General features: G+C 44.3%; 44 protein-coding genes, 1 pseudogene and 1 riboswitch (2 of these 46 cut by a window edge). Of the genes and pseudogenes, 22 read left to right on the top strand and 23 right to left on the bottom strand.

The genetic code is table 11. The annotated features are described in order from the left end of the window. From cydA to aspS, 6 genes are all read right to left on the bottom strand, one after another. Positions 1–752, bottom strand: the start of a protein-coding gene (cydA, locus tag OCV52_RS10035; RefSeq protein WP_137408831.1) for a cytochrome ubiquinol oxidase subunit I. The gene continues 835 nt to the left of window position 1, outside the view; the window shows 752 of its 1587 coding nt (coding positions 1–752); it begins with the start codon at positions 750–752; its stop codon lies beyond the left edge, outside the window. A gap of 552 nt (positions 753–1304) precedes the next feature. Then, complete coding sequence (gene ruvB, locus OCV52_RS10040) at positions 1305–2321, bottom strand: Holliday junction branch migration DNA helicase RuvB (RefSeq protein ID WP_008219931.1); 1017 nt, start codon at positions 2319–2321, stop codon at positions 1305–1307. A gap of 164 nt (positions 2322–2485) precedes the next feature. Next, positions 2486–3097 carry a Holliday junction branch migration protein RuvA gene (gene ruvA / locus OCV52_RS10045; RefSeq protein ID WP_137408830.1) on the bottom strand — a complete coding sequence of 204 codons (612 nt, stop codon included), beginning with the start codon at positions 3095–3097 and terminating at the stop codon, positions 2486–2488. Positions 3098–3189: 92 nt separating this feature from the next. Further along, positions 3190–4650 (bottom strand): methyl-accepting chemotaxis protein, encoded by a 1461-nt coding sequence (locus OCV52_RS10050; protein ID WP_137408829.1) that lies wholly within the window; start codon positions 4648–4650, stop codon positions 3190–3192. Between the two features lie 211 nt (positions 4651–4861). Continuing rightward, positions 4862–5383, bottom strand: coding sequence for a crossover junction endodeoxyribonuclease RuvC (gene ruvC, locus OCV52_RS10055; protein ID WP_102394100.1), 522 nt, complete (start codon positions 5381–5383; stop codon positions 4862–4864). Between the two features lie 134 nt (positions 5384–5517). After that, positions 5518–7299, bottom strand: coding sequence for an aspartate--tRNA ligase (gene aspS, locus OCV52_RS10060; RefSeq protein WP_137408828.1), 1782 nt, complete (start codon positions 7297–7299; stop codon positions 5518–5520). Between the two features lie 297 nt (positions 7300–7596). Here aspS and OCV52_RS10065 point away from each other — a divergent pair, with 297 nt between their 5' ends. The 6 genes from OCV52_RS10065 to OCV52_RS10090 all read left to right on the top strand — a co-directional run bounded on the left by OCV52_RS10065 (position 7597) and on the right by OCV52_RS10090 (position 13919). Further along, entirely contained in the window at positions 7597–8502 is a 906-nt protein-coding gene (locus OCV52_RS10065) for a DUF72 domain-containing protein (RefSeq protein ID WP_390903395.1), read from the top strand. A 139-nt stretch (positions 8503–8641) separates the two neighbouring features. Continuing rightward, positions 8642–9370, top strand: a complete 729-nt coding sequence (gene cmoA / locus OCV52_RS10070; RefSeq protein ID WP_137408826.1) for a carboxy-S-adenosyl-L-methionine synthase CmoA — start codon at positions 8642–8644, stop codon at positions 9368–9370. Between the two features lie 90 nt (positions 9371–9460). Beyond that, the gene (gene cmoB, locus OCV52_RS10075) at positions 9461–10432 is read left to right on the top strand and encodes a tRNA 5-methoxyuridine(34)/uridine 5-oxyacetic acid(34) synthase CmoB (protein WP_137408825.1); all 972 of its coding nucleotides are present in this window, start codon (positions 9461–9463) and stop codon (positions 10430–10432) included. A gap of 239 nt (positions 10433–10671) precedes the next feature. Then, complete coding sequence (locus OCV52_RS10080; protein ID WP_137408824.1) at positions 10672–11412, top strand: ATP-dependent zinc protease family protein; 741 nt, start codon at positions 10672–10674, stop codon at positions 11410–11412. Between the two features lie 17 nt (positions 11413–11429). Then, positions 11430–12935 carry an inactive transglutaminase family protein gene (locus tag OCV52_RS10085; RefSeq protein ID WP_137408823.1) on the top strand — a complete coding sequence of 502 codons (1506 nt, stop codon included), beginning with the start codon at positions 11430–11432 and terminating at the stop codon, positions 12933–12935. Positions 12936–12938: 3 nt separating this feature from the next. Next, complete coding sequence (locus OCV52_RS10090) at positions 12939–13919, top strand: alpha-L-glutamate ligase-like protein (RefSeq protein WP_137408822.1); 981 nt, start codon at positions 12939–12941, stop codon at positions 13917–13919. A gap of 129 nt (positions 13920–14048) precedes the next feature. On the opposite strand, the pseudogene fdhF reads toward OCV52_RS10090, so the two are convergent. Then, positions 14049–18129, bottom strand: a pseudogene (gene fdhF, locus OCV52_RS10095) (formate dehydrogenase subunit alpha). A 299-nt stretch (positions 18130–18428) separates the two neighbouring features. Here fdhF and OCV52_RS10100 point away from each other — a divergent pair. After that, positions 18429–19766, top strand: coding sequence for an IS4 family transposase (locus OCV52_RS10100; protein WP_137409200.1), 1338 nt, complete (start codon positions 18429–18431; stop codon positions 19764–19766). Positions 19767–19821: 55 nt separating this feature from the next. Here OCV52_RS10100 and mukB read toward each other — a convergent pair whose 3' ends face one another. The 4 genes from mukB to cmoM form a co-directional block, all read right to left on the bottom strand. Beyond that, positions 19822–24282, bottom strand: coding sequence for a chromosome partition protein MukB (gene mukB / locus OCV52_RS10105; protein WP_137407715.1), 4461 nt, complete (start codon positions 24280–24282; stop codon positions 19822–19824). After that, on the bottom strand, positions 24279–25073 hold the full coding sequence (mukE, locus tag OCV52_RS10110) for a chromosome partition protein MukE (RefSeq protein ID WP_137407714.1): 795 nt from the start codon (positions 25071–25073) through the stop codon (positions 24279–24281). Before mukE ends, mukB begins: the two co-directional genes overlap by 4 nt. After that, positions 25054–26391: a chromosome partition protein MukF gene (mukF, locus tag OCV52_RS10115; RefSeq protein WP_008220060.1), complete on the bottom strand. Its 1338-nt coding sequence runs from the start codon at positions 26389–26391 to the stop codon at positions 25054–25056. Before mukF ends, mukE begins: the two co-directional genes overlap by 20 nt. A 125-nt stretch (positions 26392–26516) precedes the next feature. Then, entirely contained in the window at positions 26517–27302 is a 786-nt protein-coding gene (gene cmoM / locus OCV52_RS10120) for a tRNA uridine 5-oxyacetic acid(34) methyltransferase CmoM (RefSeq protein ID WP_137407713.1), read from the bottom strand. Between the two features lie 115 nt (positions 27303–27417). On the opposite strand from cmoM, the gene elyC reads away from it, so the two are divergent. After that, entirely contained in the window at positions 27418–28272 is an 855-nt protein-coding gene (gene elyC / locus OCV52_RS10125; protein WP_137407712.1) for an envelope biogenesis factor ElyC, read from the top strand. A 105-nt stretch (positions 28273–28377) separates the two neighbouring features. Here the strand turns inward: elyC and torR are convergent, their stop codons facing one another. Beyond that, complete coding sequence (gene torR / locus OCV52_RS10130) at positions 28378–29091, bottom strand: two-component system response regulator TorR (protein ID WP_137407711.1); 714 nt, start codon at positions 29089–29091, stop codon at positions 28378–28380. Between the two features lie 255 nt (positions 29092–29346). Here torR and torD point away from each other — a divergent pair, with 255 nt between their 5' ends. From torD to OCV52_RS10155, 5 genes are all read left to right on the top strand, one after another. Further along, on the top strand, positions 29347–29994 hold the full coding sequence (gene torD / locus OCV52_RS10135; RefSeq protein WP_137407710.1) for a molecular chaperone TorD: 648 nt from the start codon (positions 29347–29349) through the stop codon (positions 29992–29994). A gap of 316 nt (positions 29995–30310) precedes the next feature. Beyond that, positions 30311–31315 (top strand): HTH-type transcriptional repressor PurR, encoded by a 1005-nt coding sequence (gene purR / locus OCV52_RS10140; protein ID WP_137407709.1) that lies wholly within the window; start codon positions 30311–30313, stop codon positions 31313–31315. A gap of 170 nt (positions 31316–31485) precedes the next feature. Continuing rightward, a riboswitch (cyclic di-GMP riboswitch) is annotated at positions 31486–31571 on the top strand. 127 nt (positions 31572–31698) lie between these two features. After that, positions 31699–32289, top strand: a complete 591-nt coding sequence (locus OCV52_RS10145; protein WP_137407708.1) for a TfoX/Sxy family DNA transformation protein — start codon at positions 31699–31701, stop codon at positions 32287–32289. A 131-nt stretch (positions 32290–32420) separates the two neighbouring features. After that, the gene (locus OCV52_RS10150; protein ID WP_137407707.1) at positions 32421–33101 is read left to right on the top strand and encodes a TVP38/TMEM64 family protein; all 681 of its coding nucleotides are present in this window, start codon (positions 32421–32423) and stop codon (positions 33099–33101) included. Between the two features lie 29 nt (positions 33102–33130). After that, a complete protein-coding gene (locus tag OCV52_RS10155; RefSeq protein ID WP_061034220.1) occupies positions 33131–33448 on the top strand; it encodes a putative signal transducing protein in 318 nt (105 codons plus the stop codon). A 122-nt stretch (positions 33449–33570) separates the two neighbouring features. On the opposite strand, the gene OCV52_RS10160 is transcribed toward OCV52_RS10155, so the two are convergent. The 4 genes from OCV52_RS10160 to topA form a co-directional block, all read right to left on the bottom strand. Further along, a complete protein-coding gene (locus tag OCV52_RS10160; protein ID WP_008220088.1) occupies positions 33571–34368 on the bottom strand; it encodes an alpha/beta fold hydrolase in 798 nt (265 codons plus the stop codon). 270 nt (positions 34369–34638) lie between these two features. Next, positions 34639–36093 carry a glycogen synthase GlgA gene (glgA, locus tag OCV52_RS10165; protein ID WP_137407706.1) on the bottom strand — a complete coding sequence of 485 codons (1455 nt, stop codon included), beginning with the start codon at positions 36091–36093 and terminating at the stop codon, positions 34639–34641. Then, the gene (glgC, locus tag OCV52_RS10170) at positions 36083–37300 is read right to left on the bottom strand and encodes a glucose-1-phosphate adenylyltransferase (RefSeq protein ID WP_008220093.1); all 1218 of its coding nucleotides are present in this window, start codon (positions 37298–37300) and stop codon (positions 36083–36085) included. Before glgC ends, glgA begins: the two co-directional genes overlap by 11 nt. Positions 37301–37836: 536 nt before the next feature. Then, positions 37837–40467: a type I DNA topoisomerase gene (gene topA, locus OCV52_RS10175; protein WP_004737437.1), complete on the bottom strand. Its 2631-nt coding sequence runs from the start codon at positions 40465–40467 to the stop codon at positions 37837–37839. Between the two features lie 439 nt (positions 40468–40906). Here topA and OCV52_RS10180 point away from each other — a divergent pair, with 439 nt between their 5' ends. Next, positions 40907–41152 (top strand): YciN family protein, encoded by a 246-nt coding sequence (locus OCV52_RS10180; RefSeq protein ID WP_004737436.1) that lies wholly within the window; start codon positions 40907–40909, stop codon positions 41150–41152. 61 nt (positions 41153–41213) lie between these two features. Here OCV52_RS10180 and aroA read toward each other — a convergent pair whose 3' ends face one another. Together aroA and OCV52_RS10190 are read right to left on the bottom strand one after the other, a co-directional pair. Beyond that, on the bottom strand, positions 41214–42494 hold the full coding sequence (gene aroA, locus OCV52_RS10185; RefSeq protein ID WP_137407705.1) for a 3-phosphoshikimate 1-carboxyvinyltransferase: 1281 nt from the start codon (positions 42492–42494) through the stop codon (positions 41214–41216). A gap of 162 nt (positions 42495–42656) precedes the next feature. After that, positions 42657–43112: an outer membrane lipoprotein gene (locus OCV52_RS10190; protein WP_137407704.1), complete on the bottom strand. Its 456-nt coding sequence runs from the start codon at positions 43110–43112 to the stop codon at positions 42657–42659. 53 nt (positions 43113–43165) lie between these two features. Between OCV52_RS10190 and aat the strand changes: the two genes are divergently transcribed. The 3 genes from aat to infA all read left to right on the top strand — a co-directional run bounded on the left by aat (position 43166) and on the right by infA (position 44874). Continuing rightward, entirely contained in the window at positions 43166–43876 is a 711-nt protein-coding gene (gene aat, locus OCV52_RS10195; protein ID WP_032554002.1) for a leucyl/phenylalanyl-tRNA--protein transferase, read from the top strand. Next, entirely contained in the window at positions 43876–44574 is a 699-nt protein-coding gene (locus tag OCV52_RS10200; protein ID WP_137407703.1) for an arginyltransferase, read from the top strand. The genes aat and OCV52_RS10200 overlap by 1 nt, the downstream gene beginning before the upstream one ends. Positions 44575–44655: 81 nt before the next feature. Further along, positions 44656–44874 (top strand): translation initiation factor IF-1, encoded by a 219-nt coding sequence (infA, locus tag OCV52_RS10205; protein WP_001040192.1) that lies wholly within the window; start codon positions 44656–44658, stop codon positions 44872–44874. A 198-nt stretch (positions 44875–45072) separates the two neighbouring features. Here the strand turns inward: infA and clpA are convergent, their stop codons facing one another. Both clpA and clpS read right to left on the bottom strand, forming a co-directional pair. Next, positions 45073–47346: an ATP-dependent Clp protease ATP-binding subunit ClpA gene (gene clpA, locus OCV52_RS10210; protein WP_137407702.1), complete on the bottom strand. Its 2274-nt coding sequence runs from the start codon at positions 47344–47346 to the stop codon at positions 45073–45075. Positions 47347–47385: 39 nt separating this feature from the next. Next, entirely contained in the window at positions 47386–47706 is a 321-nt protein-coding gene (clpS, locus tag OCV52_RS10215) for an ATP-dependent Clp protease adapter ClpS (RefSeq protein ID WP_004737430.1), read from the bottom strand. A gap of 569 nt (positions 47707–48275) precedes the next feature. Between clpS and cspD the strand changes: the two genes are divergently transcribed. Next, positions 48276–48497, top strand: coding sequence for a cold shock domain-containing protein CspD (cspD, locus tag OCV52_RS10220; protein ID WP_004737429.1), 222 nt, complete (start codon positions 48276–48278; stop codon positions 48495–48497). A gap of 267 nt (positions 48498–48764) precedes the next feature. Here cspD and OCV52_RS10225 read toward each other — a convergent pair whose 3' ends face one another. Then, positions 48765–50990 (bottom strand): NADP-dependent isocitrate dehydrogenase, encoded by a 2226-nt coding sequence (locus OCV52_RS10225; RefSeq protein ID WP_137407701.1) that lies wholly within the window; start codon positions 50988–50990, stop codon positions 48765–48767. 318 nt (positions 50991–51308) lie between these two features. On the opposite strand from OCV52_RS10225, the gene OCV52_RS10230 reads away from it, so the two are divergent. After that, positions 51309–52037, top strand: coding sequence for a pseudouridine synthase (locus OCV52_RS10230; protein WP_137407700.1), 729 nt, complete (start codon positions 51309–51311; stop codon positions 52035–52037). Positions 52038–52110: 73 nt separating this feature from the next. Here OCV52_RS10230 and OCV52_RS10235 read toward each other — a convergent pair whose 3' ends face one another. Both OCV52_RS10235 and OCV52_RS10240 read right to left on the bottom strand, forming a co-directional pair. Then, on the bottom strand, positions 52111–52758 hold the full coding sequence (locus OCV52_RS10235; RefSeq protein ID WP_137407699.1) for a DUF2057 family protein: 648 nt from the start codon (positions 52756–52758) through the stop codon (positions 52111–52113). Positions 52759–52832: 74 nt separating this feature from the next. Further along, positions 52833–53930 carry a porin gene (locus OCV52_RS10240; protein WP_137407698.1) on the bottom strand — a complete coding sequence of 366 codons (1098 nt, stop codon included), beginning with the start codon at positions 53928–53930 and terminating at the stop codon, positions 52833–52835. A gap of 512 nt (positions 53931–54442) precedes the next feature. Here OCV52_RS10240 and dinG point away from each other — a divergent pair. The 3 genes from dinG to OCV52_RS10255 all read left to right on the top strand — a co-directional run. Further along, on the top strand, positions 54443–56518 hold the full coding sequence (dinG, locus tag OCV52_RS10245; protein ID WP_137407697.1) for an ATP-dependent DNA helicase DinG: 2076 nt from the start codon (positions 54443–54445) through the stop codon (positions 56516–56518). A gap of 125 nt (positions 56519–56643) precedes the next feature. Next, the gene (locus OCV52_RS10250; RefSeq protein WP_105025280.1) at positions 56644–57423 is read left to right on the top strand and encodes a sulfite exporter TauE/SafE family protein; all 780 of its coding nucleotides are present in this window, start codon (positions 56644–56646) and stop codon (positions 57421–57423) included. Positions 57424–57445: 22 nt separating this feature from the next. Further along, positions 57446–57671 carry the 5' portion of a primosomal replication protein gene (locus tag OCV52_RS10255; RefSeq protein ID WP_137407696.1) on the top strand. Its footprint extends 323 nt past the window's final position, so only the first 226 of its 549 coding nucleotides appear in the window; its start codon is at positions 57446–57448; its stop codon lies off the right edge, out of view.

Consider the following 57671-nt stretch of genomic DNA (forward strand, 5'->3'; position numbering starts at 1 on the left):
ACTTTTTGAACTTCACCTAACTCGTAACCAGATTCATCACCTAAAATAATCGTTGATAAAATAGCAGCCATACCGAAAGATGCTGCAATAGCGAATGAACGACGGGCAAACGCTACATCTCGGCCTTTTAGTAGGTAATATGAACTAATCCCCAGTATAAACATGGCACCACACGTGTAGCCAGAAGCTACTGTGTGTACAAACTTAACTTGTGCAACTGGGTTAAACACGACTTCTGCAAAACTTACCATTTCCATACGCATGGTTTCGAAGTTGAATTCTGCGCCTACTGGGTTTTGCATCCAGCCATTCGCTATAAGAATCCAAAGTGCAGAGAAGTTAGAGCCAAGTGCCACTAGCCAGGTTACCGCTAAGTGCTGACGCTTTGACAGTCTGTCCCAACCGAAGAAGAAAAGACCAACAAAAGTAGACTCTAGGAAGAATGCAACAAGCGCTTCGATAGCCAGCGGAGCACCAAAAATGTCGCCAACATAATGAGAATAGTAAGACCAGTTAGTACCAAACTGGAACTCCATAGTTAAGCCTGTCGCTACACCAAGAGCAAAGTTAATACCAAACAATTTACCCCAGAACTTGGTCATGTCCTTATAAATTTGCTTGCCAGTCATTACATAAACAGACTCCATAATGGCAAGTAAAAATGCCATACCTAAAGTCAGTGGAACAAATAGGAAGTGATACATCGCTGTAAATGCAAATTGCAAACGCGACAGATCAACAACATCAATCATGGTAACTCCTTTGTGTCGGCTGAATGACACTTGTGTGATTATTCACCTCAAAAGTCCATGTTAAAACAATCTGCAATATTGTTATTACAACATGAAATTTGTAGCAAAAACGTACCGTTATAGTTAGATTATTGTTAAGATATAGCTAATATAGCTGGCGCTAATATTACTGCTAAAATCAGTATGTTTCAAAAGGTTTATGGAAGAACCCTGCGTTGATTTGTATCAAATTTACTCATGCAAATTAGAGGTTTTTTTGAACAATTATGATTAAAGTCACACCAATTTAGCTTGTCTTAATAACACTGCATGATAGCTGTGACAAAACCTCAGCACACAGTCAACATTGGAGTCACAACACCCATAAAGTAGTAACAAAAGATATGACAACTTATTTCAATCTTTGTTAGTCAAATCAAAGGTGAAATCAAAGTTTTCATTTTTGACGCGCCCTGTTCGAACTTTATAGCGACTCACACAATAGAGTTGTTATTCAGTAAAACGCAAAAAATCCCAGCGCTTATGCAACTGGGATCTTTAAAAATGAATAATTTAGCGATTAGACGGTAGGTCTATCCCAAAGTGTAAATAGGCTCTATCAGTCGCGATTCGGCCCCTTGGTGTTCTTTGTAGATAACCTTGCTGTATTAGATAAGGCTCCAATACATCTTCAATGGTGTCTTTCTCTTCACCAATTGCTGCAGCCATATTGTCGATACCAACTGGGCCGCCACCAAACTTCTCCATAATTGCCAATAGAAGCTTTCTGTCCATATAGTCAAAACCTTTAGCATCAACATCTAACATGTTCAGTGCGCTATCTGCGACCTCAGGGCAAATATGTCCGTCCCCTTTTACTTCCGCATAATCGCGGACGCGGCGCAGTAAACGGTTTGCAATACGTGGTGTACCACGAGCTCGGCGAGCCACTTCCAACGCCCCTTCTGCTTCCATCGAAAGGCCAAGGCAGTCAGCGCTGCGCTGTACGATGTTTTGCAAGTCTTCTACTTTGTAATACTCGAGACGTTGAGTAATACCAAAACGGTCACGCAGTGGAGAGGTCAGTGAACCAGCACGCGTCGTTGCACCAATCAGAGTGAACGGTGGCAAGTCAATCTTGATAGAGCGCGCCGCAGGGCCTTCACCAATCATGATGTCCAACTGGTAATCTTCCATAGCTGGATACAGCACCTCTTCAACCACAGGGCTTAAGCGGTGGATCTCATCAATGAATAGGACATCATTTTCTTCAAGGTTGGTCAGCAGCGCCGCTAAGTCGCCGGCTTTCTCTAACACCGGCCCAGAAGTGGTGCGAATGTTTACATCCATCTCATTGGCAACAATGTTCGCCAATGTGGTTTTACCCAAGCCTGGAGGACCAAATATCAACAGATGATCAAGTGCTTCATTACGCAATTGCGCCGCTTTGATGAAAATCTCCATCTGGTCACGAACGTGGTCCTGACCTTGATAGTCGGCTAACGCCTTTGGTCGTATTGCACGGTCGATAACATCTTCATCTTTAAAGACCGGATTGTCAGGAGCAATGAGGCGATCTGCTTCAATCATAGAGAGTTCCAATTTGAGAGTGTTAACTCTGTTATCTTTAATTCTTGCTTAGCCGTTATCTAATATTCGAGCTAATGAATACTGAGGATATTCTAACGAGATGGTAGTCGCTAGAGATAAACACGATGCAGTAACTGAGCTTACATCGTCAGCGTCGGTTTTTATTAAACCATCGACTTCAAGGCATCACGAATCAACTGTTCGCTCGTCATACCTTCTTTAGCCACTTGAGAAACCACCTTAGAAGCTTGAGTCGGCTTATAGCCCAATGCAAGCAGTGCACTTACCGCTTCTTCTTCAGCATCTTGAACGGTTGGCATAGAGTCAATTGGCGCCGCGTCAGTCGCAGGCGTAAACAGGTCACCAGCACCCCAACCTTTTAATCGGTCTTTCATCTCAACAACTAGACGTTCAGCGGTTTTCTTACCAACACCCGGTAGCTTCACTAGCGTAGAAATGTCTTCACGCTCAACACTCTGAACAAACTGGCTCGCCGTCATACCGGAAAGAATACCAAGGCCAAGTTTAGGGCCCACACCGTTTGCTTTGATGACTTCACGGAATAACGCCCGCTCTTTAACCGTGTTGAAGCCATAAAGTAGCTGAGCATCTTCACGTACTACAAAATGCGTGTAGATAATTGCCTCTTCGCCTACGTTTGGTAGTTCATAAAAACAGCTCATTGGCATTTGTACTTCGTAACCAACGCCACTGACTTCAATCAATAATTCTGGTGGCTGTTTTTCTATTAATGTACCGCGTAGACGTCCGATCACAGTTCGCTCTCTTGATGGAATTTAGTTTGAGGGACAGAATATAAAAGAACTGGATGCTTATCCAGTTCTTTATGTTTTTTGGAGGGATTTATTTACGCTTGTTTAGCTTGGGAGACCACGTTATTTAGGCTTTCAACCAATTCCTTGACTGAAGTGACATGTCCAGTCAGTTCAGAGCCATAGTTGGCAACCAAACTCGACACAGATTTGGTTTCGGCAACGCTCTGTGCCACTTCTGAGCTCGCAAGATCCAGCTCTTTCAGTGAGTCCATCTGCATTGCCATAATATCGGTCAATTGGTTCACATCAGTAGAGATAGTCTGAACCTCTGAAATAATGCCGTTCATTTCATTGGCTGTCGTTTCGATGATCGCTCTACCATGTTCCACTTCCACTTTACTGCGATCCAACAAGCTTCGAATCTCAATGGCTGAGTGACTACTTTTCGCTGATAGCTCCCTTACCTGATCAGCAACCACAGCAAAGCCTCTGCCCTGCTCACCTGCGCGAGCCGCTTCTATCGCAGCATTCAGTGCGAGTAAGTTGGTTTGCTCAGCGACCGACGTAATCAAGTCTGCAACCTTCATGATTTCTTGGTTGCTTTGAATAATTTGGCTGATTGCACTGGTCGAAGCCTCAAGTGACTCAGAGCTTTTCTGTGCTTTAGTGCCTACGGCTTCGCTGCGATCTTTGAGTTCTCCGACAAATGAATTTGACTCTGCGATACCTTGCGTCATCTGATGCAATTGCTGGCTCATCTCCTCGGCAGCACTCGCCTGAGATTCACAATTGATGTTCAACACTTCAACTTGCGCATGCAAGTCTTGTGACTGTTGTTCTAAATGGACAGAAACGTCCTGTAGGCTTTCAGAGTTTGAATTCGCTTGGTCAAGTACAACTGACAAGCGCCCTTCACTTTGCGTCGCTTGGTTTGCGACCTGCTGACTTTCCGAAATCGCGTCTTCTGCCATCTCGATAGCGACTTCTTTCTGTTTCGCGGTAAAAGCTTGGGCAATGCAGATCACCACCAGTGGCATAATCACGCCAGACCAGGTTTCAACCACCACCGCTTCCGGAGTAAGTACTAACTGCGGAAATTCAAAGCCATCAAGATGAGCCGACGTCATTACCAATGACACGCCAATCACTAATCCACTCCATACCAAAGCGACAAGGCGTGTTCCTGATAAAAAGAAGGCAACCACTAACAAAGGCACCCAATACGCCTGAGTCGAATCCACCACACCACCACTTTGATAGATGATATTGAGCGCATGCACCGCCATGCCGACAAAGCCAAAGTTAAGTGCCAAGCTAGGTTTGCTGGTAACACGCAGTAGGATAGCTGAGATCAGTTCAAATACGATCAAAAATACAGAGGTAGCTACCAGAAGCTGTTCCCCGTGCTTTGTCCATTTAACCAAGCTATAGACACCGACAAAAAAGGCGATAAAAGTAAAGAGTAATAAGATATCGGCTTGTCTGACTTGGTTATTGCTCCATCCACTGCTTTTAGGTAGAAATAGCGCGCGCCAAAGCTTGATAGGGTTCATCAGTGATCATCCTTGATTAACTTGTTAGACCTCCGACCAATGTTAATAACATGTTAAACGGTGCGCAATGTTATTATTTAGGTTCTGTTCGAAAGATCTCATTTCATCAGGGATTTAGCGGCGTATTGCTGTGATCTGAGCCAAACCAAACGTGAGGCTCATCAATGGAAAAAGAGAAGTTTACCTGTTGGAAGCTAACTGGAGATGGAAATTAACGATAACGCCCTTTTCTCGCTCCAGTCGCTTTACCCGCCAGTGCAATCAAAGTTTTGTTGGTGTTGGCGTGAGTGATCGCTACACCTAGCGCATCGGCGGCATCAGCCTGTGGCTTAGCTGGCAACTTAAGCATGCTCATTACCATATTTTGAACCATAGACTTATCTGCGCCACCATTGCCTGTTACCGCTTGCTTAATTAAACGAGCCGCGTATTCATGAACCGGCAAATCTGCATTTACAGCGGCCACTATTGCACTACCACGCGCCTGACCTAGCTTGAGTGCCGAGTCCGCATTCTTTGCCATGAAGACCTGCTCAATGGCAAACACATCTGGCTGAAACTGAGTAATGATTTCACTCACGCCCGCATAGATCTGCTTAAGTCGGCCTGGTAGCTCTTTTTCTGAGGTTCGGATACACCCACTGCCTAAGTAATACAGATGACGGCCATTGTGACGAATCACGCCATAACCGGTAATGCGAGAGCCAGGGTCGATCCCTAAGATAATAGACATAACTTCTAGTACTGATTATTTATACATGCTTTATCAGCTTAGTATATCGAACGATAAAAAAAATGCCCGTTAAATTAACGGGCATTTCTATTTACTTAAAGAGAAAGTCACTCATAGAAAGAGTCACTATTAGCTTATTCAGCAGACTCTTCTTTTTGTGCAACTTTAACAGCGATTGCTAGCTCTTCCAGTGATGCAGGGTTTGCTAGGCTTGGCGCGTCTGTTAGTAGACATGCAGCTGCTGTTGTTTTCGGGAATGCGATAACGTCACGGATGTTCTCTGTACCACAAAGTAGCATTGCTAGACGGTCAAGACCGAATGCTAGACCAGCGTGTGGTGGAGTACCGTATTGAAGAGCATCTAGTAGGAAGCCGAACTTCTCTTGTTGCTCTTTCGCTTCGATACCTAGGATACCGAATACAGCCGTTTGCATTTCTGCGTTGTGAATACGTACAGAACCGCCGCCTACTTCGTAGCCGTTGATTACCATGTCGTATGCATCAGAGTTTGCTGCTGCAGGGTTCGCTTTTAGTTCTTCCGCAGTCACACCTAGTGGTGATGTGAATGGGTGGTGCATTGCGTGTAGGTTGCCTTCGCCGTCTTCTTCAAACATTGGGAAGTCAACAACCCACAGTGGAGCCCATGCAGATGTATCTGTTAGCTCTAGGTCTGTACCTAATTTAAGACGAAGTGCGCCCATTGCTTCAGCAACGATACCCGCTTTGTCTGCGCCGAACAGAATGATATCGCCAGATTCAGCTTCAGTGCGATCTAGAATACCGTTGATTACGTCTTCGCTTAGGAATTTAGCAACTGGAGATTGGATACCTTCCATGCCTGCTGCACGGTCGTTAACCTTCATCCAAGCTAGACCTTTCGCGCCGTAGATGTTTACGTACTCTGCGTAACCGTCGATTTGCTTACGAGTTAGCTTAGCACCACCTGGAACACGGATAACCGCTACACGGCCTTTTTCGTCGTTAGCTGGGCCTGAGAATACTTTGAACTCAACGTCTTTAACTAGGTCAGCAACGTCAACAAGCTCTAGTGGGTTACGTAGATCTGGCTTATCAGAACCGAAACGACGAATCGCTTCAGAGAAAGGCATTACTGGGAATTGACCTAGTTCTACATCTAGAAGCTCTTTCCACATATCGTGAACTAGCTTTTCAGTGATGTTACGTACTTCTTGAGAAGACATGAACGATGTTTCGATATCGATCTGAGTAAATTCAGGCTGACGGTCAGCACGTAAATCTTCATCACGGAAACATTTAACGATTTGGTAGTAACGGTCAAAACCAGACATCATCAGCAGTTGCTTAAACAACTGAGGAGATTGAGGAAGCGCGTAGAAGCTACCTTTATGAACACGGCTTGGTACTAGGTAGTCACGAGCGCCTTCTGGGGTCGCTTTAGTTAGTACTGGTGTTTCGATGTCTAGGAACAGGTTCTCGTCTAGGAAACGACGAACGAAGCTAGATGCACGTGCACGAAGCTTGATGCGATCGCTCATTTCTGGACGGCGAAGATCGATGTAACGGTACTTAAGACGCTGTTCTTCAGAGTTCGTTTGGTTGAAGTCTAGTGGAAGCGCTTCTGAACGGTTAATGATCTCTAGACCAGTCGCGTAAAGTTCTACTTCACCAGTAGCCATGTCTTTATTTACTTGGCTGTCAGGACGAACACGTACTTCACCAGTAAATTTGATACAGAATTCATTACGCAGTTGGTTAGCGATCGGGAAGATATCTTTCATATCTGGATCGACAACAACCTGAACGATGCCTTCACGATCACGCATATCAATAAAGATAAGACCGCCTAAATCACGGCGACGGTTTACCCAGCCGCACAATTCTACAGTTTGTCCCGCCAGGGACTTGTTCAGGTTACCACAGTAATGGGTACGCATAATGAATTTCCCAATCTCTTAATAATTTACTAATTTCCAAGCTGTAGGTGTCAAAATAGCCCTACAGAGCTTTTTACCTAACAAAGCAAGGAATCATTTATACGCGGAAACTCGGTTAAAATCGACCTTCCACACTCGAATTTATTGTGTTTTATCTGGCTTTGCTGCTTTTTAGCACATCAAGTGCGCAAAGATTCATCAAAACCGAAAAAATTGCGATAATTATATCTCGAAAGTACCTTAATCAGCAAAACTCTCGTAAAGTAGATTTTCGTTTCGATTAAAAGCAGTAATGTGATGACTAATGGTGCAAAAACGATGGACACTTTACCTCTAAGACTTGGATTAACTATGTGGTCTCACTCTGAGTGGCAAAGTCAGTTCTATGGCAAGGGTACAAAGCCTGCGGAACGCCTAGAAAAATACACCCAAGTTTTTCATACCGTTGAAGGCAACACGACCTTTTACGCGACGCCGAGTATGTCGACCGTTCATAACTGGAAAGCGGCAAGTCACGATGATTTCAAGTTCACCTTCAAATTGCCCAAATTCATTACCCACCAGCAACAATTGAGACACTGCCAAGCCGAACTCAAAGAGTTCTTGATGACCATGTCGCCACTGCACGACCGCATAGGTCAATGGACGATTCAGCTACCACACAGCTTTGAACCTAGCATGCTTCCTACTCTGCAAAAATTTTGCACCTTGTTTCCAAAGGAGATGCAGCTCGGCGTTGAAGTTCGCCATTTAGGCTTCTTTGATAAAGGCGATGCTGAAAAACGCTTTAACCAATGGCTCGTGGAAGAAGGCATTAACCGCATCATTATGGATAGTCGCCCTGTTTTTTCTGCGCCGCCAACCACAGAAGCGGTAAGCGATGCGCACCAGAAAAAGCCACGCGTGCCCGTTCATGCCATTGCAACGGCCAACAACCCGATGATCCGTTTTATTGGTCACCCTGACCAAGCGCCAAATATCGAATTTTTCAAACCTTGGTTTAGCAAAATCCCCCAGTGGTTAAGTGACGGCAAACAACCGTATCTAATGATCCACACTCCAGACAACAATCATGCGCCGGAACTCGCGATCGCCATCTATGAGTTATTGCAACAGCAAGTGTCTGAAAATACGTCACTATTACTACCTGACCTGGAACAATTTCCAGCTCAGAAAGGCAATCATCAAATCTCGATGTTTTAAGGCTTCTTGTACTTACAACAGTAATCCTCAGCTGTAATCTGAGTTTTCGTGACAGCAGTCCTATTTTTTCGTAAAATACGCCCCCTTTTATTTGGTACGAGTTTTATACCAATAACGCTGACTGTCGAGAGAGAATGCCATGAGCAATAAAGACAACATCTTTTCCGCTCCTATTGATAAAATTGGAGACTTCACCTTTGATGCAAGGGTCGCAGAAGTATTCCCGGATATGATTCAACGCTCGGTTCCTGGCTACAGCAACATCATCTCAGCTATCGGTATGTTAGCGGAGCGATTCGTAAAACCGCATTCAAACGTTTATGACCTGGGTTGTTCTCTGGGCGCTGCAACACTTTCCATGCGTCGTCACATCCAGCAAGAAGGCTGCACAATTTTCGCTATTGATAACTCAGAAGCGATGGTTGAGCGCTGTAAATTACACGTTAACGCTTACCGCAGCGACACGCCTGTAGAAGTCATCGAAGCCGATATTCGCGAAGTCGAAATCAAAGACGCTTCGGTAGTAGTACTTAACTTCACGCTGCAATTCCTGTCGCCAGACGATCGCTACGCCCTACTTGAAAAAATTCATGCTGGCCTGCGCCCAGGCGGAATTCTAATCTTGTCAGAGAAATACGTATTCGAAGATGAAAGTTCGAACGAACTGCTTATCGATCTACACCATGATTTCAAACGTGCTAACGGATACAGCGAACTTGAAGTAAGCCAAAAACGTAGCGCGATTGAAAACGTAATGCGCCCAGACTCTATCCCTGTTCACAGAGAGCGCTTTAATAAGATTGGCTTCTCAAGCAACGAAGTATGGTTCCAATGCTTTAACTTTGGATCAATGTTCGCGATTAAATAGCGCGCAAACTCGGTTAGCTCGTACTAGAACGTCATCCTCACCGTAGTGAATGACACGATAACTTTTACACCACCAATTCAGTGAAAAACTATGTTTAATTTTGCCAATTTTTATCAACTTATTGCCCAAGATACTCGTCTACAGCCGTGGCTTAATGTTTTGCCACAGCAACTGACGGATTGGCAGAATGCAGAGCACGGTGATTTCGATCGTTGGTTACGTGCGTTAAACAAGATTCCACAAGACGTGCCAGATCAAGTTGACCTGAAAAATTCAGTGACGATTGGTAGTTCTACGCCATACCACTCAGGTGAACTGAGAAAGTTAGAAAGCTTATTGAAGACGTTCCACCCATGGAGAAAAGGTCCTTATACCGTTCACGACATCCATATCGATACAGAGTGGCGCAGTGACTGGAAATGGGATCGTGTGCTTCCACATATTTCTCCATTGAAGAACCGCTCGGTGCTAGATGTTGGCTGTGGTAACGGCTACCACATGTGGCGCATGCTAGGTGAAGGGGCTCGCTTAACTGTGGGTATTGATCCTTCTCACCTATTCTTGATTCAATTTGAAGCTATTCGTAAGTTAATGGGCAACGACCAACGTGCTCACCTTCTACCTCTAGGTATTGAACAGCTACCAAAACTTGAAGCCTATGACACAGTATTCAGCATGGGCGTGCTATACCACCGTCGTTCGCCGCTTGATCATTTAATTCAACTAAAAGACCAATTGGTATCTGGCGGTGAATTAGTGCTGGAGACCTTAGTGATTGAAGGCGATGAGAACGCTGTATTAGTGCCTGTTGACCGCTACGCACAAATGAGAAATGTGTACTTCTTCCCTTCTGCTCGCGCCCTGAAGCGCTGGCTTGAACAAGTTGGCTTTAAAGATGTACGCATCGTGGATGAGAATGTCACAACAATTGGTGAGCAGCGCACAACTGAGTGGATGACACACAACTCTCTGCCAGATTACCTAGATCCAAACGACCCAAGTAAAACGGTTGAAGGTCACCCGGCGCCGAGACGCGCCATTCTTATCGCAACCAAGCCATAAACTAAATATTCAAAAGCCCAAATTGCGTCGTAACAAAATTTGTCTCTAGAGCTCATTTATTTTCTAAAACAGAACAATGTTTAATAAATGAGCTATTTCAAATAGCAAAAATTGGCGTAGCGCTCACATTGCGATTCAATATGACCAGACTCTTACAATAGGATGCTTCACGCATCCTTTTTTGTGGGCTAAACTTCTAAATAGTCTGAACTATTCTCTAATTTCCCAAAGGTTTTTTTATGTTTAAGCGATTATCGCCAATTGTGGCGGTTGGTTTGCTCTCTGGCTGTACCCTGACTAACGGTGCGGCCTACCACCAAGAAACTCTCGACGCTATTGCCCGCTCTGAGACAAACATCGCAAATAAGGTTCAAAATCTTGAACTGCAACTAAGCAATCAAAGTGATTACATTGAAAGCTTAGAAGACGAAATCACAACCCTTTCCCAACAGCTTGATGTTCACCTAACCAGCATGGAACACAAAGTGATTGAAGAACTGGAAGAAGAAGAGCCAGTAGCAGTTACAGCGGCTCCTGTTGCTCCGACTTCACAGCCTACAATCCTTGGCGGCATCGAAAAAGTATCTATCGACTCTATCAAACAAAGCTTCGATGCTCGTGTTGATACTGGTGCTACAACATCATCTTTGAATGCTATTGATATCAAAGAATTCGAACGCAATGGCAAAGATTGGGTACGATTCCACCTAGCTGATAAATCACAAGCGACAGAAGATCAAAAATGGATTGAAGCGCCTGTTGTACGCTATGTGAAAATTCGTCAGTCAACGACCGACCAAGCAGAACGTCGAGCTGTGATCGAACTATGGATTAAAGTTGGAAAAATCCATGAAAAAGCGCAATTTACATTGGCGGATCGCTCTCAAATGAGTCACCCTGTATTACTAGGGCGCGAATTTATCAAAGACATCGCGCTAGTAGATGTAAGTAAACAGTACGTACAAACGGAAGCCAAATAACAATAGTAGGGTAAGCTATGACGTCACGAATTCCATTTTATATCTCTATTTTCCTGCTCATTGCAGCAGGTATAACACTGAGTATGTTCAGACATACGACTTATGGTGTTCCTTGGACTCCAGGGGAAACCAGACAGGTGTGGGACATTGAAGCTCGTATCGAATTCAATGCAGTAGGCAAAGAAGCGAAGGTTTCATTAGCGGCTCCTCATACTCAGTCTAACTACACGCTCATCAGCGAGTCAGCTTCATCACCAGGCTACGGTATCTCTTACTTGAATACCGAATCAGGTCGCCGCGCTGAATGGTCTATCCGCTATGCAGATGGCCCTCAAACCATCTACTACAAAACTCAATTCTTAGTCGATAGCCAAGCAAAAGTTACTGAGAACCCACCAGAAGGTGAAGTTGCTCAACCAAGCTTCGACGGACCAGAAGAAGCAGCATCGATTGCTTTGATTGACCGCGCAACCAAACGTTCAGCGGACAACCTAACCTTCACTCGTGAGCTGATCAAAACGCTAAACGATCCAGACAGCCAAAACTCAGCGCTGCTTCTGAACAACATGACCAAAGTAGAAGCGACACACAAGCTACTTTCGGCAGCAAAAATCCACAACAAAGTGGTTGGTGTTATCGAGCTAGAAGATGGTCGCCGTCGTCAATCCATTCAGAACATGCTCCAAGTTTGGGATAACGATCAGTGGATTCTGTTCTCCCCTGAATCAAGCGAACAACAAGTTCAACCAAATCTACTTATCTGGGATGAGTCGAACGTATCTCTGTTAGATGTTGTTGGTGGTCAAAACAGTAAAGTTCACTTCTCGATGATTGCTCAAGATATTACTCCTACTGAAGCAACCAACAGTAAAGTCTCTGCAGACCAATTATTGAACCTATCGATTCACAGCCTACCGCTAGAAGAGCAAGCGATGTTTAAAACCATCATGCTAATTCCAATCGGTGCTCTGATTGTTGTGTTCTTACGCGTTATCATCGGGTTGAAAACATCTGGTACCTTCATGCCAGTTCTGATTGCAGTAGCCTTTGTTCAAACACAACTGGTTACGGGTATTGTCGGTTTCTTACTGATTGTCGGCACAGGCCTTATTATTCGTAGCTACTTATCCAAGCTCAACCTACTGCTGGTTGCCAGGATATCCGCGGTGATTATCACGGTAATCATGATTATTTCCGTGTTTACCGTGGTTGCTTTCAAAGTGGGTCTGACTGAAGGTCTATCTATTACGTTCTTCCCAATGATCATCCTATCTTGGACTATCGAACGTATGTCTATCCTATGGGAAGAAGAAGGCGCGAAAGAAGTTGTTCTTCAAGGTGGTGGCTCACTATTGACTGCCGTACTTGTTTACTTAGCAATGACTAACCCGTTCATTCAACACCTAACATTTAACTTTATCGGTCTACAACTGATTGTCCTAGGTGGTATTTTACTACTAGGTACTTACACTGGTTACCGCTTAACTGAGCTACGTCGCTTTAAACCGCTAGCGGAGGATTAAGTTATGTTTGAACAGTTTACTTCGCCGTTTAAGTTGAAAGACAAAGGCATCATGGGGATGAACAAGCGTAACCATAGCTATATTGGTCGCTACAATGATCGCTCCAAGTATCCGTTAGTTGATGACAAGCTAAAGACTAAAATCATCGCTGAACAAGCTGGGGCAACTGTACCTAAGCTTATCGGCGTGATCAGTCACCAAGCTGAAGTAAAGACAATCCATAAGATGGTAAAAGAGTGGCCTGGTTTTGTAATCAAGCCGGCTCAAGGGAGTGGTGGTAAGGGTATCCTTGTCATCACCTCACACAAAGACGGCGTTTATACTAAGCCGTCTGGCTCAACCATTAACGAAGAAGATGTAGAGCGTCACATCAGTAACGCTCTTGCAGGTCTTTTCTCGCTAGGTGGTAAGAACGACGTTGCCGTAGTAGAAAACCTGATTAAGTTTGACGAATGTTTTGACGGTTTCAGTTATGAGGGCGTGCCAGATGTACGAATCATTGTATTCAAAGGCTACCCTGTGATGGCGATGATGCGCCTTTCTACTTCAGCTTCTGATGGCAAGGCTAACCTTCACCAAGGTGCTGTTGGTGTAGGGATTGACATTGCAACAGGCAAAGCGGTGCGAGCGGTTCAGTTTGACCAACCGGTGACGCACCACCCAGATACAGGTAAAGAACTGGCACTGCTGCAAGTTCCTCACTGGGAAAAGCTGCTGATTCTTGCATCAAGCGCTTGGGAAATGACTGGCTTGGGTTACATGGGTACGGACATGGTTTTAGACCAAGAAGAAGGCCCAATGGTACTTGAACTTAATGCTCGCCCAGGTTTGGCTATCCAAATCGCCAACGGCGCAGGTCTACTTCCTAGATTACAGCATATTGAAAACCTTGGTACACCCGCTGAATACCCAAAACCTGCTCAGCGCGTTGCTTACGCTGCAAAACAATTTGGTGTTCACAGTAATGAGATTGTTTCAAGCTAAGCCTACAACTGAACAGAGAACTCAATCAGTTGCTAGCTTGCTAACTCAATAATTACCAAGCTCAATAAAAAAGCCGCATAACTCTGAGAGTTATGCGGCTTTTTAGTACCTGCTATTTAACGGATTGGGCTAAACCTCTATAACTTCAATTACAGGCTCTCGAATGGGATCAATGCGTACTGCCGCCACCTTGAATTCTGGGATCTTAGCATGTGGATCGGTCGCGGTTGTTGTCAAACGGTTCACTGGAGACTCTACAAAGTGGAATGGAATAAACACCACCCCTTTTTGCATTCGCTTCGTCACAAACGCTGCAATCTCAATCTCGCCGCGACGTGTTGATACCTTGAGCATTTGACCATTCGAAATCCCCAATGCCTCGGCATCATGAACACTGACCATCGCACACGGTCCTGCTAGGTTATCCAAGCCTTTGGTTTTACGCGTCATGGTTCCAGTATGGAACTGCTCTAAAATACGCCCGGTCGTAAGCACCAACGGGTACTCTTCGTCCGGTAGCTCAGCCGCATAACGAAACGGAATGGCCTCCATTTGGCCACGTCCACGAGTAAACTGGGTTTGGTGCATGATACGAGTGCCATCAGGGTTGTTCTTATTGCTTGGCCATTGCACACCATTCACCGTAATATTCTCCCAACGTAAACCTGCGTACTGTGGTGTTACGCGAGCAATCTCGTTAGTGATATCGGCAACCGACTGGTAGTTCCAGCCGCCACCCATAGCATTTGCCAGCATTTGAATGATGGCCCAATCTTCCTTCGCTTCCCCCGGTGGTAATACCGCAGGGTTAATACGCTGAACACGTCGCTCAGTATTGGTAAAGTGACCAGACTTCTCAGCGAATGAGCAAGATGGCAGAACCACATCCGCATACTGCGCCGTTTCAGTTAAGAAGATGTCTTGCACAACAAGGAAATCCAACGCCTCAAGTCCTTCAATCACGTGCGCTTGATTTGGGTCACTCAATACGGGGGTTTCACCCATCACGTATAAGGCTCGAACTTCTCGGTTACATGCACCGTCAATAATTTCGGTGAGTGTTAGTCCGGTCTCCGCTGGTAAATCAGTAATGCCCCACTCCATCGCAAACTTTTGACGCACTATTGGGTTATAGACCTTCTGATACCCAGGTAGGTTATTTGGCAATGCCCCCATATCACACGCACCTTGAACATTGGATTGACCGCGCAACGGGTTGATACCGCCCCCTTCAATGCCGATATTGCCACACAGGAGCTGCAGGTTAGCAATGGAGCGAACATTATCGTGCCCAGTCGTGTGTTGCGTAATGCCCATGGAGTAATACACCGCCGTGCGCTTTGCGGTACCAATCAAGCGCGCCATCGCGAAAATGTCTTCAGCTTTAACGCCTGTCACCAGTTCGACTTTGTCTAGTGAGTAACTTGGCGACATTACCTCTTGCAATAAGGTATCAAAGCCATCCACACGATCTTCGATATATTCTTGGTCATACCAACCATGTTTGATGATTTGCTGCATCACACCGTTGATTAACATCACGTCTGTACCCGGTCGATGTGCTAAGTAAAGCTCTGCGTGATCAGCGATATCGATTCTCTTAGGGTCTGCGACAATCAAACGCGCACCGTTATGTCTTACCGCCTGCTTTATGTGCGAGCCAATAATCGGGTGTGCGGATGTAGTATCAGAACCTATGATGAAGATGACATCCGAGTGTTTGATGCTTGGAATGTCATTAGTCATCGCCCCACTGCCCAGAGAAGCCTCAAGCCCAGTTACCGTTGAAGCATGGCAAAGGCGAGCACAATGGTCGACGTTGTTAGTACCAAGTTCACGACGAACGAATTTTTGGAACGCATAGTTATCTTCATTGGTAGTTTTAGCCGAAGAGAAACCGGCTAGTGCATTACTGCCAAAGCCTTGTTTAATCGAAGTGAACTTATCGGCAATCAGCGCGATAGCTTCTTCCCAACTCGCAGGTTGTAACCAGCCATCTTTACGAATCAATGGGGTTGTGAGGCGAGCATCACTACTCACGAAGTCAAAACCAAAACGCCCCTTAACACACAACATGCCTTCGTTAACCGGAGAGTCACCACCTTCGATATAACGAATCTTATTCTTCGCTTCATCGATATGCATGGTTAGCTTACAGCCCACACCACAGTAGGTGCAGATGGTATCGACCGTCTTAAGAACGTCGGTGTCACCTTGCTTTCTATCACGAGCATCCACCATGGCACCGGTTGGACAGGCTTGAATACACTGGCCACAACTGATGCAGCGGTTGGCATCGAAAATTATAAATTCAGAGCTATTGTCGACAGCAAACTTCTGTCTTGTTGAACCCACTTTCGCTTCTTCTGCGCGAATAGCTTGCCAGCTTTCATTTGAAGCAATATCGATTTTGTATTCTGGGTGTGTCTGCGTTGCTTTGTATTCGGTTGAAAAGTCTCGTAGGTCGCAGTTCGTGTTGGCTTGGCAACCGCACTCTAGACATCTTGCCGCTTCTGCAATGGCATCGGCATTGTCAAAACCAGTTTCGACTTCTTCAAAGCTTTGCTCACGCTGCTCTGGCGTCAGCTCTGGCATAATCTTACGAGCCATGCGTTGTATCGATTTATATTGCTCAGGGTCGACCGCTTTAAGCTCCTTATGCTTTCTAGAGTTAAACGGTTTTGCTGGGATATTATCCATATCACCATTAAAAAATCGGTCGATTGCTTGCGCGGCAATTCGCCCGTCTCCTACTGCTTCAACTGCAGTAGCAGGCCCGCGTCGGAAGTCACCGATACTAAATATATTACCCTGACCTGTGTGCATGGTTTGCGGATCAGCATCCGCGGTGTTCCAGCGAGTTAGTGGGATATCAATCTCTTCGTTATCCATGAAACTTAGATCTGGCTTTTGCGATACAGCAGCGATGACCGTATCGAATGCTTCAACAAAAAACTCACCTGTTGGTTTAGAGCTACGACGGCCAGACGCATCAGCAGGGCCAAGCGCCATGCGCTCTAATCGAATTTCTGATACATGGCCATTTTCATCAGCGATATTCTCAGCTGGGTTAGTCAAGAAGTGGAACTTAACGCCTTCATGCTCCGCCTCTTCGATTTCGTAATCTTCCGCTGGCATTTCGTCTCGCGTGCGACGATAGATGAGTGTGGTATCAGCACCATCACGCACTGCGGTTCGTGCGCAGTCAATTGCGGTATTACCACCGCCAATCACCGCCACTTTTTTGCCCGTAGTGAACTGTTTATCGGTGACATAATCTTTCAGGTAATCAACACCTAAATAGCAGCCACCAAGGTCACTACCGGGATAATTCATTTCAACAGCTTGTGATGCACCTACAGCTAAGCAGACCGCATCGAAATCACGACAAAGAGCTGACAAGGTGAAATCGACACCGAGCTTCTTGTCACACTCTACAACCATTCCGTTACGACACATCAGTTCGATTTCTTTGTCTAGAATGGACTTAGGTAAGCGATATTCTGGGATACCATAACGTAACCAGCCACCAGCTTTAGGCATCGACTCATATACACTTACATCATAACCCTCATTCGATAGGTAATAGCCCGCCGTTAAGCCACCAGGGCCACTCCCAACTATCGCTATACTTTTGCCTTTACTCGCCTTCTTCGCAGGCATGTAGCTCTCTTGAGCAGCCAAATCTGCATCGGCTGCGTGTCGCTTGAGTTGGCGAATCGCAATCGAATCATCGACTAAGTTTCTTCGACACTCGGTTTCACAAAAGGCCGGGCACACACGACCGATCGATCGATAGTGGCATCGGCAGTGTTTTCTTAATCACTTCGATCGCTTTGGTATGATCATTTTGAGCGATGTGATGAAGATAGGATTGAATATCGACTCCCGCCGGGCAAGCGGTTTGGCATGGCGCTTCACAGTCAGCATAATGGTCTGCCATGATTCGATTCAACGCACCCTGTCTGTGAGAGGTTAGCTGTTTAGATTGAGTTGTGATGTTCAAGCCGTTGGACACTTCAAGTTCACAGGAACGAGTCATTCCCACACCATCCACTTCAACCACACACAGATCGCACGGGACTTTATCCCCAGTCTTATTCAAACCGCATAGAGATGGGATCTCTAGACCACATGTTTTTGCCGCCTCAAGCACAGTCTGCCCTTGTTCGACGATTCGAAATTTCCCATCAATAACGATCTGAATCATATTGAGTCCTACCTTCAAGTTTGCGTACGAGTCACGCTCAAAAATAATTATCGGCACGGTATTACAAGAGTGCCGCCACTCATTACCATACATTAAATGTGGTTTGTGCGTGTGACTTCAAACAAGTTCTATTGAGATTAACCACATAGTATGAGTGGTCTTATCAGTTATTCAAAAAGGCTAGATTCGAGACATAAAAAAGCCCCTACGATGAGGCAATGTAGATCAGATAAGGATCGGTTGACCGATCCTTCTTCTGAGAGATAATCGGAAGCCTGTTTCTAGGCTTCCGATTTTTTATGTCTATCCAAAACTATTTTGTCGATTTCCTCGAAGAAAATCCTGTTGATGTAGCTCAACTCACCACTTTCTCTGAACATATCCCAGATGAATGGGTTGTTAAGGCAGCTAGTCTTTCTGATAAAGCGACTATTCGCCGACGTCGACTACCAAGTGACATGGTCTTGTGGCTAATTGTCGGCATGGCCTTCTTCCGTAATGAACCAATTGCCGAAGTCGCACGAAGAATGAATGTCTGTGCGGATGGCTTGGCTGATGAAGAGTTATTAGCAAAAAGTGCTTTAACCCAGGCAAGACAACGTTTAGGCAGTGCTGCACCAGAGTGGTTGTTTAAACAATGTGGGCGAACGTGGGGTCTTGAACGATACCGTGATGATACGTGGCAAGGATTACAAGTTTTTGCTGTAGACGGTGCTCTTTTTCGCACCGCGGATACGCCCGAACTTAGAGAGCACTTTGGCTCGGGTAATACCTCGAGTAGCAGGCAGACACCACATCCAATGCTAAGAGTTGTGACTATGATGAATGTCCGTTCTCATGTCATCGTTGACGCTGCCATAAGCCCTTATCGGCGTGGTGAAATCCCACTTGCTATGCCCTTCATCGACTCTTTACCAGATAACTCTGTGACGTTACTAGATAAAGGTTTTTACGGTGCAGACTTACTTCTCTCTCTTCAAAATAGCGGTATTAATAGACATTGGTTGATACCAGCAAGGAAAGGGTTGAAATACACACTTTTAGATGAAGAAGAAAGCAATGATATGCTCATCGAAATGAACGTCTCACCGCAAGCTCTCAAAAAGAACCCTAGTTTACCTGAAAAATGGCAAGTCAGAGCGGTGACCTATGAAGTACAAGGTAAGCAGAAAACTGTTTTTACATCCCTTCCAAGAGCAGACTACGACGCGAAAGCGGTAGCCGAACTTTATCATGAACGTTGGGAAATCGAATTAGGTTATCGTGATATCAAAAGCTCAATGCAACACAATGCCTTAGTATTACGCAGTAAAACAGTAAACCTTGTTTATCAAGAACTCTGGGGGCTGTTGCTTGGTTATAATTTGGTAAGACGTGAAGCAAGTCAGGCAGCAGTTGAACATGGAAGAATGCCGAATGAAATTAGCTTTAAATACGCTTGTCAGTTTATAGCGAGCCAACTGAAGGTGATGAGTAAAGCGATATCGCCAGGCAATACACCTAAGCGTTTAAAGAGTCTAAGGGGAGACTTATCAGTCCTCTTTATAGACAAACGCCCTAAGCCTAATCGGCCTAGGGCGGTAAAAATATCAAAGACTCGCTACCCAATTAATCGCAAAGCAGCTCCGCTTAAGTGAACTACATTGCCTACGATGAGGGGCTTTGAATTAGTAGAAGTGAGTCAGCTTCTGTTTATTGTTCAGTTTCTTCGATAAGCTCTTGGACTGAAGAGGCTGGCTTATTCTGAGCAAATCCGCGCAGGCCAACAACGTGTACGTGTTCATGATCTTTGAAGACCTTACGTACCAGTTTGTAGGTTGTACCTTTCTCTGGGCTGATGTTCTCCGGTGCTGCAATCAGAAGCTGCATACCTAGACGGTCACACAGTTCAAACAGTGTAGAGATAGACTTCGCATCCAGACGTGCTGCTTCATCAAGGAACAACAAGCGGCATGGAACAATGTCTTTGCTACGAAGTCGGCGAGATTCTTCTTCCCAGCTCTGTACCACCATCAGTAGGATAGATTGACCAGTACCAATCGCCTCACCGGTAGACAGTGCGCCGGATTCAGCTTGTAGCCAACCATCCGAACCACGGTTAACTTCAACACTTAGCTCTAGGTAGTTACGGTAATCAAGCAGCTCTTCACCCAGAACTTGCGGAGAACGTTGGCCCATGTCGATGTGTGGGTTCACACGTTGGAACAACTTCGCCATCGCTTCTGAGAAAGTGAAACGAGTCGTTTCGAACAAGTCTTTGTGCTGCTCTTGTTGAGTCGCTAGGCCTGATAGCAAGATTTCGTGGCTTTCACGAATCTTAACGTTCAGACGTACGCCCTTAACCTGACCAAAGTAAATATTCGACAGACCTTGGTTTAGCATTCGAATACGGTTCTGCTCGCGCTGAATCGTCTTCTTAATAATGCTTGCTACCGACTCAGAGCTGATCGCTAGGCGGTTTTCACGCTGCGTCAGTTCTTCAGTTAATCGAGCTAGTTCAACTTCCATCTCTTCGATTGCTTCAACCGGATCATCCGTATGGATGATGTCTTGGCGAATACGCTCGCGAAGATGTTGGTAAACCGCAATGTAGAACAGAACCTTACGCTCTGGATGCGCGTTATCTTCCGATAGGCGCAGCGAATCGCGTAGGTCTTCATTGTCAGCCACAGCCAGACGTAGTGCACCCAGTGATTTATCCGACATTGAGCGAAGTTCACCCGCTGTTAGGTAAGCCAGTTCACGCTTGTGTAGACGACGTTCAACGTCATTCTCACGTGCTAAACGCAGTACTGAACACCAGCCGGCTTTTGCTGCAACAACGAAGGTACGAAGCTCTGTGTACTCTTTCTGTACTTTCTTAAGACGCTTAGCCAGTGCTTTCATCTCAAGTTCAGTTGAGGTAATCGTACGCTCATATTCGCTCTTACGGCTACGAGACGTATGCAGACGCTCTTGAAGCTCGTCACGACGACGCACCGCGCGCTCTTCAGCACCTTCATCAGCGTTAACACCGAACTCTTGAAGCTCTTGTTTGAACTCTTGAACAGTCTCTTGCTTCGCTTGGTGCGAACTCTTCAACGCTGCCAATACTTGGTTGTACTGGTTCATCTGTTCGCGAGCTTGCTTCAAGCCATCGCGGCCTTTCGCACGAGCTTGTTCTGCTTGAACCAGCTTCGCTTTCAGTTGCTCACTCAATTCACTGCTCTTGTTAAGCAGATCAACTGAGTCTGCGTAAGCAAAGTAGTGACGACGTTCAATCAGATCAGACAGCGCGAACACTTTGCCTTTTAACGTTTGCAGCGCGTTGTCCGCTTGGCGATACTCTGCTTCCAAAGCTTCAAATTGCTCTGGGTCTGCGTCTAGTGCAGAAACGATTTGCTCTAGTGAAGCAAGTGCTTTGCCGTGAGTGTTCAGGTAAGACTTAGCTTCGCTCAGGCGTTCTAGTTGTACTTCTAGTTCAGCCAAACGCTCAGCTAATGTTTCGTCTTCTAGAATACGAACCATAGGCGCTAACTTATCAAGCGCAGCAATCGCCTGTTTACTTTGTTGAAGCTGGCTGCGTTGTTGTTGCTCTTTCGAATCCAGTTCAGCTAACGAGCGCACTACTTGGTTGCGTTTCTCACGAACGACTGTAAGTGCTTGCTCTGGATCTGCGTTAAACGCAACGTGCAGGTGCTTCGCTACAAAGCTATTGAATGCTTGGTATAAACGATTAAGTTTTTGAGAGTCAAACGCAGCTTTCGCGTGATTCTCAACAACCACATCGCGCTCTTCACGCAGTTTCTCTAAACGTTGCTCACGAGCTGCACGGCCAAACAGTGGGATCTCAGGGAAACGAGAGTAACGCATCTGGCGATCGTTCAGTTGAACACACACCGCGCCTTCTAACTCATCGGCATTGAACGAGCTGTCATCAAACGCGTCTACATCACCCTCAAGGATGTAAAGGTCTTCAGGACAATCATCAAGATCAATCAGTTTCTCTTTGATGCCATCAAGATCTGAAACCACAATCGCATGACGAGCCGGGCCATACATCGCACTGAAGTATGGTGCATCGCCAATCGTGATGTCGTCGTAGATCTCAGAAAGCAGAACGCCACCAAGGGTATCTGCTAAGCCTTTCAAACGAGGATCGTTAGAACCACCAGGTGACGCTAGACGCTCGATCTCTTGCTCAAGTTCAGCTCGGCGCGTTGCCAGTTGATCTTTAGCCACCACTTGAGATTTTTCATCTTCAAGCACTTGCTGCATTTGCGTCATCACAGCTTGGCTATCTTCTAGCTCAGCTTCGGTTTGATCTCTCAACGACTCAAGCGCATCATTTGCTGTGATCCACGCAGGAGCAACAGATTCAAGCTTTTGAATCTCTTGATCGTGGTTTTGCTGAACACGACGTTGTTCACTCTTCGCTTCACGCAGCTCTTCTTGAGCATACTCAAGCGTTTCGATCTGCATGGCATGACGTTCACGTTCTTCTTCGAAAACCGCTTCGTCAGTCAGTGAAATATTGTGTTGCTTTTGGTATTCAGTCGCCAGCTCTTTCGCTTGACGCTGCTGCGCCACATCACGAGCCATGTCGCGATGCTGAGCACGCCATTGCTGTTCGTTCTCAACAACGTGTTTTGCGTTACGACCTTTATCTAGAGCTTGTTTAGCGCTGTGAGACGCTTCTTTACGTTCAAAATCACCAACAATGCTCTTAACCAAAGACAGCGCTTTATCGAACTGTGCAGAAGCTGCTGAAGACATGTCTAGCTTGTGCTTAGTAGACAGTAGCTTCTGTGTGCTTGACTCTTCTTGTGCTTTTAACTCAGAAACCAAGGTCAACGCACTTTCTGCCGTAATAGATTCATCACCTAGCAACTGCTTGGTTTTCTCTAATGCTTGAACCGCTTGCTGGTATTGAAGTGCGCGAGTCTGCTGAACATCCAATGCTTGTTGGTAATCAGCAAGCTGAGTTTTCAGGCTATCCACTTCTTCTTCAGTAATGGTTGCCTGCTCTTCTGCAAGAAGTACTCGCTCTTGAGCTTCTTCAACCACCATCATCTGCTCTTCTAGACGCTCATTAAGCTCTTCTAGATCTTCGCTGTAGCGAGCAATTTTCTCTTGCTGACGAAGTGCAGTTTGAACCAATTGAAGATGATCCGAAGCCGCTTGGTAGTCTTGTTCTAGAGACGATTCTTGATCCACCAGCAACTCAAGTTCTTCTTGAACTCGATTCAACAGGTTGTTTTGCTCAAGTAAAGTTTCACGCGAACCAAACAGTTCACCACGGAACTTCATGGTTTGATCAAGCTTGTTACGACGATCGTTTGCATGGCGCATGTAGTCTGCTGCCACGTAATTGGTCGATTCAGTGATCAAATGCTTGAACAAGTCACGATCCGACTGAGTTGTCTTGATCGCTTCTAACGTCATGCGGTTCTCACGCAGTGCCGATTCCATATCTTGGAATGCTTTCTTCACACCACCATTTTGCGGTAGAAGGTAATCACGCAGAGAACGTGTAATTGCGCTTGAGATACCACCATAAAGTGATGCCTCAATCAGACGGTAGAACTTAGAACGGTCGCTGCTATTACGCAGTTTCTTCGGTACCACACCGTATTCGAACATCTGTGAGTGGTAATCCACAATCGAAGAGAACGCTTTGAAGTGTGCGCCTTCGTATTGTGCAACTGCGGCCTTCACATCATTTAGCTGACATACACGAGCATGACTGTCTGAAACGTTCTGAATCAATACATCCGTTGGCTTCACATGGCTTGGAAGACCTTGGATAACGAACGGCTTGATGTCTACTTTCTTGTCACGACCAGCAACTTGCTGCAGTTTTACTGCAAACAGTAGGCGTTGGTTACGAGAGTTCACCACATCTAACGCTGCATAACATGCGCCTGGCTGAAGCTTACCGTAAAGGCCTTTATCACGTGATGACTGTGAGCTGCCTGCTTCCGTTGTGTTACGGAAATGCAGAAGGCTTTGGTCAGGGATAAGTGCTGTAATGAATGCCGCCATTGTGGTCGACTTACCTGCACCGTTACCGCCAGAAAGCGTTGTAACCAATCCATCAATATCAAAAGTACGTGCGAAGAAGCCGTTCCAGTTGACCATGGTTAATGATTGATACTTACCTCTTTCAATCATGCTTCACCTTCTACTTTTGTTTGTTCGCCGTCGTTTGACTCAAGGTCAAAGTCAGCTTGATCGTTAAAAATATCTTGTTGACCGTTTTCATCTACATCTGATGTAGCTTCAGCTTTCTCTTCATTCAACAAGCTACCTTGGTTAGGTTCTTGAGTATGCACCACAGCCTCACCATCACGGATAAGGCGCAGTTGAGCTTCTTTCATGTCATCGCCAACACGTACGTCCGCACCAAAACGGAATACCGCTTCGCTGATACGGAATTTGCCCGTTTCGCCAATCGCAATCAAGATGCCGATACGACGTAAGCGACGCAGAGAAGTACGCACTTTTTCAAACAGTTTTTCTTTGTCTAAATCAGAACCAGACGCACGGTTTGTTGCTAGCTTCATGAGTTTTTTCTCATCCGCTAGCGCCATTAGCTCTTCAAACAACTCTTGGTTAGTGAAGATACCTTCGTGAGCTAAACGTTCTGGGCTTAGGTACAAGAAACACAATACCTTGCCAACAAGCATGTCTAGCTCAGACAACACACTACGACCAATTAAAGACGTAGAACGCGGACGCAGATAGAAGAAACCTTCCGGTGCTTTCACAAGTTCTGTGTTGTAGCGTTGGTAGAAATGCTGAAGCTCAACTTCAAAATCAGACAGTAACGCGTGGTTATCTAGGTCTTCTGTTGAAATATGCTTACCTGAACGCAGCATGCTGTCTAGCGCAGGGAACAATGGGTTCGCTATCGCTTTTACCAGTTTCTCTGGCATGTAATCATCAGTACTTGTTAATGACATTGGCTTGTACCTTTGCACCGAAATCGTTGATTGCCTGCCAATCTGGCTGAATAGCCTGATAGTCAGACTCTGAGTAACCTAAGCGCACCGCTTGGTCGACAACAATTCTGGCTAAATCAAAATGGTGTGTGCGAGGGTGTTCAGCGAGGTAGTCGCGTAACACAAGGCCAAGATCGATTGGCGCACCTTGCTGTTTGTGAGCTTTTAACATATCTGCAATTCTTTCAGACAGCAGATCGTTCACTTGCTCAAATTCTTCGTACTCTACGTCGAGTGGCGCTTGTCCTGTTACCTCGTCATCACGAAGCACTAGTGCTTCATCACGAAGGTCAGTTAACTTTTCAGCGTCGGCATACGTCAGTAGCCAAGGCGCATCAAAGTATTCAGTCACAGATTGACGTAAGCGTTGGCTGAAGGCACGGTTCTTATCCATATCAATCGCGGTACGGATAAACTTGTGAACGTGACGGTCATAGCCGATCCACAGATCAATTGCTTGTTGGCCCCAACTTGTGATTCGGTCGAGCTTCATTTGCAGACCAAACAGGGTTTCGCCAACAAACTCAAGTTCGTCGTCACCGTAGACTATTTCTTGGATATCTAGGATCTGCGTTTGCAGTTCATCACCTGCCGCTTGCAAGGTGTCTTGCAGCTCTTTTAGCGTGGCTGAGGTTTCTGATAGCAAGACTTCACAGTTGTTGATCGCCTCACGCCAATCTTTATTAAGAAGGTCGGCAATCTGCTGTTTTACGGTCTGCTGCTGCTCATCCATAACACGTTGGTTAAGATCAATCTGATCGAAAATTTCACCAACAGAATACTTGAGCACGCCGTAAACATTCTTTCTCCAATGTCCTGGCGTTCCGCCTTTCTGTGCAGCTTCAATGGCCTTTGCCATCTCGTCGGCAACCATGGAAAGTTGGATAGACAGTTTTAATTTAGAGAACTGACGGTGACGTAAATAATAATCTGAGATACCAATAGCCAACGGTGACAAGCGGTATATGCTTGCGCCATCGGTAATTTCGCTGGTAAAGCGGCTAATCAGCTTCTGTTTAACCAACTCATTAATTGCATTATTGGCACGAAACGCTGAGGCTTCACCAGTATCTTCAAACAGTCGAGTGACGATAGTAAACGCATCATGCAGTTCACCCTCGCCCAGCTCTTCATCGAACCTTTCATTGCTTAATACTGCGATAGCAATCAAAAATGCTAAGCGCTCTGGCGGCAAGTTTAATGAAAAATCATGCTGCTTGACCCAGCCCACCAACTCATCAATTGGCTGCTCTTCGGCAGTTTGAGTCATTTCACTCATTGTGGTTCCTGTTACTGTTCTTCGTCATATCAAACACAGTAGATATGACGCCTATTTCTTTATAACGCGGGCTTCTTACGATTGCATAGCGCATATTGTGGTTTCTTTTACCACATTCATCACTGTTATTGCGCAGGTTTTTGAGCCCAAACGTGAATATAACGGCCTAGTGACAGATATGGCTCTTGGCGACATAGCTGTTTTTCTAGTTCCAATACATCTTCAAATTGGTAATCGCCCATGTACTCCATATTACCTATGTAGTCACTGAAGGAGCGAATGCCTGATTTACCACAGATTTCTAGACCAGCGTCTTCTATCCATTGATAAACCTCTTCTGGCTTCAAGCCTTTTTGTGGTTGCAGCTTAAACCGTTTTCGATGTGGCATCCCATTCAATACATGAGGAATGTTGCCACAAATCACATTTTTCAGGACTAATCCGTGGTGGTTGTAAAACATTATCGAGGCAATACCACCCGGTTTCACTTGTTCAAGTAGCAAATCCAGTGCTTCTTTTGGGTCTGCTAGCCACTCCATAACGGCGTGAAATATCACAAAATCGACTTTATCGTCGAGATGCTCTGCCACTTTTTGTACCGGAGAATGGATAAACTGATATTGCTCTAACAGCCCTGCTTCGGTGATCCCTTCTCGAGCCAGCTTCAGCATCTCAGAAGAAAGATCACATAGAGAAACCTTATGACCCAGTGCCGCAATTTTTTGCGACATCTGTGCCAATCCGCCCCCAGCATCAAGCACATGCAATGGAGAAGCAGAATCTTCAAACTTGCTCAAAGCTTGTTCTAAATCTTCCCATACGATGATCTGACGGATCTCTCCTTTGTCAGAGCCGTAAATATTTTTTGCAAATTTGTGGGCAATATCGTCGAAATTACGGTCTTCAGTCACGGCTACTTGAGTTATTATGTCCTATCGTGCCTGCTATTCTGTCACAGGAATTTCAGGAATAAAGAGGCGATGTCTCTTTTTACTACTAAGTGATGTTTTTTCGGACTATTCGGATATGTTTGAGCTGAAAAAAGTAGTGTCTTCATTACTGATGCCACTACCAGCAATGTTAATTCTCGCATTTCTGGGCTTAGCCCTAGTGATGTTTACTACTAAAAGAAAGACTGGTTGCTTAATTACCCTCTCAGCCCTCTGTGGTATTTTCCTAATCGCTTTCCAGCCAGTTTCTAGTCAACTATTAATGCCAATGGAAAGGCAGCACACTGCATTTTTACCTGTCGACGAGACCGTCGATTACGTGATGGTTCTTGGTAGCGGCCACGTCGTTGATGACCAGATCCCACCAACATCTGAACTGAGTCGCACAGGCTTGATGCGTTTGAGTGAAGGTATTCGCATTTTACGCCTCTACCCGGGCGCTAAACTGATTCTGTCTGGCTACGGCGCTGGCACAGAGGTCAGCAACGCAAGAATGATGGCTAAGGTAGCCCTGGCACTCGGTGTTGCAAAGCCTGATATCATTCTGCTGGAAACAGCCAAAGACACTTGGGAAGAAGCCCGCCAAGCCGCTGCGTTCGTTAAGAATAAAAGAATGGTGTTGGTAACTTCAGCAAGCCATATGACACGTGCTCTCAACGAATTTAATGCAGCAGGCATGAAACCCTTGCCAGCGCCAACTAACTATCTTGCTCAAGAAGGTATCGTAGAACCATGGGAAAAATACACGCCCAAGGCTCTTTATCTCGAACAGACTGAACGATATTGGCACGAGACGCTAGGATTAGTTTGGCAAAGCCTACGTGACTGGCTAGACACCAGCAGTGATATTGTAGAAGAGCCAATCGTCGTGCCTGAAGCTTCGAGCCTAGCTGAAGATGAGAATGTCGTTTCGGCAGCTCAGCCTCAATAAGCAGTCTACATAAAAGACTGAGTCATAAAAAAGCCGAGACATCACTGATGATGTCTCGGCTTTTTAATATTTACTATTCTAGCGGACTAACATGTCCCGCAAGACTTAGTCACCAGCAAACATGTAACCTTCGCCGTGAACCGTCACAAAAATTTGTGGGTTCTTCGGATCGAACTCCATTTTTGCGCGCATACGACGAATCAGTACATCAATAGTACGGTCATTCGGCGCATCAACACGGTGGCTAATCATATTAAGAATACGTTCGCGGCTTAATACCTGATTAGGGTAAGAAGACAGTGCAACCAATAGTTCGTATTCCGCTTTCGTCAATTTTACCGGCTCGCCGTTTTTGCTTAACGCACGACGAGGGATATCAAATGTCCACTCACCAAAACGAACCACTGATTCATCTTCAGATTCTTCAACCGCACCTGCTGCTGTTTTACGAGCGGCAGAAATACGCCAAAGTAGGTTTTTAACTCGAACCAGTAACTCGCGAAGTTCGAAGGGTTTAGTAACGTAATCGTCAGCGCCCATTTCAAGGCCAACAATTTTGTCGATGCTATCCGTGCGTCCAGTAACTAAAATAATTCCAATGTCTGATTGACTGCGTAATTCGCGAGTTAGCATCAATCCATCTTCGCCTGGTAAGTTGATGTCCAGCATAATGAGGTCAACGTTGTTTTCGTCTAACACGTTTCTCATTTGAGCGCCGCTTTCGGCTTCGCTTACTCTGTACCCTTCGTTCTGGAAATAACCAACCAGTTTACTACGGGTCACCACATCATCTTCTACGACTAATACGTGATAGCTCATCTACACCACTTTTCTTATTTAATAGTTTCGGTGACTATTCTATTCATAACTAGTAACAATTCTAGTGGTACTGTAGATAAATGCCAGAAACATGGATTTTTTTTGATACAAGACAATCTTAAACCTTGCTATTTGTCGTCTGGCACAATTCAATATAGGCATTACTACTAACGAGTAACTTTGCATTTCGCAAATAACCTCGTCATCAGCCTTGGTGTGTAAAAAACACCACAAGACTAAATCAGGATTTACGTAATGAAAGATACGAAAGCGTTCAATGAGCAAAGAGCAGAAATTTACTGGTGGTTATCAAGCTTATTCGCCAAAGAGCTCACTCAAGACGAACTTGACCACTACCACTCTGTTGAAATTCGTTCTTTCTTAACTGGTTTAGGCGAAAATGAAACTCTAAAGCCTGCTATTGATAAGTTAGTTGATGCCCTGAACCGCCTACAAACTCGCGAAGATGCACAACTAGAACTGTCTGCTGACTTTTGCGACCTTTTCCTAAAGACAGATAAGCATGGCGCCCTTCCTTATGCTTCAATGTACATCGGTGAAACTGGCCTATTAAACGATATACCAGCGAAAGAGATGGAAGAGATCATGGCTAAGCACAACCTAGTGGTTAACCAAGATCTAAAAGAACCAGCAGACCACATCGCTATCGAACTCGACTTCTTAGGTAACCTAATCATTCGTTCTAATGAAACAGAATCAGAAGAAGTACTAGAAAAATCGTTCGAAGTTCAGCAACAATTTATCGAGCAACAGCTATTAACTTGGATCCCGAAATTCAACGTTAAGTGTCACGATGTTGATGAATTCGGTTTCTACGCTGCTGTATCTTCTCTGCTAATGGCTTTCTGTCAATTAGATGCTCAATATTTAGCTGGTGAATAAGCTTAACTGATGACTAGGTAAATAAATTCCGTAGAATGTGACAATTCACCCGGATTTCTGGGTGAATTGTATTGCGAGTATTTTCTAGTCAGTCTAGAATTGTGACCGCAAACGATAAAATATGAAACATTCACGAAATGCTATGCTTATTAAGTTCAGAGCATTTCGGTGTTAAAACAAGCCGCTCACTAGCGGTTTTTTGTTTTTTAACACTTTAGTACCCAAAGAGCCCTACAAATTTAAGCTCTTAGTTAGGTAGCTTAACGGCTACTTCACTCCGTACTTTGGGGAAAGTAGCTTCTAATAGGATAAAACCATGGCCACTATAAAAGATGTCGCTCGCTTAGCAGGCGTATCAACCACAACCGTTTCTCACGTAATCAACAAAACACGCTTTGTTGCAGAAGCGACTCAAGAAAAAGTAAATAAAGCGGTAGACGAATTAAACTATGCACCAAGTGCTGTTGCTCGTAGTTTGAAGTGTAATTCAACACGAACCATCGGCATGCTAGTGACTCAATCAACCAACCTATTCTTCTCAGAAGTTATCGATGGTGTTGAGAGCTACTGCTACCGTCAAGGTTACACTTTGATCCTGTGTAACACGGGTGGTATCTATGAGAAGCAACGTGACTACATTCGAATGCTTGCAGAGAAACGTGTAGATGGCATCTTGGTTATGTGTTCAGACCTAACTGAAGAACTGAGAGAGATGTTAGACCGTCACGCTGACATCCCTAAAGTAGTCATGGACTGGGGCCCGGAGAGTTCTCAAGCAGATAAGATCATCGATAACTCTGAAGAAGGTGGCTACCTAGCGACTAAATACCTAATCGACCGCGGTCACTCAAAGATTGCTTGTTTAAGTGGCCACTTAGACAAAGCGGCGTGTGTGGAGCGTATCGCTGGTTACAAGCGCGCTTTGGAAGAAGCTAACATTACTGCAAATGACGACATGATCATCGAAGGTAACTTTGAGTGTGATACTGCCGTTCTAGCCGCTGACAAAATTGTTGAGATGGAAGATCGCCCGACAGCTGTATTCTGTTTCAACGATACCATGGCACTAGGCTTGATGAGCCGCCTACAGCAGAAAGGCATCTGTATCCCTGAAGATATCTCTATCATTGGCTACGATAACATCGAACTGGCTGAGTACTTCTCTCCACCATTGACTACCGTTCACCAACCGAAGCGCCGTGTCGGTAAGAACGCCTTCGAAATTCTGCTTGAGCGTATTAAAGACAAAGACCATGAAAAACGCGTCTTCGAAATGCACCCAGAAATTGTTGAACGTAGTACAGTTAAAACGTTAAATTAACTGATAAATTGAGTTTATTTTCATCAAGCGCACCTTTGGGTGCGTTTTTTTTATCAGCAACTAAAATAAACCTAGTTTCATATGATAAAGATCATTAATTGAAGCAACATCACACTTTGAAATAACAAGTGTGAGCCTCATTCAACAAAAACTTTATTCTATTCAATCAGTCACGCACAGGGCAAATCACTTGAAAAGGTGAGACGCAAAGCTTCCGGCCTAAACCACTCGTTGGTATGGTAGCGGGGTTACCGATGGCAAAATGCAGTAACTACTAATAATTTAGTAATTTACGGCTTATTGACAATGTAATTGCAACATTTTGCTAATCTCTCGGACCTGCTTATTTGGTGGCGTAGTTCAAATACACCGAGATAAATAACATGGATAAACCGATACTAAAGGACTCAATGAAGTTATTTGAGCCCCTAGGAAAAATAAAGTCACGCTCAATGTTTGGTGGATTCGGTCTTTTTGCTGATGACACTATGTTTGCTCTGGTTGTTAATGACCAGTTGCACATACGAGCAGACAAAGGCACAACAAAACAGTTCGAGCAACAAGGGTTTCAACCGTACGTCTACAAAAAACGTGGTTTCCCTGTCGTAACTAAATACTTCGCTTTACCAGAAGGCCTGTGGCAAGACCAAGAGAAAATCTTACAGCTTGCAACTACGTCTCTGGGTTTTGCAAAAGAAGAGAAAGCTGAACAGTCCGCTGCTAAGCCAACTCGACTCAAAGACCTCCCGAATCTTCGACTCACCACCGAGCGCATGTTGAAGAAAGCTGGAATTGATTCCGTAGAACGTTTATATGAATCTGGCTCTGTAAACGCATTTAATGCCATCAAGGAATCTCATGCGTCCTCCGTCAGTATTGAACTGCTTTGGGCACTAGAGGGGGCGATCAATGGCACCCATTGGTCGGTTATCCCGCAGCAACGTCGTGAAGAGCTTATCAGTCGCGTCAATTAACATTTTCAGTACACCTTTTTATACAACTAAGCCGCATTTCTGCGGCTTTTTTTATATCTAGTGAAAGTTAATCTATGCTTTGCCTGTCTATCTATACTAATGGTCTGCATTGAAAATTTGAGGAAGTATCAATGAGTAAGAAAATGATATTAGGTATTGTATTGGTCGTAACGATCTTTTTATTAGGCATTAATTTTGGCCAATACCTCACGCTCGAAAACGCCAAAGCACAGCAAGCGGTGCTAAACGACTACATTGAAAGTAACTTTATTGCCGCCGCGGCGACGTACTTTATCGCATATGTATTGATCACCGCCTTCTCCATCCCGGGAGCAGCCGTTGTTACACTACTTGGTGCTGCGCTGTTTGGCTTCTGGAATAGTTTGTTATTAGTATCTTTCGCCAGTGCAATAGGCGCAACTCTTGCCTTTTTGAGTAGTCGTTACCTACTGCGAGACTGGATTCAAACTAAGTTTGGCGACAAACTCACTACGATTAATAAAGGCGTTGAAAAAGACGGCGCATTTTACTTGTTTTCTTTGCGACTTATCCCAGTGTTTCCGTTTTTCCTTATCAACCTGTTGATGGGCTTAACACCCATGTCGGTGACTCGCTACTATGTAACAAGCCAAATCGGCATGTTGCCTGGTACTGCAGTCTTCTTGAATGCTGGTACCCAACTCGCAGAAATTGATTCGCTTTCAGGCATCGTTTCACCTTCTGTACTATTGTCATTTGCATTATTAGGGGTGTTCCCAATTATCGCTAAATGGTTGATGAGCAAGTTTCGTTCAGCACCGGTTGCGGAATAATAATTGTGGCCGGATAAGGTTCTATATCAATGAAAATCTTCAGTGCATCAAATCCGACAGAGGCACATATCATCTGCGGACTCCTAGAAAGTGAGAATATTGCCTGTGAAGTCCGTGGTGAGGGTTTGTTTGGTTTGAAAGGGGAAATCCCGTTCACAGAAGAAACTGACCCATACGTATGGCTATATGAGCCAGAAATGGCCACTAAGGCGCGTGCTATTGTCAATGACTACCAAAAACAGCAAGATTCTATCATCTATGAAGAGTGGCGCTGCAGTGAATGTCATGAAGTGAACGAGGCACAATTTGGTTCTTGTTGGCAATGCGGAGCTAACTCTCCTGAGTAGACGAGCTTAATGAGGTCTTAGCCGCTTCATTTGATTTATCCTCAAAACAAAAGCGGGAAGCTACAAATAGCTTCCCGTTTTTATTTCAATTCTATTATGAGTTCAAATGACCGACTTAGAAATCACTGGATTTGCTTTTGGATAAACTCGATAGAGTGCTGGTTAAATTCTTCAGGGTTTTCAACGTTACACACATGACCACAGTTAGCAATTTCGACCAGTTCACTCGACTCGTGCGCCTCAACCATTTCTTTAACGGGCTTGATGAACATGTAGTCACGCTCTCCCATCAGATAAAGGGTTGGTATCGGTAACTCCCTATCTTTGAAATATTTCATTAAGGGGTTCACATCAGCCGTCAATATAAACCAACGCTTAAACTCTTTTTGACACAGCTTTTTGGCTTCACGAATAAACAGGTGACGAGACTCTTTTTGGCTTTTTTGTGGCATCACTATGTAAGCAAAAAGGCTATAAAGCCACATGTAAGGAATGATATGTTTGCTTAGATTTCCTAGCTTAACCAATACTTGCGAGCGGGTGTTGAGTTTAGTTACCGCACCACCTAATACCATTGAACGCACGCGCCCTGCCGCTAACTCCGCAACATTACGGACAATAATGGTTCCTAACGACATACCAACGAAGTGTGCGGAGCGGATTTTAAGGTGGTCTAATACTTTAAGAATATCGAGCGTGACAGCTTTGAATGTATAACGGTTTGATATCAGCTCTTTAAGTATGTTGTCTGATTTACCATGCCCTCTCAGGTCAATGAGGAGCAGGTTGAAATGCTGTTTATACGCCTTGATCTGCTTGAACCAAATAGAGGAGCTACCTCCGGCACCATGCACAAATACCACCCACTCATCGCTAGTAGGGTGAGTAAATGTTTTATGAAATAATAAACTTTCAGACATACCTATCGCTTTAATTATTAAAATGGAGCTAAGCCTCATCACAAGGCGATGGCTAAGGATATCACGCAATTAAGAAGATTAGGTGATAATAGTGTCAAACCTATCATTAGCGCTGTGAATGCTTCACTTCCTTTTCTACCTGACTTAAATGAGTTTGCAAGCTTTGTCTTTCTAAACGTGATGTACTCAGACCAGATAGCAAAAGGCGCCCTATTATTAGAGCGCCTCTTTCATTAAAGACAATTGCTGTGCATCAGCTAAAACAGAGCGTTAAAATGCCGAGTGATACATCGTTAAATACTCTTTCGCAGCATCTTCCCAACTAAAGTCTTGTTGCATCGCATAAAGCTGAACACGCTTAATTTCAGATGGGTTTTGTGCGTAAAGCAGCAACGAACGGTGTAAAACGGCCAACAAAGCCTGCGGAGTCGGCTCTTCAAAAGCAAAGCCGGTCGCCACTTCAGGATCCTCGTCATAATCATTCACACTGTCTTTTAGACCACCGACAGAGCGAACGATCGGTAAGGTGCCATAAGCCATACTGTAGATCTGGTTTAAACCACAAGGTTCAAACTCAGAAGGCATCAAGAAAAAGTCAGAACCCGCTTCAACTAGATGCGCTAATTCATTGTTGTATGCCTCTACAAAAGAGAATTTGTCTGAATGCAGCGCTGATAGCTCTTTAAGTTGGCTCGCTAAAACAGGGTCACCCGTACCTACAATCACAATCTGAAGATCATTCTTCAAGAATTGTTCAATGATAGGCAACAAGTAGTGAACGCCTTTCTGGTTCGTTAAGCGACAAACCATCCCATACACTGCGCAATCGATGACCGGTAAGCCGACTTCTTGTTGAAGCTTCTGTTTACACGCTGATTTTCCACGCGCCATGCTGTGTTTGGTCGCTTTGTATTTACGAGGAAGAAATGCATCCGTTTCTGGATTCCAAGCACCGTAGTCACAACCATTTAGGATTCCGACTAAGTCTGAAGCTCTACGTTGAAACTCAGCCGCCATGCCATGACTACCAAGCTCTGTTTTTAGCTCTTCCGCGTACGTTGGGCTTACTGCGTTCACTTTATCTGCGCATAGTACACCGGCTTTAAGCATAGTCACGTGCGTATCACTGACCGCAACTTCAGGAACATTACGACTGTGCATTTCAGGAAGACATTGCAGCTCATCGTATGAGAATACGCCTTTGAACACCGCGTTGTGGATTGAAATGACACTGCGCGTGTTCTCAAAGAATTCATGCTGTTGGTAGCGAGATTTAAGCAAGAAAGGAACAAAGCCAGTATGCCAATCGTTCGCATGAATAATATCAGGTTGGAAACCAAGCTTAGGAAGCATATCCAAACATGCTGCGCTGAAGAACGAAAAACGCTCACCATTATCAGCATAAGCCTGATTATTTTCAGCGTACATTTCTGGACGGTCGAAGTATTTAGCACATTCAATACCAAACACTTGTACGCCTTCAACACTTAACTTCTTAACTTGATAAGCCGTATGCGGCCAATGATCGAGCTCTGTCGATAGAACAACTTCTGCAGAATCAATATTTGGGATGTTGCGATAAGCGGGGATGGTCACTCGAACGTCCTGTTCGAGTGTTTGTAACGCTTTAGGCAGTGCCTTGGCTACATCAGCCAAGCCACCGCTCTTAATCAAGCCTTCTACTTCAGACGCTACAAAAAGTACCGAGAGAGTCTTAGTAACCAACTCGTGCTCCTTTAGGGATTACTACTACACCATCGTCAGAGACGTGGTAATGCTTTTTGTCTTCTTTCAGGTTTACACCAATCTGTGTGCCCGGTGCGATGTCTGCATCTTTATCGACGATAACACGACGAAGTACACAGCCCTCGCCCACTTTTACGTCGCCCAATAAGATACTCTCACTGATGTCACACGCTGATGCAATATTGCTACGGAAGCCAAGTACACACTTCTCGATACGAGAACCACGAACATAACTACCGTTACACACTAAGCTATCGATGATTTGAACACGACCATTAGCCGAGTCTGTAAACGTCGCAGGTGGTAATGGTGGATAGTAAGTGTGCAGTGGCCACTTGCGGTTGTATAGTGAGAATGGTGCATCTTTCTCAAGAAGATCCATGTGCGCTTGCCAGTACGCGTCAATCGTACCTACATCACGCCAGTAAACTTCTTCTTTCTCGCCAGTAATGCGGTTGGTGCTGAAGTCATACACAAACACATCACCACGTGGGAACATGTTAGGGATAATGTCTTTACCAAAGTCATGTGAAGAACCTTCACGATCTGCATCTTCAACGAGCTCTGCAAAAAGCTCATTTGCTTCAAATACGTAGTTACCCATAGAAACCAATGCGGAGTCAGGGTCACCTGGAATTGGTTTAGGGTTTGCAGGCTTCTCCTCAAAGCCAATCATACGCCCTTCCGCATCAACTTCGATAACACCGAACTCTGATGCTTCAGCCAAAGGCATACGTAGAGCTGAAACCGTTAGTGCTGCTTTCTTCTCTTTGTGGAAATCAAGCATTTGCTTAATATCCATTTTGTAGATGTGGTCAGAACCAAAGATACAAACTTGATCTGGTTCTTCTAACTGCATAAAGCGAAGGTTTTGGTAGATCGCATCTGCCGTGCCTTCATACCAACGCTTACCCGTACGCATTTGAGCAGGGATTGGGTCGATAAAACGATCTGTTATACCACTGATATTCCAACCTTTTTTCATATGGTGGAACAGTGACTGTGACTTGAACTGCGTTAATACATAGATCTTCATTAGATCCGCGTTAACGAAGTTATTTAAAGCGAAATCAATTAAGCGGTAACTACCACCGAAAGGAACCGAGGGTTTGCTGCGCGATTCAGTTAAAGGTCTTAAGCGAGAGCCTTCACCACCAGCAAGAATCATTCCCAATACACCAGCCATTTTATTCTCCATATATTTATAGCTTGTCGATGTCAGTACTCGTAGAGGTATCTTCCTCTGGGGGATGAGCACTGACAATGATTTCGGTACTTAGCGAATATCCATTCACATACAGTGACAGTATCCTAAGCCAAACGTTGTTTTTCGTGCACTATTGTTTGCACTTGGTTTTATATACGTTATCGACTTTCCAGCCGATTTCAATTTTTAATACGCCATTCTGTGCTATGTAAGCTGATTGCTTTCCTAAGACTTAAAGCAGCTCACATTACACTGTTTGAGCGAAACATTACATTAACACCCAACACACATCAGGTATACAACTAAACACTGATCTATGAGTTACAATATTCTAATTAAGTTACACATTCGTTACAGTTACATAAGATCGTGTGACTAATCTCTTGATTTATTTTACGCTATGAATTTAATAAAAGATTACAACTAAGACTTAATTTCAATCAGTTGCATAATTAGTCATATATGAGTCGAAAAAAAGCAGCCTATTGGCTGCTTTTTATATCAATAACGTTCAGTTACTTTTCTTTGGGCTTTTTACGTTTATCCGTTACTTCCCATTTACCGTCAATGTACAAGGCGGTCCAACCAGAAGGCTTACCATCCACTTCTGTACGAACGTAGTTCTCTTTTGTCTTACGACTAAAACGAACCACTGTCGGCTTACCGTCTGGATCAGCCACTGGAGCTGTCGTTAGGTATTGGAACTTCGGTGAAATACGGTCTTTAAAGCGAACTAATTCTTCCACTAAAGGAGCACGAGTTTCACGTGATTTAGGGAAGTTACTTGCTGCCATGAATAGACCAGAAGCACCATCACGAAGCACAAAGTACGCGTCTGAATTTTCACATGGAAGTTCAGGGAAATGTACTGGGTCTTCTTTTGGTGGCGCAACTTCGCCGTTTTTCAAAATCTTACGAGTGTTCTTACAATCTTCACTCGTACAATCCATGTACTTACCGAAACGACCATTCTTCAGAACCATATCTGAACCACACTTGTCACACTCAACAAGCGGGCCATCATAGCCTTTTACTTTGAATTCGCCGTGTTCAACAACGTAACCTTCACAGTTCGGGTTGTTACCACATACATGCATCTTACGCTTGTCATCAATCAGATAAGCGTCCATTGCCGTTTCACAGATCGGGCAACGCTTTTTAGCACGAAGGGCTGCGGTTTCAACATCTTCTTCAAGAACGTTGATAATACCTTCTTCATCACCAAGGTTAATCGTTGTCTTACAACGCTCTTTTGGTGGAAGTGCATAACCAGAACAGCCTAGGAATACGCCTGTCGAAGCAGTACGAATACCCATATTACGGCCACAAGTTGGACACTCAATATCGGTTTCAACGATGTGATTTGGCTTCATGCCGCCTGCATCTTCGTCGAGGTCCGCTTTTTCCAAATCACCGGTAAAATCTTTGAAGAAATTATCTAGCACGCCTTTCCAGCTTGCTTCGCCTTCAGCGATTTGGTCTAACTTCTGCTCCATACGAGCCGTAAAGTCGTAGTTCATTAGGTCATTGAAGCTGCCGTCTAGACGGTCAGTAACAATTTCACCCATCTTCTCAGCATAGAAACGACGCTGCTCAACTTTCACGTAACCACGATCTTGAATGGTAGAGATGATCGACGCGTATGTTGAAGGACGACCGATACCACGTTTCTCAAGTTCTTTAACAAGCGCCGCTTCAGTGAAACGAGCCGGTGGCTTAGTAAAGTGTTGCTTAGGATCCAATGCAATGAGATCCAACTTATCGCCAATTTGTACTGCAGGCAGGATCGTATCTTCGTTTTTACCCATCGGACGTTGAACACGAGTCCAGCCGTCGAATTTAAGGATACGACCTTTCGCTTTTAGCGTGTACTCTTCAGCTTTAACGCTTACTGTTGTTGAGTCGTACTGCGCAGGGGTCATTTGACACGCTACGAATTGATTCCAGATCAGCGAGTAAAGCTTGTGTGCGTCTGCGTCTACGCCATTTAAGTCTTCTGACTTAACATCAACGCTTGAAGGACGAATCGCTTCGTGAGCCTCTTGAGCGCCCTCTTTGCTACCGTATACAAGCGCTTTAGGTGGCAGGTACTCTGCACCAAACTCAGAACCGATGTATTCACGAGCTGCTTCTACCGCTTCTGAACTCAAGTTGGTTGAGTCAGTACGCATATAAGTAATGTAGCCCGCTTCATATAGGCGTTGCGCCAACATCATGGTTTTCTTTACGCCATAACCAAGACGAGTACTCGCAGCCTGTTGAAGCGTTGAAGTAATGTACGGTGCAGACGGCTTACTCTTCGTTGGGCGGTCTTCACGCTTACATACTTCGTATTGTGCTTTCTCAAGAACACTCAATGCAGCTTGCGTTTGCGCTTCATTTTCAGGTTTAAACGCAACACCGTCTTTTTGTGCGACTTGAAGTCTAAAATCTGTTTTTTCTGCTGTTTTTGTATCAGCATGCACATCCCAGAACTCTTCTGGAATAAAGGCGTTGATCTCGCGCTCACGCTCAACAAGAAGCTTTACAGCCACTGATTGAACACGGCCAGCGGATAGGCCTCGTGCTACTTTCTTCCAAAGCAGAGGTGACACCATAAAGCCAACAACACGGTCCATAAAACGTCGTGCTTGCTGTGCGTTTACGCCATCGATGTTTAGCTCACCTGGAGTTTCAAAAGCTTGTTGAATTGCGTTCTTGGTGATTTCGTTAAACACCACTCGCTTGTATCGCGTTTCATCGCCACCGATGATCTCACGAAGGTGCCATGCGATAGCTTCTCCTTCGCGGTCCAAATCGGTTGCGAGATAAACATGGTCTGCGTTCTCAGCCAGTTTTTGCAGTTCAGCAACAACTTTTTCTTTACCCGGTAATACTTGGTAATTTGCTTCCCACTCTTTATACGGGTTAATACCCATCTTTTTGATAAGAGCTTTGCGATCTTTTTCTTTCTTGATACGAGCTTTTTCTTCTGGGCTCATACCCTTTGTTGAAACTGCAGCAGCCTTTTTACCAGTACTTTGACCTGCCGTTGGTAAATCACGTACGTGACCTACACTCGACTTAACGACAAAGTCTTTGCCAAGGTATTTATTGATAGTTTTAGCCTTGGCCGGCGACTCCACTATAACGAGCGATTTACCCATATTGACTCTAACGTCCTTAATCACGATGCTTTAGCACCAACAATTTAACTTGTGGGCTTTTACGCATGATATTCTAAATTCATTGCTTCTTTTTTTACTATTGTGCGAGATTACTAGAAGATCAACCGCTTTTTTCAAAATTGGATCTGATCGCTCGACAATTCGTCGACTCACAGATAAAAGGGTCACAATATAAAGAAGCTATAAAGTACTCGAAAAGAATACTAGCAAGGGCCTATTCATCAGGCATTAACTCTAAACGGGCTCATACTAAGCTTGTCCATGAATCGAACGCGAGCCCCATTCCATTATTTTTGCCATAAATCACAAAATAAATTGTGGATATTCGAAAAGACTCTCTTAATCGGTTGTGAAATCATTGAATTTCTAGTTCGACATCATAAACTCAACGTTATATTCAGTTATCAGAGATAAACTCATGACAAAGAAAGTAATAGCAGAATTTGATTTACTGCTTATCGCAAACCAAATTATCCAATCACATGATGACTACATTGAAGGCATGCGCGCAAACAGCGTAGTAGAGAAAGACGATGTACTCGTCTTCAAAGGCGAATACTTCCTAGACAGCAATGGGATGCCGACAGAGAATACAACCGCAGTATTTAACATGTTTAAATACTTAGCGCACCATCTTTCAAAAGAATTTACGCTTCAGCAGTAATTAAAAAGCTTGCCATTTAGGCAAGCTTTTTTACTTCCTGAGTTTTATCAACTTAGCGTTCTTATTGACTCAGCATCTTCAGCTTGTCGAAGTAGTCAGGGAATGTCTTTGATGTACAACCCGGATCATTAATCGTTACCGGCGTATCACTTAGCGCGACCAACGAAAAACACATTGCCATACGGTGATCATCGTAAGTATCAATCGCCGCATGTTTCAATTCAGCCACTGGATTAACGATGATGTAGTCTTCACCCTCTTCTACCTCAGCACCCACTTTACGTAGTTCGGTTGCCATGGCCGCAAGACGATCGGTCTCTTTCACACGCCAGTTGTAGACGTTACGAATCGCTGTTGTGCCTTTTGCAAACAGTGCAGTGGTCGCAATCGTCATCGCTGCATCAGGAATGTGGTTGTAGTCCATATCAATGCCCTTCAGCTCACCACAACGAGAGATAACGTAGTCATCACCCCATTCAATTTCAGCACCCATTTGTTCAAGTGCATCAGCAAATTGGATATCACCTTGGATACTGTTTTTACCAATCCCCGTTACCTTAATTTCACCACCTTTAATCGCAGCTGCTGCTAGGAAGTAAGACGCGGAAGATGCATCGCCCTCGACAAGGAAATCACCTGGTGCTTTGTATGATTGCCCCGTTGGAATGACAAACTCTTGGTAATCGTTGTTGATCACGTCCACACCAAATTGTTTCATAATGTGTAGCGTGATATCGATGTATGGTTTAGAAACCAATTCACCCTCAATTTTGATGGTCACTTCACCTTCTGCTAACGGTGCTGCCATCAAAAATGCAGTCAAAAATTGGCTAGAAATAGAACCGTCGATCGAAACCGTACCGCTTTTCAGACCCGTGCCTGTGATTTTTAACGGTGGGTAGTTTTCATTTTCTAAATATTCAACGTCAGCGCCAGCTTCTCGTAGAGCGGTCACTAGGTGGCCAATCGGGCGCTCTTTCATGCGCGGTTCACCAGTTAGGACGTATTCACCACGACCTAAACAAAGCGCAGCCGCAAGCGGACGCATCGCAGTACCTGCGTTACCTAAGAAAAGTTCGAGTGCTTTGTCACTTGAAAATGCACCACCAACGCCCGTCACTTCACATACGGTTTTGTCCGCTGATAGCTGATAATCAACGCCTAACTGGGTCAGAGCATTCAACATGTGGCGAATGTCATCACTGTCTAATAAGTTAGTTAGGCGAGTCGTTCCAGTTGAAAGCGCAGCCAAAAGAAGCGCACGGTTAGAAACACTTTTTGAGCCAGGTAGGTTAACTTCCCCACTCACTTTTTGAATTGGTTGTAACGTAAGGCTTTCCATTAAATCTTTTAGTCCTTGTACCACCCGAAGTCACTGGCGAGTATTTATTTGCGGGTGATGAATAATTCTTCGTACTTGCAGACTAACGAACTTTTCCAATGAACTCCAGAGCTAATCCCCTTCAAAAAGGTGATTAATTAGCCAACCGATCGTATTTTTATACTAGTACACGAGATCAACGCGAACACCATCTGAAAAATAGAGGATTCTCACGTCGTCACCTCGGTTAAACAACATCGTGCTATCGACGTCTTGGATGATATTGACGAGCTTGTCATCTTTGGTTTTAACCAGCAGTTCAACCAATTTATACTCCACGCGATATTGGCTATTACCTCGGTTACGAGCGATTCCAGCCCCAGCAACAGCACCGACAGCCGTTGCTACTTCTTTACCTGTACCACCACCAAATTGGTTACCAATTAAACCACCAATCGCAGCACCTAATAGTGTCTCCCAGCCGTTCGCTTTCGATTCCACTATCTCTTGTTGAGTAATATATCTCACGGTATCAATCTCACCATAAACAAACTCATTCACCGGTCGAGCTTGATTTCGGTTATAAGCTGCATTTGCCAACATGGGCAAAACAAGTAAAATCCAAAGCAACTTCTTCATGGTAGAACTCCTAATGACCTCATGGTCAGTGATTAATCTGTTACGCGGTACTTATGACTATATACCTAACTGAACTCGATACTACTAGTATAGAGTTTCCATCTCCCTTCGACGCACTGGATGAGCCAAATGGCCTTCTTGCTTTTGGGGGAGATCTATCGCCAATGCGAATCTTAAATGCTTATAGTCACGGTATATTTCCATGGTATGGCCCAGGTGAGCCTATACTTTGGTGGAGCCCAGCACCACGAGCGGTATTTAATCCTAAGACATTCAAACCATCAAAAAGTCTTAAAAAGTTTCAAAGAAAACATAATTACCGTATCAGCATCAACCAAGCGACGGATAGAGTTATCGGTTATTGCTCATCGTTAAGACCGGAAGAAGAGACCTGGCTAAACAGCGACATGCAGGCCGCCTACCGAGAGCTAGCTTCGTTAGGCTTCTGTCACTCGGTAGAAGTATGGCAAGGTGACGAGCTAGTCGGTGGGCTGTATGGCTTACAAAGAGGACAAGTCTTTTGCGGTGAATCGATGTTTAGCTTAAAGACCAATGCCTCGAAAATCGCATTATGGTATTTTTGTCACCACTTTGCTCAGTCTGGAGGGAAGCTCATTGATTGCCAAGTCATGAACCCTCACTTGGAGTCTTTGGGTGCATTAGAAGTAGAAAGAGAAGAGTTTCTCAGCTCTCTGCAATTACTAAAAGATAAGCCTGTTAACGATGCATGCTTTGAAAACCAATGGCTAGAGGATATGCCTTAATGAATCCAGATTTACAACAAATCAGAATTGGATTGACAGACAATCACGCGTGCAGCTATCTCCCACACCTTGAAGAGAGAGTTGCAGTCACGCTTGATGAGCACATGCACACCTCAGAAAATTATGAAGTTCTGCTTGCGAATGGTTTTCGTCGCAGCGGCGCTACTATCTATAAGCCACATTGCGATAATTGTTCAGCATGTCAGGCGATTCGCCTTTCAATCCCCGACGTAAAGTTTTCCAAAAGTCAGCGAAGAATTCTCAACAAGGCGAAGTCCTTTCGTTGGGAGCTCAAAGATAAAATGGATGAAAACTGGTTTGATTTATATAGCCGTTATATCACCACGCGTCATCGTTCAGGCACGATGTACCCACCTAAAAAAGAAGAGTTTCTGCAATTTTCTCAAAATGAGTGGTTAACCACTAAGTTCATGCATATTTACAACGAGACCGACCTCGTTGGCATAGCTGTTACCGATGTGATGTCTCACTGTACCAGTGCGTTTTATACCTTTTTCGATCCAGATATCGATATATCCATGGGCACTCTCGGCGTTTTGTTCCAAATCCAACATGCTCAGAAAGAACACAAACAGTGGCTATATTTGGGTTATCAAATCGATGAATGCCCTGCTATGAACTATAAAGTACGATTTCAACGTCATCAAAGGCTAGTAAATCAGCGGTGGCAAGGGTAGAATACGCCACAACTTTACATATTTTGATTTTGACGGCACAATCAAGCCGTTGAAAACCGCCAAGTTTCGAAAGAGGATTAGATGGCTAAAGAAGACGTAATCGAGATGCAAGGCACTGTCCTTGATACTCTACCAAACACAATGTTCCGTGTTGAGCTTGAAAACGGTCACGTAGTGACAGCACACATCTCTGGTAAAATGCGTAAGAACTACATCCGTATTCTTACTGGTGATAAAGTAACTGTTGAGATGACTCCATACGACCTTTCTAAAGGCCGCATCGTCTTCCGTGCTCGTTAATTTTTAATTATCGAATACGATAAGAAACGGAGCTTAATGCTCCGTTTTTTATTGCCTACCGTTTGCCACTTTGTCTTAACCCCTTTTCTTCGTATCTCGTATCTCGTATCTCGTATCTCGTATCTTCAAAACATAAAAAAAACGCACAACCTAAGTCATGCGTTTTATGCCTATGCTATAGAGCTATCTGCCTCTTTGTTAGTGCATCACTTCTTCTTTAGCACCAACATAGACAAAATGAAGTTCGTCTTTTTTAAGTGTTACTTTAACCGTACCACCATCAACTAAGCTACCGAACAACAGTTCATTCGCAAGAGGCTTCTTAAGCTTCTCTTGAATCACACGCCCCATTGGACGAGCGCCCATTGTCTTGTCATAGCCTTTGTCTGCTAACCAGTGACGAGCATCTTCAGAAACCTCTAGAGATACGCCACGAGCATCCAGCTGAACCTGAAGCTCAACAATGAACTTGTCGACAACTTGGCTAATCACACTTGGGTCAAGACTATTGAACCAAATGATGTTATCAAGACGGTTACGGAACTCAGGAGTAAAGACTTTCTTAATTTCGCCCATCGCATCTGGTGCGTGATCTTGTTGGATCAGGCCGATCGATTTCTTCTCTGTCTCAGCCACACCCGCGTTAGTCGTCATCACAAGGATCACGTTACGGAAATCCGCTTTACGACCGTTGTTATCCGTTAGCGTACCGTTATCCATCACCTGAAGTAATAGGTTGAAGATATCAGGGTGAGCTTTCTCGATCTCATCAAGCAGTACAACCGAGTGCGGATTTTTAATAACCGCATCCGTTAGCAGACCGCCTTGATCGTATCCAACATAACCAGGAGGAGCACCAATTAAGCGACTCACTGAGTGACGCTCACCGTACTCAGACATATCAAAGCGCAGTAGCTCAATACCCATTAGCTTAGATAGTTGAACCGTCACCTCAGTTTTACCTACACCTGTAGGGCCTGCAAATAGAAATGAACCAACAGGTTTATTGTCAGCACCAAGTCCTGCACGCGTTAGCTTGATCGCTTCGCTCAATACGTCGATAGCTGAGTCTTGTCCGAACACCAACATTTTCATGCGGTCGTCCAGCTTTTGCAGCGTATCTTTGTCTGAAGACGATACTGACTTCTCTGGAATACGAGCCATTTTCGCAACCATTGACTCAATGTCCGCTACGCTAACTGTCTTCTTACGACGGCTTGCTGGAGCTAACCGACTACGAGCACCCGCTTCATCAATAACATCGATCGCCTTATCAGGAAGGTGACGTTCGTTAATGTATTTCGCAGACAACTCCACAGCCGCACGTAACGCCTTGTTGGTGTAACGTACTTCGTGGTGCGCTTCATATTTTGGCTTCAAGCCAATCAGAATCTTAGTCGTATCATCTAATGAAGGCTCAACAATATCGATTTTTTGGAAACGACGAGATAGCGCGCGCTCCTTCTCAAAAATACTGCTGTATTCTTGGTAGGTCGTAGAACCGATACAACGCAACTTACCACTGCTTAATAGTGGCTTGATTAGGTTAGCCGCATCTACCTGACCACCCGATGCTGCGCCCGCACCAATAATGGTATGGATTTCATCGATGAACAGAATTGCGTCTTCTTCTTTCTCTAGTTGCTTAAGAATCGCTTTAAAACGTTTCTCAAAATCACCACGATACTTAGTACCTGCAAGCAGTGAACCAATATCTAGAGAGTAAATTACGCTACTCTGAATAATTTCAGGCACTTGTCCTTCAACGATACGCCATGCAAGACCTTCAGCAATAGCCGTTTTACCTACACCCGCTTCACCAACGAGTAGAGGGTTGTTTTTACGACGACGACATAGGACTTGAATAGTTCGCTCAAGCTCTTTATCACGGCCGATTAGTGGATCAATGTTACCTTGCTTAGCAACTTCATTTAAGTTGGTCGCAAAGTTTTCTAAACGGTCTTCTGAATTAGCTTCTTCGGCATTCTCTGCACCACCAAATGAGTCTGATGATGAAGCACTATCGCCTTCATTACTGGCTTTAGTAATACCGTGTGAGATGAAGTTAACGATATCTAAACGGCTAATGTCGTTTTTCTTAAGGAGATACGCTGCGTGAGATTCTTGCTCACTGAAAATAGCAACAAGCACATTAGCACCTGTTACTTCACTGCGACCCGAAGATTGGACATGAAAAACAGCACGTTGAAGTACTCGTTGGAAACTCAACGTAGGTTGGGTCTCACGAGTTTCATCACTTTCTGGGATAAGTGGGGTCGTTTGATCAATAAAAATATCGAGCTCGTTGCGAAGAGCATCGAGATCAGCCTGACAAGCTTGGAGCGCTTCCTTGGCCGCATCATTTTCTAATAATGCTAGTAGGAGGTGTTCGACAGTCATAAATTCATGTCGCTTGTCTCGCGCACGAGCAAATGCGCCATTTAAACTCGACTCTAATTCTTTATTTAGCATAAGTACCTCCTAAGGGAACAACAGTGTTGTTCGAGCAATTTATACTTGCTCCATTGTACATAGTAGCGGATGCTCATTTTCCTTTGAGTACATCGTGACTTGCGCTACTTTTGTTTCCGCTATTTCAGCACTGTATGTGCCGCATATAGCTTTACCTTCATAATGAACCTTGAGCATCACTTCCGTTGCTTTTTCGATATCTAGTGAGAAGAATCGCTCTAGGATCTCGATTACAAAGTCCATTGGCGTGTAGTCATCGTTATTCAGTACGACGTTATACATTGCCGGTGGCTTTACTTTTGTCGCTTCTTTCTCCAGTAAATCTGAGCCTGGAGATGCCCATTCAAAGTTTCTGCTCATATCGCTTTGCTAAGGGTTATTTTTCGGAAGTGGTGAATGTTTGTGTAACTTAAATTTACCACATTCACGCTTTACGGTGTACTAAGAAACCGCACCGAGAAACAGTACCAAAAAATATTCCTCTATACTGAGCCTAATCCACCATTTCCATCGCTGCAAATAAAAGATCTCGATTCACAGGATTAACATATGTGATTGATTAAAAAGACGCCATAACTATTGACGATAACGATACGAAATGCTCTAAGTTACTATTTAGTTAATAGTTTGTGGAAAATCTCAAGTGTGATTTGTTATTAAAATTGATCACTTTTATACCAATTTACTATTGACTGTGCTCAATCATTAGCTACATTGGAGCTAAAAGGTTTTTCTAATACAGTTTCATAACACGCTTGAAAATTTAACAATAAGGAATAATTACGCAGGGCAGCGTTAATTTCCGTAAGCAATGTCTGAAATTCAAACTGCCAACTGAACAACTTTGGTTGGTGGGAATGATGTCAATCGAACTTACATTGATTTGATATAAACAACGTTAGTAACAAAATGCATGAGGGATGTATAGCATGGCTACAGGTACAGTAAAATGGTTTAACAATGCCAAAGGGTTTGGCTTTATTTGTCCAGAAGGTGAAGAAGGCGATATCTTTGCGCACTACTCCACAATACAAATGGAAGGTTACAGAACCTTAAAGGCTGGTCAGCAAGTCGACTATGAAGTAGAAAGTGGACCTAAAGGCTCGCACGCTAGCTCCGTTGTTCCTGTAGAAGGCAGTGCAAGTAAATAGGCAAAGCTGCCATATCGTGTTGACCTAAATAGCACTATTAGAACGTTAAAAGACTATGAAAACCGCTCCTTTAATACCTATACGTAGGTTAAATGAGCGGTTTTTTTGATCTTGGGTGAGACATATATTCTGCGTATAGGCAGTTTGATACCGGGTTTGACAGTGAAATAGGCAGAAACAAAAAAGACGCTTTAACGATTACATTAAAGCGTCTTTTATTATGTCATCTGTAAGCGCTTTAGAAAGAACTCACAGAAACGCTGCATTCTAAGCGTCGATAAATGCGTTTAATGTAGCACTTGGGCGCATCAGTGCAGAAACTAGTGCATCATCAAATAGGTAGTAACCACCTAAGTCACCAGCAACACCTTGTGCGTTATTTAGCTCAGCGACAATTGATTCTTCGCTTTCAGCTAACTGGCTTGCCACTGCTGCAAATTCAGCTGCAAGGTCTGCATCAGCAGTTTGCTCTGCAAGTGCTTTAGCCCAGTACGCCGCTAGGTAGTAGTGGCTACCACGGTTATCAAGCTCACCTACTCGACGTGATGGTGACTTGTTGTTGTCTAGGAATTCACCGGTCGCTTTATCAAGCGCATCAGCGAGAACTTGAGCCTTAGCGTTACCAGTAACCACGCTTAGGTGCTCTAGAGATGCAGCTAATGCCAAGAATTCACCAAGAGAATCCCAACGCAAGTGGTTTTCTTTCTCTACTTGTTGAACGTGCTTAGGAGCAGAACCGCCAGCACCCGTTTCAAACAGACCACCACCGTTCATTAGTGGAACGATTGATAGCATTTTAGCCGATGTGCCAAGCTCTAGGATTGGGAACAGGTCAGTTAGGTAATCACGCAGTACGTTACCAGTTACCGAAATTGTATCTAGACCTTCTTTAATACGAACTAGAGAGAACTTGGTCGCTTCCAATGGAGAAAGAATCTTCAGTTCTAGACCATCTGTATCATGCTCAGGTAGGTAAGCATTCACTTTCTTAATAAGCTCTGCGTCGTGTGCGCGAGATTCGTCTAGCCAGAATACTGCTGGAGTAGCTGAAGCACGAGCACGTGTCACAGCAAGCTTAACCCAATCTTGGATTGGTGCATCTTTAACCTGACACATACGGAAGATGTCGCCTTCCTCTACGTCTTGTTCTAGAAGTACAGAACCTGAAGCATCAACCACTTGAACCTGACCAGCAGCTTCAAGAATGAATGTCTTATCATGAGAACCATACTCTTCTGCTTTTTGAGCCATTAGACCTACGTTTGGTACGCTACCCATAGTTGTTGGGTCGAACGCGCCGTTCTCTTTACAGAAATCAATTACTGCTTGGTAGATGCTCGCGTAGCTACGATCTGGGATCATTGCTTTGGTATCTTTTTGCTTACCTTCCGGGTCCCACATTTGGCCAGAAGAACGCAGCATTGCAGGCATAGATGCATCAACAATGATGTCACTTGGTACGTGCAGGTTAGTGATACCACGGTCTGAATCAACCATCGCAAGTGGTGGCTGAGTTTCGTAAACCGCTTGTAAGTCAGCTTCAATTGCCGCTTTTTGATCTTGAGGCAGTGACGCGATCTTAGCGTATACATCACCGATGCCGTTGTTCACATCAACACCTAGCTCTTCAAAAAGCTGACCGTGCTTAGCGAAAACGTCTTTGTAGTAAACCTTAACCGCGTGACCAAAGATCACAGGGTCAGAGACTTTCATCATGGTTGCTTTCATGTGTAGAGAAAGCAGTACGCCTTGCTCTTTCGCTGACGCGATTTCTTTTTGAAAGAATGCCACTAGAGCTGCTTTGTTCATCACTGAAGCATCGATGATCTCTTTATCTTGTAGTGCAAATGCTGGCTTCAATGTTTTCTTAGCGCCATCTTTACCTACAAACTCAATGCTTACTTCTGTCGCACCGTTGATTGTTGTCGATTTTTCGCTACCGAAGAAGTCTTTATCTTCCATACTTGCAACATGCGACTTAGAGTCTGCTGACCAAGCACCCATTGAGTGCGGGTTTTTCTTCGCGTAGTTTTTAACTGAAAGCGGTGCACGGCGGTCTGAGTTACCTTCACGCAATACTGGGTTTACTGCACTACCCTTGATCTTATCGTAAGTCGCTTTTACTGCTTTCTCTTCGTCAGTGTTTGCTTCTTCTGGGTAGTTTGGAAGTGCGTAGCCTTTTGATTGTAGCTCTTTGATTGTTGCTTGTAGTTGAGGTACTGATGCAGAGATGTTTGGAAGCTTGATGATGTTCGCTTCTGGTGTCTTAGCCAATTCACCTAGTTCTGCTAGTGCATCACCAATACGTTGTTCTTCGTTCAAGTAGTCAGGGAAGTTGGCAATAATGCGCCCTGCAAGTGAAATGTCGCGAGTATCAACGTCAATACCTGAAGAAGCTGTAAAAGATTGAATGATTGGCAGTAGAGAGTAAGTTGCTAGTGCCGGAGCTTCATCTGTAATGGTATAGATGATAGTTGGTTTTTCAGTAGGCATGAAATTTCCCTATAGTTCTTACAAGCTCACATGAATAGTGAGATGTTATAAATTGACCAGTAAGCGACTCTGAGAGTGAAAACTGCTTACTCGATAGTCGTACTCTATCTTATTTTTCATGCAATCTAATGACAGCATGAACCAAATCCGTGAGCGCGTTGTTATAATAAAACACGTTGGTATAATTAAACAAATCAGGCTCAAGAGTCCATAAACTTGTTCTATTTTGTGTCTTTTAGGCGCGCAAATGATAGCTCAATTCCGTTTTAGTGAAAACTTTTCAGCACACTTCGTTTACATTTTTGCAAGGTAGTTAACATGTCTACTCGCTCACGCAGCGCTTCTCGTTCAGACAAACCAGCTCGTTCTGGCGCCAAATTAAAACAAAACGGCAACAAGCAGGGCCGGAACAGTGATAGAAATAACACTGGCAATTCACACAAGAAATCGCATTCAAGTAAGCACAGATACAAACCTAAAACGGCAAACACAAAACCTAAAATTGCACTCGAAGATCGCAAAATCATTTTGTTCAACAAGCCATTCGATACTTTAAGCCAGTTCACTGATGGTGAAGGCAGAAAGACGCTCGCCGACTTTATTCCAGTAAAAGACGTTTATGCTGCCGGACGACTTGATCGTGACAGTGAAGGGTTAATGGTTTTAACCAATGACGGTATCTTTCAAGCCAAGTTAACTCAACCAAACTCAAAATCACCAAAGACTTACTGGGTGCAGGTTGAAGGCGCACCTTCTGAGGAGGATTTAGATAAATTGAGAAAAGGCGTCGAACTAAAAGATGGTATGACGCTGCCTGCAAAAGTTGAGTTAATGGCAGAGCCAGAGATATGGGACAGAAATCCACCGGTAAGATTCAGAGCTGCAATACCAACGACCTGGTTAGCGATTACTATCATCGAAGGGCGTAACCGTCAGGTAAGGCGAATGACAGCGAATATCGGTTTCCCTACCCTGCGTTTAATCCGTTACTCAATGGGTGACATGAACGTAGGGCAACTCCAGCCAGGTGAATGGAAAGAGATTTAATAAAAGACTAGATAGAAATGAAAAAGCGAGGTGTCTGTTACATAAGAACACCTCGCTCTAAAAACTTTTGATCTTATTTTTGGTCAATCAACCATTTTTGAAATGCTTTACGCTCTTCTTCACTGGCTCTTGAATACCAAAGCTTAAGTTGAAGCGTATTTTCAGACTCTTGAACCGTGCTATCAGCAGCAACAGTCGCACCAACCACAGCACCAGTTTGAACCGCGGCTAATTCTTCTTTCAATGAGCGAATCTTTCCTGAGTCGAAAACTAAACCTCTTTCTTGATTGTAATCTTTAACCAACTGAGGAATATCGCTGTAAGGCAATGCGCCTTGAGATGGCGGTAGAACTTCTTGCGCTACTTTTACATCATCACCGTTTACAGAAATATTGAAAATAGGCAGTTCCCGGTCTACATTTTTTGCGATTTTCTTGTACTTTCGGCTTACAAGATCAACATCAACATCTCCATTTTCAGGAACGGTAAATACCATAATGTAAGGAACCGTACTGATGAATTCGCGTTTGCCTTTATCGCTCAAATACCCTGTGTAATCTAAAACGAGTTGGTTTTCACCAGAGGTAAGTACAGCATCTTCCACATTTTCAACAACCTCGCCGTTCAAAGTATTGAGTGAAATACCGGTAGCCAAGTCAAGAGCAGCCGTTGCATACGGTGCAGAGAATAGACAAATAAAACTCAAATACCACTTGTTCATATACGATTCCTTAATCAATAAACGTAAAAAAGCCAGCTTAACGCTGGCTTTTGTATAGCATAGTTAACTACAGATTAGAATGTGTAGTAAACGCCCGCTGTTACTGTATCAGCATCGTAATCTTTTTGACCAACCGTGTTAAATTCCAGAGTTGCAGTTTGGTACTCAGCTAGGAACAAAATGTTGTCACGGAAAGCGTAATCAACACCAACTACTAGGTTATCTACCTCTGTATCTTTAGTAAGCTTACTATTGCCTGTTGCAGTAGCTCGTTCATCAAGGTTTGCAATTGCGTAAGTTGTGTATAGGCGAACCTTATCCATTTGGTATGCCGCCGCGAAGCCCATTGTGTCGCCGTTGAAGTACCCTTTAGCATCCTTGTCAGATACTGAGCCTTTGTATTCCCAGTAACCAAACTCGTTAGCACCCTCAAACTGAGCGTAAGTCAGTGCAAGGTAAAGGCCACCGAACTCAGCAGAAGCCGAAACGCCTGCAAGAGAGTAATCGATGTCTTTTTCAGCTTCACCAGTAATGTATGAAGTACCGATAGAGAAGTTGCTGAATGCGTAATCCGCAGAGATACCGTAAGTGTTGTCTACATCTTCTTCAGAAGTCGTGTTCACATCAGCGACTAGAGTTAGACCTTCAACAAACTCACCTTTGAACACAACGCCGTGGCCTTTAGACTCGCGGTGGTGACCACCAGTAGAGCCCATGTAGTTACCTTCGTTAGTAATGTCGTCTTTTTGGATTGCATCAGCAGATTCTGCTAGGTCGCCAGTCTCACCGAAAGCCATACCCCAAGTGTCAGTTTTGAAACCAACCCATACATCATCAAACTTTGCTTTACCGTCGTCATCTGCTTCGATTTCAAAAGAAGCGAATGCTGTGAACTGGTCATTTAGTTTTTGCTCTGCGTCTAGCTGAATCTTAGCCCAAGTAGAAACGTCAAGCTCTTTCTTTTCGGTAGTGTCAACTGCTTTAAACTTGTCATTACCTTTAGCGTCTTTGCCGTCTTTTTCCCACTTAGTTTTATCAACTTCAGACTGTTTAAGGTAAATATCTACTTCACCTTTCAGGCTCACTTTTGTATCGTCGTTAGAGTAAATCTCTGCTGCATTTACAGAAGTTGCTGTAGCTGCGATAGCTAACGCTAATAGAGTCTTTTTCATAATAAATCCACTGCCTTTTCTAAGAATGGGAGATCCTTGCCCGGTTCCCTTTTAATTATTGTGACTGGTCATTACCACTCTTTGTTGGTTAATCACCGTCACTAAATTTCGAGGTCTAGATTGCAAAAGATTATCCTGCGTGTCAAATAAACTAAAAACAAACCTAAAAAAAAACAAAACATTCAAAATCAATTACTTACATTTATTTTCATCATTTTACGAGCAACTTATCCTTAGTTTTACCAGCAAAGAAAATAAGATCTAAAATGCAACAAATAGAATTTAACTCCACAATAAGGCCGAAAAATACTCACCATTAGAATTTAACACCTATAAGCCAGTCTTTTTTAATATTTATATTTCGCAAGATAAATAAAATCGTTAAGTTCCTGATGGTTCAGTTTTTTTTTGTGAACGAGATCTACCTTTGATTTAAAAGCAAGCTATTTTGCGGTAAATGTACCGGCTAGTGATATGTGCTACTATCCTCGCTCCGTTACGTAGGTCACAGTATGCTAACTACTAAAATTCAAAATTCTATTCGCACCAGTTATCAAAACCTCCAAGAACAGTTGGATAACTTTGTACCTAGGCGTGCACAAAACTACCTTGTCGCTGAGATTGCGAAGACACTTTGTGGTCAATACCACAAAAGTAATCGTATGATCGTTGCTGAAGCAGGAACCGGAATCGGTAAATCACTGGCTTATTTAATGGCTGCGATCCCTGTTGCCGTTTTAAACAACCGAAAAATTGTTATTTCAACCGCAACGGTTGCTCTACAAGAACAGCTTGTAAACAAAGATCTCCCACTATATAGAAGGCTTACTGACAGGGAGTTCTCTTTTATATTGGCGAAAGGTCGACAACGTTATTGCTGTGCGGAAAAGTTGGCAGCCGCCTGCGGGGTTGATGGCGGCCAAATGGCAATGTTCGAATCTAAGCCAAAACAGAAAGATATTGAACAACTGCAAACCATGTATCGCAGCCTTGCTCAAGGCAAATGGGATGGCGACCGAGATTCCTGGCCAAAGCCTATCGACAACATGATTTGGCAGATGATTGTCAGTGATAAGCATAGTTGTAACAACAGCATGCCAACTCACAGAGATTGCCCTTTCCAAAAAGCACGTTCAGAGCTAGATAAAGCAGACGTTATCATCGCTAATCACAGTTTAGTGATGTCTGATGCCGATTTAGGTGGCGGTGTGATACTGCCAGAGCCGGAAAATAGCATCTATATCTTTGATGAAGCACACCACTTACCACACGTAGCCCGAGATCACTCTTCTGCAGCAGCGAGCTTGAAAGGTGCCGCTTCATGGTTAGAGCGTTTAAACCAATCGATAACCAAGCTTTCAGGCTTGGCGGACGAAAAGCGAGTGGGTCGATTCAGGAATGAACTGCAGGATTCAGTACAACAACTGATTCCAACTCTGACGCAGCTCAGTAAGCAGTTCGATGCCACTCATTTTGAAGATGGGCTTTACCGCTTTGAACATGGTGACTTGCCAGAATGGTTAGAGAACGAATCTAAAGACCTCAAACAGCTTTCTCAGAAAGCGAGTCAGGCTGTCGCTAAAATTGCAGACCTGATTGCAGAACGAGTTAAAGATGGCGAGCTTTCTGCAAAACTTGCAGAGCCTGCACTCGCCGAAATCGGCTTCTATATACAGAGAACCGAGAACTTAGCGCAAGTTTGGCGCTTGATGGCTGAACCAAAACGTGAAAAAGGTGCGCCTTTAGCACGCTGGCTAGAGCTTAATAAAGAGAGTGAGGGCGACTTTGTTGTCAATGTTTCTCCGCTTGAGGTTGGCTGGCAACTTGACCAGCAGATATGGAGCCGCTGTGTTGGTGCCGTGCTTGTTTCTGCAACAATGAGAGCACTCAACTCCTTCAGTTTTTTCTGCCATCAAGCCGGTATCAGTCAAAAAGAAGAAGATGGTGTGCAGTTTCTTGCCCTGGCGTCACCGTTTGATTATCAGAATCAAGCGGAGTTAATCGTGCCGGCCATGAAATACGAACCACAAGCACCTCAATTTACCGAATATCTTATTGAAATTCTGCCTAAGGTAATAGAAGACAACAAAGCCAATCTCGTTCTATTCTCTTCTTACTGGCAAATGAATAAAGTTGCTGAAGCTTTGGCAACAGATTTCGTTAAAAAGTCATGGGCGTTGCAGGTGCAAGGTGATACTTCACGCGCTGAAATTCTAAAAAAACATAAAAAGCTAATAGATCAAGGTAGAACTAGCGTTCTTTTTGGAACTGGCAGCTTTTCTGAAGGTCTGGATTTGCCGGGTGAGCTGCTTGAAAACCTAGTTATCACCAAGATTCCTTTTGGCGTTCCAACCTCACCAGTAGAGCAAGCGCATTCGGAATATATTGAATCACGCGGCGGTAATCCCTTTATGCAGATTACTGTTCCAGAAGCGAGTAAAAAGCTTATTCAATCTGTGGGTCGACTGCTGCGTAAGGAGAGAGATTCTGGTAAAGTCACGATCCTTGATCGACGCATAGTCACGAAGCGATATGGCACGTCCCTACTCGATTCACTACCGCCTTTTAAAAGAACAATAAAATACTAACTTTTCTGCCTTAGAGCAGTTATGGGTCAGTCATCGCTTGGCCCCTGCATTCACAATCAAACGAATAGCCCATCGACTATTCGTGTGGCTGTTCTGACGGCCAATAACGAGAACAACAGCTATTTATGGAAATGATTGAACCAACCATGTTGGTTATACTTGCGCTGGTTGCATTTGCAGCAGGCTTTATTGATGCTGTCGCCGGTGGCGGGGGCATGTTAACAGTCCCTGCATTGTTATCCCTTGGGCTACCGCCACACATCGCGCTTGGTACAAATAAGCTTGCGGCTACGTTCGCTTCTTCAACAGCAGCTTTTACTTATTATCGTAAAAAGCTATTTAAGCCAGAATGTTGGATAAATGCATTTATAGCGACCTTGATCGGCGCAACCATAGGTACGCTAACAGTCGATGCCATCAGCACTCAATGGCTAGAGAAAGTCCTGCCACTGATCATTCTTGCAGCAGCGATCTACACCATTTTTCATAAGACACCGAATGCCAATCACAACGTGTCACCAAAACCTTGCCCTGTGCTTAAGAAAAAACAAAAGTATCAAGGCTTCGTTCTTGGCTTTTATGATGGCGTTGCAGGCCCGGGAACAGGCGCTTTTTGGACGGTGAGCTCGATGGCTCTATACCGCCTAAATATCTTGCTTGCTTCTGGCTTATCGAAAGCAATGAACTTCACCAGTAACTTCACATCTTTGGTGACCTTCGCGATTCTTGGCCATATTGATTGGGTATTGGGTTTAACCATGGGCGTTTGCCTAATGGCAGGTGCATTCGTTGGGGCACATTCCGCAATTCGATTTGGTGCTACGTTTATACGACCAGTCTTTGTTACGGTTGTCAGTATACTTGCGATAAAACTGGCTTACGAAGCTTGGTTTGTAAACCTATAGCCATTGGATTACAGGAAGTAAAATGAGTCAATTTTCACAAATCAAAAGTGTCATTGATACCTTACTCGGTCACTGTTCTCAGGTAGATAAATCTCGAGGCTCTTATCATCAGGCGCTTTTCGACAAAACATTGTTTAAATGTGGCGCCTCGACTCTACTCCCCTACGCACTTGAAACCCAAGCGACTTATCACACCATTACTCGCGAACAGAGCAGCAATCAACTTTCTGCATCACGCGCGAATTACT

The sequence above is a fragment of the Vibrio chagasii genome, from assembly GCF_024347355.1.
GTDB classification, from domain to species: Bacteria; Pseudomonadota; Gammaproteobacteria; order Enterobacterales; family Vibrionaceae; genus Vibrio; species Vibrio chagasii.

Excerpts from the sequence above, each read along its gene's own strand:
- ruvB (WP_008219931.1), bottom strand. The coding sequence starts at position 2,321 with ATGATTGAAGCAGATCGCCTCATTGCTCCTGACAATCCGGTCTTTAAA.
- OCV52_RS10050 (WP_137408829.1), bottom strand. The coding sequence starts at position 4,650 with ATGAACCCTATCAAGCTTTGGCGCGCGCTATTTCTACCTAAAAGCAGT.
- ruvC (WP_102394100.1), bottom strand. The coding sequence starts at position 5,383 with ATGTCTATTATCTTAGGGATCGACCCTGGCTCTCGCATTACCGGTTAT.
- aspS (WP_137408828.1), bottom strand. The coding sequence starts at position 7,299 with ATGCGTACCCATTACTGTGGTAACCTGAACAAGTCCCTGGCGGGACAA.
- OCV52_RS10065 (WP_390903395.1), top strand. The coding sequence starts at position 7,597 with ATGACTAATGGTGCAAAAACGATGGACACTTTACCTCTAAGACTTGGA.
- cmoA (WP_137408826.1), top strand. The coding sequence starts at position 8,642 with ATGAGCAATAAAGACAACATCTTTTCCGCTCCTATTGATAAAATTGGA.
- cmoB (WP_137408825.1), top strand. The coding sequence starts at position 9,461 with ATGTTTAATTTTGCCAATTTTTATCAACTTATTGCCCAAGATACTCGT.
- OCV52_RS10080 (WP_137408824.1), top strand. The coding sequence starts at position 10,672 with ATGTTTAAGCGATTATCGCCAATTGTGGCGGTTGGTTTGCTCTCTGGC.
- OCV52_RS10085 (WP_137408823.1), top strand. The coding sequence starts at position 11,430 with ATGACGTCACGAATTCCATTTTATATCTCTATTTTCCTGCTCATTGCA.
- OCV52_RS10090 (WP_137408822.1), top strand. The coding sequence starts at position 12,939 with ATGTTTGAACAGTTTACTTCGCCGTTTAAGTTGAAAGACAAAGGCATC.
- OCV52_RS10100 (WP_137409200.1), top strand. The coding sequence starts at position 18,429 with ATGTCTATCCAAAACTATTTTGTCGATTTCCTCGAAGAAAATCCTGTT.
- mukB (WP_137407715.1), bottom strand. The coding sequence starts at position 24,282 with ATGATTGAAAGAGGTAAGTATCAATCATTAACCATGGTCAACTGGAAC.
- mukE (WP_137407714.1), bottom strand. The coding sequence starts at position 25,073 with ATGTCATTAACAAGTACTGATGATTACATGCCAGAGAAACTGGTAAAA.
- mukF (WP_008220060.1), bottom strand. The coding sequence starts at position 26,391 with ATGAGTGAAATGACTCAAACTGCCGAAGAGCAGCCAATTGATGAGTTG.
- elyC (WP_137407712.1), top strand. The coding sequence starts at position 27,418 with ATGTTTGAGCTGAAAAAAGTAGTGTCTTCATTACTGATGCCACTACCA.
- torR (WP_137407711.1), bottom strand. The coding sequence starts at position 29,091 with ATGAGCTATCACGTATTAGTCGTAGAAGATGATGTGGTGACCCGTAGT.
- torD (WP_137407710.1), top strand. The coding sequence starts at position 29,347 with ATGAAAGATACGAAAGCGTTCAATGAGCAAAGAGCAGAAATTTACTGG.
- purR (WP_137407709.1), top strand. The coding sequence starts at position 30,311 with ATGGCCACTATAAAAGATGTCGCTCGCTTAGCAGGCGTATCAACCACA.
- OCV52_RS10145 (WP_137407708.1), top strand. The coding sequence starts at position 31,699 with ATGGATAAACCGATACTAAAGGACTCAATGAAGTTATTTGAGCCCCTA.
- OCV52_RS10150 (WP_137407707.1), top strand. The coding sequence starts at position 32,421 with ATGAGTAAGAAAATGATATTAGGTATTGTATTGGTCGTAACGATCTTT.
- OCV52_RS10155 (WP_061034220.1), top strand. The coding sequence starts at position 33,131 with ATGAAAATCTTCAGTGCATCAAATCCGACAGAGGCACATATCATCTGC.
- OCV52_RS10160 (WP_008220088.1), bottom strand. The coding sequence starts at position 34,368 with ATGTCTGAAAGTTTATTATTTCATAAAACATTTACTCACCCTACTAGC.
- glgC (WP_008220093.1), bottom strand. The coding sequence starts at position 37,300 with ATGGCTGGTGTATTGGGAATGATTCTTGCTGGTGGTGAAGGCTCTCGC.
- topA (WP_004737437.1), bottom strand. The coding sequence starts at position 40,467 with ATGGGTAAATCGCTCGTTATAGTGGAGTCGCCGGCCAAGGCTAAAACT.
- OCV52_RS10180 (WP_004737436.1), top strand. The coding sequence starts at position 40,907 with ATGACAAAGAAAGTAATAGCAGAATTTGATTTACTGCTTATCGCAAAC.
- aroA (WP_137407705.1), bottom strand. The coding sequence starts at position 42,494 with ATGGAAAGCCTTACGTTACAACCAATTCAAAAAGTGAGTGGGGAAGTT.
- OCV52_RS10190 (WP_137407704.1), bottom strand. The coding sequence starts at position 43,112 with ATGAAGAAGTTGCTTTGGATTTTACTTGTTTTGCCCATGTTGGCAAAT.
- aat (WP_032554002.1), top strand. The coding sequence starts at position 43,166 with ATGACTATATACCTAACTGAACTCGATACTACTAGTATAGAGTTTCCA.
- OCV52_RS10200 (WP_137407703.1), top strand. The coding sequence starts at position 43,876 with ATGAATCCAGATTTACAACAAATCAGAATTGGATTGACAGACAATCAC.
- infA (WP_001040192.1), top strand. The coding sequence starts at position 44,656 with ATGGCTAAAGAAGACGTAATCGAGATGCAAGGCACTGTCCTTGATACT.
- clpA (WP_137407702.1), bottom strand. The coding sequence starts at position 47,346 with ATGCTAAATAAAGAATTAGAGTCGAGTTTAAATGGCGCATTTGCTCGT.
- clpS (WP_004737430.1), bottom strand. The coding sequence starts at position 47,706 with ATGAGCAGAAACTTTGAATGGGCATCTCCAGGCTCAGATTTACTGGAG.
- cspD (WP_004737429.1), top strand. The coding sequence starts at position 48,276 with ATGGCTACAGGTACAGTAAAATGGTTTAACAATGCCAAAGGGTTTGGC.
- OCV52_RS10225 (WP_137407701.1), bottom strand. The coding sequence starts at position 50,990 with ATGCCTACTGAAAAACCAACTATCATCTATACCATTACAGATGAAGCT.
- OCV52_RS10230 (WP_137407700.1), top strand. The coding sequence starts at position 51,309 with ATGTCTACTCGCTCACGCAGCGCTTCTCGTTCAGACAAACCAGCTCGT.
- OCV52_RS10235 (WP_137407699.1), bottom strand. The coding sequence starts at position 52,758 with ATGAACAAGTGGTATTTGAGTTTTATTTGTCTATTCTCTGCACCGTAT.
- OCV52_RS10240 (WP_137407698.1), bottom strand. The coding sequence starts at position 53,930 with ATGAAAAAGACTCTATTAGCGTTAGCTATCGCAGCTACAGCAACTTCT.
- dinG (WP_137407697.1), top strand. The coding sequence starts at position 54,443 with ATGCTAACTACTAAAATTCAAAATTCTATTCGCACCAGTTATCAAAAC.
- OCV52_RS10250 (WP_105025280.1), top strand. The coding sequence starts at position 56,644 with ATGGAAATGATTGAACCAACCATGTTGGTTATACTTGCGCTGGTTGCA.